The organism is Moellerella wisconsensis ATCC 35017 (assembly GCF_001294465.1).
GTDB classification, from domain to species: Bacteria; Pseudomonadota; Gammaproteobacteria; order Enterobacterales; family Enterobacteriaceae; genus Moellerella; species Moellerella wisconsensis.
On sequence record NZ_LGAA01000016.1, the window covers coordinates 115,343 to 173,013 of the forward strand.

Here is a 57,671-nt window from a genome sequence, read left to right on the forward strand (position 1 = left end):
CTAAGCTGATTATGTTTCTCTATATCATCATTATTGAATAGATTGTTTGCAGAGATCATTAATGCGCTATTGTTAATTTCAATTTCTGAATGATAAAACCTAGCTTGTCTTAAATTTAAGATAGATGATTGTTTAGTATTTTCAGAACTTATTCTTAGTTTTGATTTTGGTGCGCCATAATAATGACCTTTTGATGTGATGTTCAATTCATTTACATCAATTAATCCATAGTTTTTTATATTATATCTATGATCGCTACGGATAAATAATCCACCAGAAGTAATAGAAGCTAATTTCTTAATTTTAACATGAGTAGGTCTTCTTTGTATGGTTAATTCTGGATCTTGAATGTTCTTATTATCTTTATTATTTTCATTAAAATTATCACTACCCAAACTATAAATATTAATATTTTTATTATTAATGTTTCTTCCTGAAAATTTAATATTATTTGAGACGATATTAAGGTCACCTTTTGTGCGTTCATTGCGTAAGTTATTTATGATAATTGCCTTTCTATTATAACTGACTACCTTTGTATCTTCTTGATTTATTTTGATTAATTTGCCTGTTACTAGTGTGGTTTTATTAGTGAAACCACAACCATTACAGTTTATTCCGTTAGGATTAACGATAAGGTGATGTGCATTTTCACCAGCGATTTCAATTATTCCATTAATATAGCTAGGATATTTTGAGGTTACCTCACTAATAATCATTTTAGCAGCAGGTATATTATCTTGTTTTTTATTATTAAGAATTAAACCTTTTCCATCAATATTAAATTTAATATAATAATTATGCGATAAACCTCCTTTATCTGCAGGGTTAATATTTACAGTATCTATATTTTTATTATCTATAGTTAAAGTTTGAGGTTTATTTTGATCAGGAATAATGTGATTAGTTTGATTATTATTATCAGCTATAGAAACACTACTATTAATAAATATACTCAGACTAATATATTTAAATAATGATTTTTTATTCATATAACATTCCTTGTATTTGAATAATGAGGAGAGTGCTATATTGCGATTATTTTTTTATTGAGGTCAAGTTATTTATTGGATTACTTTATTTCATTGTACAAAAATAGCCCCATAAAAATAAACCTTATGAGGCTATAAATAGAAATAATAAAATTATTGAGCAGAAGCCTCACGTTCAGCAATAAATGCTAAGGCTTTATCAATACGAGCCAGCGAACGAGACTGACCGATAGCATGAACAGTAACATCTAAACCCGGTGATTGACCGGCGCCTGTCACTGCTACTCGTAAAGGCATGCCGACTTTACCCATACCGACATTCAATTCAGCAGCTGTTGCTTCAATAGCTTGATGTACATTTTCAGCTGTCCATTCAGTAATTGCTGCCAGTTTAGCTTTAACAACTTCTAACGGTTGACGAGCAACAGGACGCAAATGTTTTTTCGCTGCATCAGCATCAAAGGCATCAAAATCTTCATAGAAATAACGGCAAGATTCTGCAATTTCTTTCAATGTTTTACAACGCTCTCCTAATAGCTTAATTAATTCAACTAATTGTGGCCCTGTTTGGGTATCAATACCTTGTTGTTCAATATGCCATGCTAAATGTACGGCAACTTCTTCTGGCGGGAGAGTATTAATATAATGATGATTCAGCCATAGTAATTTGTCAGTATTAAATGCACTGGCAGATTTACTAATTGCATCCAGACTAAAATGCTGGATCATCTCTTCGAGACTGAAAATTTCCTGGTCGCCATGAGCCCAGCCTAAACGAACCAGATAATTAAGTAGCGCTTCTGGCAGATAACCGTCATCACGATATTGCATTACGCTAACCGCACCGTGACGTTTAGACAGTTTTTTACCATCATCACCTAAGATCATAGATACATGCGCATATTCAGGGACTGGGGCATTTAACGCTTTTAATATATTAATTTGACGAGGAGTATTATTGATATGGTCTTCACCACGGATAACATGGGTAATTTCCATATCCCAGTCATCAATAACGACACAGAAGTTATATGTTGGAGCACCATCAGTACGACGGATGATTAAATCATCGAGTTCTTGATTGCTGATTTCGATAGGGCCACGGATTTTATCATCAAAAATTACTGAACCTTCTTGTGGATTACGGAAACGTACCACATGCGGCTCATCTGGAGTATGACTATGTGCATGATCACGACAGCAACCATCATAGCGAGGTTTCTCACCATCGGCCATTTGCTGCTCTCTGAGTGCATCAAGACGTTCTTTAGAACAATAACAACGATATGCAGTACCAGCATCCAGCATTTGATCAATAACTTCATTATAACGATCGAAACGTTTAGTCTGGAAATAAGGGCCTTCATCCCAACCTAAATTCAGCCAGTTCATCCCGTCCATGATGGCATCAATGGCTTCCTGAGTAGAGCGTTCAAGATCGGTATCTTCAATACGCAGCACAAACTCGCCTTGATTATGACGGCTAAAAAGCCAGGAATAAAGTGCGGTACGTGCACCACCAACATGCAAATAGCCTGTAGGACTTGGCGCAAAACGGGTTTTAATTTTACTCATCAGGATTGCCTTATTACGTTACGTTAGTTCGTACGTGTTTATTCCCACCTAATTTTTAACATTGATAGATAAGATGGGAGTAGTGAAATAAATAATATTTTAGCCATTTTAACACTGCCATGCAGATCCTCAATGAGGTAATTACGGTTAGACGATGAAAAATCGAAGAAAGTGAGAAAAAAAAGATAAAATTAATGTTTATAAAAGATTGGGTTTCATTGCGAACAAAACACAATGAGTAAAATGATAATGTTATTGCACAAAATTGATTAAATGATATTCTCTGTTGGCGATATTTGGCGCATCTTGATTAATTTTGCAACGAACGAAAAAAAACTATAGAAAAATCGTTGACTCAGTCAGAAGTATCCCTATAATGCACCTCCATCGACGACAGGGCGATTAGCTCAGTTGGTAGAGCACCTCCCTTACAAGGAGGGGGTCACTGGTTCGAGCCCGGTATCGCCCACCATATTCTGTCGACGATGATGAAGTAAAAATAAATAAGTAATTGGGCGATTAGCTCAGTTGGTAGAGCACCTCCCTTACAAGGAGGGGGTCACTGGTTCGAACCCGGTATCGCCCACCAATTACTTATAATATGATAGCTACCATGAAGTGGGCGATTAGCTCAGTTGGTAGAGCACCTCCCTTACAAGGAGGGGGTCACTGGTTCGAGCCCGGTATCGCCCACCACTTCATAAAAAATAAGTTAATATTTTTAGATGGGTCGTTAGCTCAGTTGGTAGAGCAGTTGACTTTTAATCAATTGGTCGCAGGTTCGAATCCTGCACGACCCACCACTTAAATCTATTATAATATTTAAATTAGCCATATCTAGATGGGTCGTTAGCTCAGTTGGTAGAGCAGTTGACTTTTAATCAATTGGTCGCAGGTTCGAATCCTGCACGACCCACCATCTAAATAAAATCTTCAACACCTTCAACACCTTCAACACCTTCAACACCTTCAACACCTTCAACACCTTCAACACCTTCAACACCTTCAACACCTTCAACACCTTCAACACCTTCAACACCTTCAACACCTTCAACACCTTCAACACCTTCAACACCTTCAACACCTTCAACACCTTCAACACCTTCAACACCTTCAACACCTTCAACACCTTCAACACCTTCAACATCATCAATACCTTCAAAAATTTTTGTTACATAGCATTAATCATGTATCTATTACCTTGTTAAAATGCTTATTTTTGTGTGTCTATTAATTGTTTTAATATAAAGCGTTGAATTATATGGTTATTACCAGGTCGTATGATTAAATTTTATTTTAGAGGGATAAATTATTTTTATTTAGTGAATAAAGTGAAATATCATGTTTTTCTCATCATTATATTTTTTATGGGAGCAGTATCACTATGAGATTGAAATGAATATATATATATTCTATAGCTAATTTCTTTCATAAAATTAATCTATCAATAATAGAGATTTAGATGTGGTTAATTTGATTTATCAGTATATATATGATTGTTTTTTATCAATAAATCAATAGCTATTTTTATAGTACCCCATAGATAGATAATAATTAATTTCGTTTAATATGAGGTTATTTGTTTATATATATTAATATTTTGAATTTCCATCTCATATTTATAGCATCAAATAGCTTTATGTTCTCTATTTTAATGTTTTTTAATTGCTTAATTTCATATTATGCTCTAATTAAGATTGAAATTTGGTTTTTTGTTTCATATTTAAGTCGATAATTAAAATAATAATTGTAGTTTGTTTTGTTTAGAATTATTAATTACCTATAATATGCGTAATTACTATGTCGTAGTAGCTGTTGTCAGTATAAGGATAATAAAGGCCGATCTTAATTAGATGGTCTTATTTAAATAACCTAATACTAATTTTTTGAAGATTATTAACATAGTAAATATCATTTTATAATAATAGCTGTGTGTTTTATAAATTTTAGATATGTAACTACATACTTTCACTATAGCCTTATTATTAGTTATTTATTTCAACTAAGATGAGTTAAATTGTTATTTCATAGACGGAGGATCTTTTGCTGGGTGTTTTAGTCAATTGGAGTTGTAAAAGTCGGATTTTGTGGCTATATAATTAAAGTTGTAAGCTGTTATTAATTAATATTAATTATCGATACGAGGTAGGAATTATTTTTATAATAGAATCAGTTATACAGCATAAATATATCAATATAACTTATTGATATTAAGAAAAATAAATGTATATATTGAAAATTACTATATATATTTACTTAGGTTTACATTACTGCGTGGTCTGATATGGGTAAAGCACTCTTTTAATGATTAAACTTATGTGTAATCATTAATATTGTTACAGTGTTAAATTATACTATTTATTTTGATTTTTTTTAGGTTTTTTATCGGTGTAAAATAATTAATTCAGTTGATTATATGGTTAATATACCCCTGGATAGCATACGGTTAATTTCACTCATACAGTGAGTTTTTTTGCTAAATATTTGATTTTATTGCTTATATTGTTTTAAATTGTGGGGTGTTAAATGATGCTCATATTTAGTTACAAATGTTAATTGTCATATTGTGATTAGTTGAAACTAATTACGCGGCTAGTATATCATCCTCAACGAAATATAAGGTTTAAATATAGTTATTAACTTCTAAATGCCTTATTATTAAATAAACATAACAATAAAAAGACACAGAATTCACCTGCTGATTTTTTATTACCATTAATTTTATAAATTGAAGCGAGAATGTTTATGAATACGAAATATCCTGTCGCTTGTGCCGTTGGACAAAAAATTAAGTCACTGAGAAAATCTCAAGGTTATACAGTATTTCAATTAGCTAAAGAGATTGATATCAGTGAGCAACAATTGTTTCGTTATGAGCGAGGCGTTAACCGAATAGATATTGATTGCCTAGTTAAGGTATTGAAAATATTAGATGTTAATATGGGTGACTTTTTTGAGGATATCTTAAAAGAAAGCGCTAACGAAGAAGACGGTGGCGACGCTAAAGTGTTTAGTGACTCAATCTATCCTTTGCTCTAATAATTTATGTTCCATAGCAGAAATAAAAACAAGCTATAAATAGCTTATCTGGATGAGTATTTGCTTATAAATTGTATTTAATTTCTATAATGTATAGTTATTTTTTAATGAAAATTAGCATAAAAAACATTCAGTAAAGTCAAAATAATTACTTATATCTAATATAGACTCCCATTAAGGAGTCTATATTTTTTGTGATAGTGATATATTTATCTATAAATATAGAATATGGTTATTTTTTATATTGATATTTTTGTTTTTATATTATGGTGAAAATTAAATATCTAATTTTTTATAGATAATCATAACAAGGTCTGTAGTAAAATGATTGAATACGTTAATTATTATTGGTAAATAATGATCAAAAACTAAAATATTAGACAGCAATCTTTTTAATTGAAAAATTATGGCAGAGTTAATTTTATACTGTGGCAGATTGTACCATTTACTCGGGTATTTATTTTGTGCTATTTCATGCGTGATTAGAGGATGGCTATGTTGTCATTGGTTTCGTAAAAAATGAAGCTGGCGTGTGATGGAATCTAATTTAAACTCAATTGATCTAGCATTTGCGTGATTAATCTTCGTGAAGCATTGTTAGAAATTAGACCGTTTTTCATAAATGTTAGATCATTTAATGTTGTGATGGCGGTAACCGGACCTACAGTGATTGTGTTATCAATGGATACGAAATTATCAGTTTTTTATAATCTTTGTGGCTGCGATACCGTAGCCTATACATAAATCAACTCGCGTATATATTTTGAAAAAGCACGTATTATCATCATATACATTATCCTTTTTTGGGCTGACTCTATTCTATAGTGCTACTGAAAACTGGAACGGTAACACACTCAGCATAGGCTTTATCGATAATAAAAACTTGATTATCAGTCGTATCTATAATTATTGACTTTAAGGCTAAGATTAAAATTATACTGATATAATCATTTCTGTTGGATTGTTGGATTGTTGGATTGTTGGATTGTTGGATTGTTGGATTATAAAAATATAAATAACCGATAATCTTTCGAACTTAGTAATATTCCGCTGCATGGTGGGAAGATCGAATCTAGTGTTGCTAGTGGAAATTTCATCATAGAGACACTTAGTGGTGTAATATACAGTTTTGCTTAGTTAAAGATTGTATCTGATAAAATAAGCTATATTTTTTGATCGTCAATTCAATCTATAATATTGAAAAAGATTAATTGATATTAGATTTGATCGCCAATATTTGGTGTATTCATAGTAGTGATAAATTTCAGTTGCTCGTTGCATATTTGAAAATTAAATTACTGTGAATAAATTAGTAGATGCTTTGTTACTAACTGAACAAAGCATTTTTAAAGAGATTCTAGGCATTAATAAGATTAATATGTTGTAGTGCTATTATTTATTATAGCTATAAACTCATGATTTTTAACAGATAATGTAATTATTGAAATATCATCACCATGGGCAGTATATTGCAGTAATAGCAATGATAAAGGCGGTAGTAACGCTCCATCAATGATTGATTCTAAGATTCTGGCCCCATTCTCTGATCGATTAGCACGAATTAAAATCTCGTTATAGACCTCATCCTCAATTATAACTTCAGCATTAAATCGATGTTTTAAACGATTCTCTAAATAGCTTAATTTATCTTGCACAATTAAGGTTAATGTCGCTTGATTTAGCGGTAGATAGGGAATGATTTCCATACGAGCGAGTAAAGCAGGACGAAAAAAACGTGTAAGTTCAGGATAGAGCGCATCACGTAATAGGTCTGGTTGATCTGCATTATCAACAATAATCTGGTCGCCTAAATTAGAGGTTAAGAAAAAAGCAATATTTTTACAATCAATAATGCGGCCTTCGCCATCCGCTAATTCACCTTTATCAAAAGCTTGATAGAATAAATTTAAGATATCAGGATGAGCTTTTTCAACTTCATCTAATAGAACGACTGAATATGGCTTGCGTCGAATAGCTTCAGTTAATATTCCACCCTCACCGAAACCGACATAGCCAGGAGGCGCTCCTATCAGGCGTGATATCGTATGTTTTTCTTGAAACTCTGACATATTTATAACCGTTAGATATTGGTTACCGCCAAACATTAATTGGGCAATTTGTATAACAGTTTCTGTTTTTCCAACACCACTGGGACCAGCCAATAAAAATGCACCTAATGGGCGACCAGAACGGCGTAAATCTGCTCTGGCAGTGAGTAAATGTTTATGTAAATCAGCAATAGCTAATGCTTGGCCTTTGATTGATTGCTCAAGATAGCGAGGTAATTCAGTCACAACCGATAAAGCATCCTGAGATAACCGATTGAGTGGAACACCCGTCCATTCTGCAATAACTGCGGCGACTTGGTGCTTATCAACATGTGGAGAAATAAGCATCGAGCATTGTTGGAGTTTATCTAACTCATTAGTTAATTGATTAAGTTGCAGCTTAATGGCGGCTATATTATTTACATCATGACAATTATCGCTGATTAACTCACTAAGTTGAGAGCGTAATCTAATGATTTGATTGACTAGATTTTGTTGAGTTTCCCAATCATTTTGTAAACTAGTCAGTTGTTGTTTTAATTCTTCAGATTTATTGGTTAATTTAGATAAACGCTCGGTATGGTTATGCAAACCTAATTGTTGTTCATGAACTAATAAATCTTGCTCCATAGAATATTGATATAGCTTAGTTTTTAATGTTGAAAGCTTTTTTGGTGGCGAGGTCAAATTAATTGCGGTACGTGCACAGGCGGTATCTAAAACATCAATTGCTTTATCCGGTAATTGACGGCCAGACAGATAACGTGCGCTTAATTCTGCACAGGCACATACGGCCTCATCGTCAATAAATACTCCATGTGCAGATTCATAAACTGCTCGTAATCCTCGCATTATAATAGTTGCTTCAGCGGCTGTAGGCTCTTTTACTGGCACTTGTTCAAAGCGTCGAGTAAGCGCTGCATCTTTTTCAAAGTATTTCTTATATTCATTCCAGGTTGTAGCTGCTATTGTTTTTAGCTCACCACGTGCAAGGGCTGGTTTTAATAAATTAGATACATCCAATCCTCCTTGAGCATTGCCAGTACCAATTAATGTATGTGCCTCATCAATGAACAAAATAATAGGCTGAGCAGATTGGTTTATTTCCTGAATAATTCCTTTAAATCGTTTTTCAAATTCCCCCTTAACCGCAGCACCCGCTTGCATTGCAGCAAGATCAAGCATCAATAATTGACTATTTTTGAGTTTTTCTGGTACATCATTAGCGATAATACGTAGAGCAAGCCCTTCAATTAATGCACTTTTTCCAACTCCAGGCTCACCAACGACGATTGGATTATTTTTTCTTCGTCGGCACAGAATATCAATTAATAAATCAATTTCATGATCTCGACAGAGCACCGGATCGAAGCGTCCGTCAGCAGCTTGCTGAGTCATATCTTGACTAAATCGTGATAAAAGACTCTCTGAAGAAACCGTTGCCATTATGCTATCGCGGCTTTCTGCAGTATTTTCAATAGAATTTGATAGCCAGTTATTAAAGCTGAGTTTAAATTGTTCCCGGTTAATAGGCGTTAATAATTCAGCTGCTGGACGAGATAGATACCGGTAAGGTGTTTGCAACAGGGTCAGTAACATTACTCCAGAGCGCAGTTGAGAATGCTGCATTTCCGCAGAAGCTAGTAGCCAACTATCTTTTAACCATTCAACAAGTAATGGTGAAAAGCTTGGAGACTCTTGGGATATTAATTGATGTGGGGGGGTAAAATAACTTAGTTGAGTGATGAACTTATCAATGTGAATTTTTGATTTCTCACAAATTAGAGGTACATCACTAAGAGATACATCGAGTAATTGCAATAAAAAAAGTGAAACTGTAATTTCAGATTGTTGTTCATGCACACAGCGGGCCGCCGCATTTTCCATTGCTTGGCGTGTGACAGGATTAAGTCGGTTAATCAGAGTGGAAAGATCTATTTGGATCATCAGTGCATCCTAGCTAATTGATGGATAGAAAGTGATTAACTCAGAGAATTACTTATCGAATACTGAGTTGTGGCTAGAATGTATATCGGCAAGAATAGAGGATTTTCTAATATTTATAGTTCATTCAATTAACTATTTATCAGTAACTAGCCTTAGAATAAATAAGAATAGTCTATTGTGATAATGGCCAGAATCTGAAAAATTCCCTATGAATAGATGTAACAACTTGATTTACATAGAGGGTGGCGGTATCATTATCGCCGCTTAGCACACCGGTTATTATAGTTGATGTCCTCTTAGTTAAATGGATATAACAAGCCCCTCCTAAGGGCTAATTGCAGGTTCGATTCCTGCAGGGGACACCATAACCGAGTTCGTTGCAGTTCACCTCAGTCTGCTAAATCCTTTTGTAATCGGCATCTCCAAATAAATCCTGTTCGTTATAGTTCGCATTAGTTCGTTGACAGCCGCATGCCATCTTGGGTAGATTTTGGGGAAATATTTTTCCCAATGTTAACCGTAAAATAGATCGTAGTAGCAAAGAGCAAAGATAAGCCAAATCGATTAAACTGCGTAGCAAATTATATATTCTAAAAATAAGTTAAGAGATATTGCCTAGTAAAAGGCAGTGAAAGAGATTATATATAATAGTAGTAAAGTTGGTTTTATCTCAATTGAGATACTATTGATATATTCTTAATTAGGGTGGGGGGGATATGTTTCGATCATTTTTTATTTTGTTAAGTTCATTTCTGATTAACGGGTGCAGCGTTAAAGTACCAAGTGATATTGATCCAATTAAGAACTTTGATTTATCGCGTTATCTAGGGGAGTGGTATGAGGTTGCTAGAATTGACAACCGTTTTGAGAAGGGATTAACTCAAGTTTCTGCAAATTATTCTCTACGTGAAGATGGTGGCGTTAAAGTTGTTAATAAAGGTTGGAGCGCGACTAAAAAAGATTGGAAGGAAAGCATCGGAAAAGCCTATTTTGTTGAATCTCCGCAAACGGGAGCGCTAAAAGTTTCATTTTTTGGTCCTTTTTATGGTGGATATAATATTATTAAACTTGATGATGATTACCAATATTCATTAGTTGTAGGGCCGGATAAAAATTATCTATGGGTATTATCTCGAACACCGACAATGCCTGCTGAACTTTTAAATCAATATCTTCAGTTTGCAAGTGAATTAGGTTTTGAACGTCAACGTATTTTAGTTTTTAAATAAAAATAAATAGACGGATATTTAACGAGTTTATTTCATGGAATAATCAATTTTAAGACATCTTATAGGTTATTCCATGGTTAATTTTAGAACTAATAACTGTTCTAATGTGTTTTTTATCCCTTATTTTGAAATTTTCCTGTCTAAATTATATTTCGCTGAAATAGCCTCGTATTATCTAATTGTATCTTATCCTTAGCCTCTTTTTGACTTATTCAATCTTTAAAATAGTACCTCTTAATTTTGCGGCCTAGTGCACAAAACAAATTGAAACCGGTTGCAAGCTAGTTTTATTGCGTCAACAATGTATTGAAATCGGTTTCAGTGGCGCATATTCCAAAATATAAGTCAGTAAGGTACGCTCATGACAAAGATTCGAGATTATTCAAAATTAGCGAGTGATATTCTTAAAGAGGTCGGTGGAGAAGATAACCTTATCGGCTTTTCTCGCTGTGCAACTCGCTTACGATTAGTTTTAAAAGAAATCCCCAAAGAAGCGATTGATAACATCAAAGCTATGCCGGGTGTTATTACAGTTATTATTAACAGTGGACAATTTCAAATCGTTATCGGTACTCATGTTGCAGATGTGTATAGCGCCATGAGCAAACTGGTTGATTCAGATTTATTGCAGGCAGCACCAAAACAAAAAAAACGGATTTTAGACGCTATTATTGCAACGATGTCTGCTGTTTTTGCACCTTTTGTGTATATTTTGGCATCTGCAGGTATTTTACAAGGCGCACTAATTATTGTTAAGCTGATTGATCCTAGTTTCAGTAACACAGGAACTTTTAGTGTTCTGAATTTTATGTCATGGACTCCATTCGCTTTTCTACCGGTATTTATCGCTATCACCGCCGCCAAACATTTTAAATGTAATACTTATATCGCGGTATTGTGCTGTTGTGCATTGATTAACCCCGAGTGGGCATTAATTGCTGGCCGTATTGCTGGTGGAGAATCAATTACATTTTTATCCTTTCCATTAGCCCAAACGGTTTATACCTCTTCAGTATTACCGCCATTAATTCTTGTTTGGGGATTATCTTGGGTACAACGGTATGTGGAAAAAATATTACCTGATGTTATTACTGCCTTATTTACCCCATTGATTTGTATGCTAATTGTAGTACCTGTGACATTGATTTTGACAGGACCTGCAATGACCAATGTCGCTGAAAGTCTGGCAAATGGTTACAATTGGTTGTTTGAAACTTCACCATTCCTTGCCGGAGGTGTTATCGGCAGTTTATGGCAAATTGTCGTTATTTTTGGGGTTCATTGGGGAATTACTCCGGTGATTATGGCCAACTTTGACTTATATGGCCGTGACTCTTTCCAAGCTTTCCAGACCATGGCTGTTGTTGGACAAATGGCGGCAGCATTTGCCTGTGGTTTAAAATCACGCAATAAAGAATTCAAAACAACATCATTCTCCGCAAGTGTTACTGGTATTTTTGGTATTACAGAGCCTGCTATTTATGGCGTTACGTTACGCCTGAAAAAGCCATTTATTTGTGGATGTATTGGGGCTGGGGTTGGCGCTATTGTTACGAGTTTCTTTGGCAGCTATTACTACGCCTATGCTGGGTTACCAAGCATACTGACTGTGGTTAATGCTATTAATCCTACTAATCCAAGCTCATTTATTGGTGAAGTAATCGGAGTTACCGTTGCGATTATTGTCACTGTAGTGTTGGTATTGATTATTGGATTTGACGATCCGCAAGACAAAGCGATAACTGAAAGTGCTCATCAGAATGGAGCAACTACGAATTTATCAGAAACAGCACCTACATCATCCCCATCAACAACAACGAATTTTTTTGTAGCTGATAATACATTTATTAGCCCTGCCAATGGTGAAATTATCCCATTAGAAAATGTTAATGATGAAAGCTTCGCCCAGAAGTTACTGGGAGATGGTATTGCCATAATTCCTAGTGACGGACTAATCAGTGCCCCGTGCAATGCCACTGTTGCCTCTGTGATTGGGTCACAACATGCGGTTGGTTTGACTTGCGAAAATGGTGTCGAAATATTAATTCATGTGGGACTCGATACAGTAAAACTTAATGGACAGTATTTCCATACACTAGTTAAAGAAGGCGATAGGGTGAAAGCAGGAGACCCACTGATTCGATTTGATAAATCTAATATTGAGAAAGCCGGCTACGATTTAACGACGCCAGTTCTGGTTCTCAATAGCGATGAGTATCCACTTCAGATATTGACAGCGCCCGGAAAGATTACTACCGGACAACCAATTTTTAAGTTATCACCAGAAAATTAGGAGCAATCATGCGTAATACTTTACCTGACAATTTTTTATGGGGCGGAGCTGTTGCTGCTCATCAACTTGAAGGTGGTTGGGATCAAGCAGGAAAAGGCCTCAGTGTTGTTGATGTTTTAACTTCAGGCGCTCATGGTAGATTAAGAAAAATCACCGAAGGGATTGATCCTAATGAGCAATACCCAAATCATGAAGCTATTGATTTTTATCATCATTATAAAGATGATATTAAATTAATGGCAGAGATGGGGTTCAAATGTTTTCGTACTAGTATTGCGTGGACTCGTATTTTCCCAAATGGAGATGAAACAGAACCTTGTGAAGCGGGATTACAATTCTATGATGATTTATTTGATGAATTATTGAAATATAACATTGAGCCGGTTATTACGCTTAGCCACTTTGAAATGCCTTATTATTTAGCCAAAAAATATAACGGTTGGATGGATAGAAAAGTTATTGATTATTTCGTACATTTTTCAATGGTGGTGATTGAACGTTATCAGCATAAAGTAAAATACTGGATGACATTTAATGAAATTAATAATCAGAAAAATGTTGCTGCTGATATTTTTGGTTGGATGTGCTCTGGCGTAAAATATTCCGAGTTTGAAAAACCTGAAGAAGCAATGTATCAAGCGGTTCATCACCAGTTTGTGGCTAGTGCATTAGTCGTAAAACAAGGCCATGAAATTAATCCAGATTTAAAAATTGGCTGTATGTGTGCATTTGTCCCTTACTATCCTTATTCATCGAACCCTGATGATGTGATGCTAGCCGAAATTGCTATGCGTGATCGTTATTATTTCTCAGATGTAATGGTGCGTGGATATTATCCTGCCTATGCTAAAAAAGAATGGCAAATTAAAGGCTATAACATCCTTATGGATGAAAATGATGAGGCTATTTTACGCGCAGGAAAAGTAGATTACATTGGTATTAGTTATTATATGTCTAATACGGTGAAATCAGATGTAGTAAAATCGAATGCTGAATCAATGGATGGGAGTAGTGAATTTTCGGTTAAAAATCCGTACTTAAAAGCCAGTGACTGGGGATGGCAGATAGATCCTGTTGGCTTACGCTATACACTTACTTCATTATATGAACGTTATGAAAAACCAATATTTATCGTAGAAAATGGTTTTGGTGCTGTCGATATGCCTGATGAAAAAGGATATTGTATTGATGACTATCGAATTGATTATTTACGCGCTCATATTGATGAAATGATTAAAGCAGTAACAATTGATGGTGTTGACCTTATGGGATATACCCCATGGGGTTGTATTGATTTAGTCTCTTTTACTACGGGCGAAATGAAAAAACGTTATGGCTTCATTTATGTTGATAAACATGATGATGGCACAGGAACCTTAGCTCGTTCACGTAAAAAATCATTCTATTGGTTTAAAGAGGTTATTGAATCAAACGGAGAAAAACGCTAATCAATATGATAGACTGTGCTGTGCAGGGAGCTTGGCACAGTCTATTTAATTAGCTAGCTAATATAGCCCGCCGTTCATCCCGCCTAACTTTCTTCTTCATTCCATTTTATTTCAAAGACGGTTTACTTATGGTTACCATGCTTGATGTAGCGCTAAAAGCGGGCGTTTCAAAATCAACAGTATCGCGTGTGCTTAATGGTAAAAATATTGTTCGTGAAGATGTAAAACAGCGTGTTTTGGCCGCAATTGACGAAATTGGTTATCGGCCTAATTTACTGGCGCGTCAGTTAGCAACAAGTAAAACCTATTTAATGGGATTTGTAATGACCAATGCGTTATACAATGGTTCTTATTTTTCGACCATTGTATATAATATCGCCTCATCCAGTGAAAAACATAACCATCAGTTAATTTTAGCGGATGGTAAACATAGTGCAGAAGACGAACGTAAAGCGATTAATTTTTTATTAGATATGAAATGTTCAGGTATTATTGTTTATCCGCAATATTTATCTGTCCAAGAACTTGAAGAAATTATAAGCAATAATACTACGCCTATTATCGTAATTAATCGTTATTTACCTAATTATATAGAACAGTTTGTGACTGCTGATCACGTTCAAAGTAGTGAAATATTAATAAACTTTGTGCTAGAGCAAGGGCATAGAGAAATTGCTTATATTCATGGAATGAAAGATTCATTTAGTGATCATTATCGCTATGCTGCATATAAAAAAGGATTAGCGAGACTAAATATCCCTTTAAATGAACAGCTTGTAGTATTTGGTGATTGGTCATTAATTAGTGGTTATACCGCGACAAAAGAGCTTCTAGCTAGAAATATAAAATTTACTGCGTTAGTCGCGGGTAATGATGATATGGCTTTTGGGGCTATTAAAGCATTAAAAGAAGCGGGCTATCGATTGCCTGAGGATATCTCTATCGCTGGATTTGATAATACGATGATGTGTGAATATACTTTACCGCAACTTACTAGCGTTAATTTTCCTTTTGATGAAATTATTGAACAAGCTATTATGAGAATAATAAATCCTGAATTAGCGCATAAAGAGAATGAGATTAAAGGTAAATTAGTTGTTAGAGACTCAGTGATTAAATTAAATGTATAAAATTAAAATAATAAACTAATTTAAAATACAACAACTCATGCTTATTCAGTATAAATAGATGAGAGGTATAATTAGTTATCTGATAATAATCCAATATAATTATATTATTTATATAAAATGAATTAAATCATGTTCGATTAGCTATTTTCTAAGCTGATCTGACGCTAATATAATGGTAATTGTGGGTTACTAAATAATTTTACATTAATTTTTCGATTTAGCGTTAATTCAGGCTGAAAAAGGAAAAGTGTGTCAGCATCACTAAAAAATTCGGTTCTTTTCTACCTTATCCATTGGTATCAGGTAGAAAATGGTGCCTTGGCTAAACGCCGAGGCATTTTTTTACAATAACATTTATCATCGCCTTTAACTGAATGTTTTATGTTACCGACTGATACGAAAATAAAAATAGGATGATAATGAGGTAGAGGGATCTAGAAACTGTGTTACAGTGTTGCTTCAATATGTCATATTTAGATTATTTTGTTTTATTATTATAGGTTTAGCTAAAGTTGATTTAATTAACATAGGCTTATTTAATACAAGTATATTCACTATAGACTTATTTAATATAGATATGATATTTATCAGAAGTAATTTATAAGGCAGAATACAAATGAACTGGCCTATTTTTTTTCGAAAATTAATTAAATTCATTCAAAATACTATGATTATTGTATTAGTTCTATTATTTATCTTTGGGATGATTAATTGGTTTAGATAATTAACTAAATTTATTTTTTATTAAATTATTTTTATATTTCAATATAGTAGCTACTCTAGCACAGTGGTTCTATTTTTTTAGCTCAATATTAATCAATATTTAATATTGAGCTAATTAATATGAAATTAATTACGTTAATCTATTTTATTCATATTATTTGTTCCCATTCGACGCAGAAATGATATTTGTGATTTAACCAATTGACGATAACTAATACAACGATATGGCATTTTATATTCGTTAGCTAGGCGCGCAATTATTTGGGCAAGGGCTGGATAATGGCGATGGTGCCAACCAGGAAATAAATGATGCGTTAAATGATAATTTACTCCGCCGGTCAATCGCCACAGCCAATGAGGGCTGGGTAACCAATCGCAGGCGGTCATAAAATTATGCTGATACCAACCATGGGGCATCTGATGATTGGCGGGAGGTGTGAAAAACTTGGTTTCAGCCCAATGGGTTCCAAGCAGTAGATATACAACAAGCATTGAAGCCATCATTTGGCTGACTAAATAAGTGAATAAAATCGTGCTAATACTGATCCCGTGAGTGTGAGCTATAGCGAGAGGTAAACCAATCATTACGGTGAGATGCAATAATTTACTGAGTAAAAACAGTAACCAGCCCTGCCAACCAGATAATACATTATTCTCGCGTAAACGTGTTCTTCCGGTACGGTCAGCCCAATCAAAGACTAGTGCAACCCATGATAATGATAAAGCAGCAATTAACGGCCAGTAAATATGTTGGTAGCGCATAAAACCGCGCCATTGCTGAAATGGTGTTTGACGGAAAATGCCATTTTCTTCGATATCAAGATCATAGTGTTCAATATTGGCGTAATGATGATGGTAATCAACATGTCTTACACGCCAAAAATCGGGATCTATACCTAAAGGGAGCGTGACTAAGCGTCCTACAATACGATTTATTCGTGTGTTTTTAAATAAGGTATTATGGCAGGCATCGTGTTGGCAAATAACATTAAGAAACATGATAAGGATGACAAAAAAGCTGTAAGCCATAATATAAACAGCGCTAGATTGTGTGGATAACGCGTAAAGATAACTGGCTATGGATAATAAAAATAAACCTCCAGCGACAACTATATTTCGCTTATTAGCTAAACGGTGATCGTTATTTTTTTGCAAATAATCCTGACTAGCTTGGAGTAATGCTTGATGAAAAGCAGTTTCATCCGCGGTTGAAAAGTGAATATATTTGGACGATGGATTCATTGATTCTCCGTATAATCAAGATTTAATTTTTTGCTGTTGATTGTCTTCGAGCAATTAAGTGGAGGATTTTGCATATTGATTTGCTCCCATCGATTTCAAAAAACGTTGTTGATAGCGGAATAATTCAGTTGCTGTTATACAGTGATAATCCATACCAAATTTTTCTGCGGTGAGTTTAATAATCTTTGCTAGCGCCGAATAATGTCGATGATTCCAATGTGGAAATAGATGATGAGTTAAATGTAAATTAAGCCCACCAAGCCAATAATTAATCCATTGAGGGCGGGTATACCAGTCATAAGTGGTTGAAAAGGTATGGGTATAAAAACCATGCGGCATATTACCTTGTTCTGGGGCGAGATAAAAAGTGGCTTTCGCCCAATGTGTGCCGAGAATTAATACCACAAAAATTAGTGAGGCGAACATTTGGCTAGCGAGATAAACCCCCAAAATAGTGCTGACCCCGATACCTGTATCCGCAAGCAATAATGTGGGAATGATAATAGTAAATATTAAATGCAGTAGCTTAGATAATAAAAACAATCCAATACCTTTACTGCCTTGATGGCGCATTTTAGCGGCAACACGAGTAAATTTGAATCGATCGAGCCAATCGTATCCCCAAATTAATGCTGGAAATGTCATGGCTGCGATAAAAGGCCAATAAATATGTTGCCAACGCATAAAGGGATACCAGCGCTGATAAGGGGTTTGGCGCAATAGAAAGTTTTCTTCAATATCTAAATCATAATAACGAATATTGGTATGCGCATGATGAAAAATAATATGCCGTACTCGCCAGCAATCAGGATCTAAACCTAAAGGGATAGTTATCCAAAAATTAATCCAACGATTAGCTATAACTTGTTTAAAGATAGCGTTATGTGAGGCATCGTGAACGATATTAATCGCTAATAACAGCGCAAAACAAATAAATATAGGATAAAAAATATAAAAATTGAGACTGATATTATTTAGGCTGAATAGATTACCGCATAAACTAATGGCATAACTTCCTAGGCACAATAAAATTAATATCCCGCTTTTGACGTAAAAACGTAGATCAGCGAAACGATGATCATTATGCTGCTGCAAATAGCGTTGCGCGGCAGCTTGCAGTTCGCGATGAAAAGCTAAATCGCTACGAGAATGATAACCTAATGCGCGCAGTGGCTTTATATTGGCATTTTTATTCAATACGATGTTTTTAATTAACATAAATATTTTCATGGTTTGGATTTCTACCTAAGCCGCACAATAACGCCAGTGCATGCAGCCATAATAGGCTAGTTGTTAGTAGCCAAAAAATATTTTGCCAGTGCCAATAGAAGATAATCACGCTGCCAAGAACAGAGGCTAAAATAAACCAGCTGTAGAGCCCCCAAGAATAACCGGAGGATAAGCCTGATAATGCAATCGTACCGAGCCCCAAGAGGATAAATAAGCTGACTTGCTGCATGCTAGTTCCGTTATAGCCATACCCGTATAAATAAACATAGCCAATCACGAGGGTGAACAGCAGTAAAGTACCGCTGACTAATGCAAAGGCATGTATATGATATTTAGGCTGAAAGTTAGTTATTACTTGGCGTTTGATACCCAGTAAGCGTAAAAAAGGCCGATTACTGTCGATGAATGGATTTTCACTGGCAGGTTCGCCGCGGATACCGTATTGATAATCAGCGTCGGGTAATGCTGAATATGTCCCAAATAATTTATCCCAAATAATAAAACTACCTCCAAAATTACGCTGTGAATAATGGCCTTGTTTGACATGATGCACTTTATGGTGGTGCGGTGTGACCATTATTTTTTCCCACCATCCTAATGGAGGGATCAGCGCACTGTGATTAAAAAATTGGATGGTATAATGAGCAATAGATACGGTAATAAAAATTTCTAATGGGATGCCGATTAAGGCTAATAACATAAAAAACGGTATTGAAGTTAACGATGAATACCAAGAATTCCTAACGCCTAGCGATAAATTAAACTGTTCCCCTTGATGATGAACAACATGTACCGCCCATAAGGCACGGAAGGTATGGTGTAAGCGGTGTAGCCAATAGAAACCAAAATCCCAGGCTAAAATAGCCAAGATCCAGACCCAAAGCGGCGACCAGTTATCTGTTATACCCAAAGAATAGTGGCTGACGACAAATCCGTAGCAGAATAACTCTAATCCACGGAATAGCCACAGCATAATATGGCCAGAATTTAGATTGAAGGTTAGCTCTCGCCAGTTGATCGATTGGTGATGGGAGCGCGTAATAATTAATCCTTCGATAATCACCACGGCCAACATAAAAATAATCGGGAAAGTTAATTCATTCATGGTAGTTCTCTTGTCGTCTAAGCTGAATTTTATCAACAACATACCAAGCCATCGTAGCGGTGATTATGCCGCTAATGACATCGATAACTAAATGTCGACGCAATTGGATCACGGAGAAGCAGATCAATAGAGCCCAAACAAAATAGCCTGCGGTTCGAATTTTGTGGGTTTTAGACCATAATGTATACAATACCAATAGTGTTAATGACACGTGCAATGAAGGTAATAAATTTTGTTGAGTGTCAATAGCAACGAGTTGTAGTACTAATTGCTGAGCCAAACCATGCTCAAGCGTGTTGGGATAGTCCATGGTGGTCGGAAATAAAAGATAAATTATGCCTGAAAGTAGAGCGCATAACTGCATAGAGAGCATGAGAGGCACTATCTTATTTCGCTCAGCTAGCAGATAACCACAGGGAATAAATAAGAAAAAAGATAAATACAACCAGATCCCTTGTACCGAGTAAGCGATATTTTTATCTAGCCAGCTGGGCATTAATTTGGTGGCATGTTCAGAGAATTGGCCAGTAAATTGATAAATAATTCCTACCGTGCCCCAGCCAATCATGCCGCATAAAATACGATAAACTAACGGGTGTCTCATGCCTCCTCCCTGCGCATAATTCGGCGGCGCTTGTTGGCTAAGTGTGATTCAATCATTGCTGGTTGTAATGTCCATCCTAATATCTCAGTATCTGCGCCCTGTTGCTTAAAATAGTCCATTAATTTGTGTTGGCACTCGCTAAGTTGGGATAAATTACATTCACCTTGCAGTGTGAGATGCGAGCCGTGTTGTATTAATCGAAAATCTGCCGTTAATGGGAGTTGATTGGCGATTAATCGTGCGCAAGGATCAGCAAAAATAGTGATGGGATGACCGGTTTTATCTTTGAGTTGCAATTGATCATCACAACGACCTTCGATTGTTTCAATCGCTATTTGTGGATCACCACAGGGGCAAGGTGTCGTACGAATGACGAGAATATCGTCGAGTTGATAACGGATAATGGGCTGCGTTTCGCGAGTAAAATCGGTAATAATCGGTGAAAATCTGTGACTATCTAGCCATTTAGGTTCGATGTGTAAAAAAGCTTCGTTTAAATGCAAAGTACCGTGAGCACAAGTACAGCCTAAAAATCCTTCGGTTGCTTGATAGACTTCTGCGACGCAGGAAAATGTTTGCGCTAAGAATTGTTTATCGTGCGGCTGTAATACCTCTGCAACCGAAATTACTTTTTTGGTTGATAGTCTGATTTTTTGTCGCTGGCATACTTTAGCTATCGCACATAAGACTTGTGCCGGTGCAACAATAATGGTGGGCTGATAAACGGCTAATTGGGCTAATTGTTGTTGAAAGTCTGCCATCAAATCGTAAAAACGAAAGGATAACCAGCGATTATTTACGCTCTCATACAGATTGTTATTAGCTCGTAAAAAAAGCGCGACCCGTTCGCCATGGAATAAACCGTTAGGCAGCATTTTTGCTAACATGGCCCCAGACCAAATATGTTGTTCTCTGGGGCTAACAACAAATAAGCCCCGTCTACCGGAGGTTCCCGAAGATAAACCTACGCTATATTTGCCTACGGTTGGTGAAAAATTGCGTGATTCTTCACTCCGTTGTGCGCAGTCTATTAATATGTCGGCTGATAATCCTGCGGTGTTCATTTCATCGAAATTTTCCATCATGATCTGCTTATTCATCAATGGATATTCGGCTAAGGGTTTGCCAACATAAGGGGCGAAATAGCGACTTTTAGTCAGTATTCGTTGAGCATGCCGTTGAAAAGCGGCTTGCTGATGGGCCTCTAGTGCTGAACGATCGGCAAATGAGCGCTGAGATGCTCGCCAATAATGCCATAGTGTCGCTAACATTAGACTAACTCTCCTTCATGGCAGAGCTGGATCTCGACGTGGCGTTTGTCTATTTCGTGTAATTTATTTAGAGTTTCATAGTAAGCTTGCTTATCATCCATGATGATATTGGCAATTGCCATAGGCCCGCGTAACTGACGATAATTGGTCGGTGACCATGCTGCATCTGCCGCTAATAGAATCCATCCTTGTTCGGTTAAAACGCATAAACCAATATGTCCCGCGGCATGGCCTGGCAAAGGAACAATGAGTAATGTTTTCTCTGTATTAACCGCAAAGCCTTCGCCGAGAATTTGTAATTCGTCGGGTAATGGACAACGAGGAAAAGCTTCATAAAATTTAACGCGTGTTTCAAAATCCTCAGGAATAAGCCCAGGCACAAAGGCATTTTTTAAGGCCGAAAATCCGCGCAGCTTTCGGGTTTTTTGCCAGCCATCGCCGGAACAAATATAATCAATCTGTGGAAAGTCACGTAATCCGGCAATGTGGTCGCCATGAAAATGCGAAATAATTAAGCCATTTATATCGGCAGGACTAATACCTTCACGTTGTAATTGGTTGACTAGTGAATCTTTAGTGTCGAAATAGACCGGTGTTATAGACCGATATAAGCGAATAATGCCATGACGGGTATGATCATAAAAATGCTGAGCATATCCGGTATCAAATAACCAGCGCTGATGATTATTTTGTAAAAGCCATGCCCTAGCCGGGAATTTGCAGGCTTTAAAACTGGCACCTTGCAACGCAATACAACCCGGGTGGGTACAATAACCGACTTCAAATCGACGAATCTCAATCATAGTGTGGCCTTATTATTCAACCAGTTAGCAGTTAATTCGATACCGGTTTTCATATCATACACAGGGTAATATCCCAATTCTTGTTGGGCTTTTTGATTATTCAGTGTCATGGTGAAATAAGCGGCACCGACGCTATAGCGAGTTAATAAAGGTTCTTTACGGTTAATGTAGGAGCCTGCTTCTAATAACGCGGCTAAACTCCATAAAAGTGGATAGGGTACTGATTTTATATGGCATTTAAGAGCCAATTGTTGAAATAGCTGCTGCAAGGTGAGAATTAAAGGCTGAGGCTGTTGATTGGTAATATTATAGGTAGCACCGCTGGATAAATCGGGTTGTTGCGTTGCTAACTGCATGCTGTGAACCACATTCCCAACATAAGTGAGATCAAAAGTATTTTTTCCACCCGCGGGTAAAATTAATTTTCCTTTACTGAGTCTAATTTGTGTCAGTAAGCGAGGTAATAATACTCTGTCATGCGGGCCAAATAATCCACGAGGTCGTAAAATGATATAACGAGTAGCGGGGTATCGATTAACTGATTGTTGGATAGCTAATTCGGCGAAATATTTGCTGCGTGCATAATCGTTGGCAAATTGTGTATTGCTTTGTGATTCGGGGATCTGTTGCTGGTGGCTGAAATTAAAATAGATCGCTGGAGTTGAGATATGGACGAATTTAGCAACATTCATCTCACCAGCAACATTAGCTAATATTTGGGTTGCCTGCCAATTGATAGCTTCAAAATCAGCCCGTTTACCCCAAGGCGCAGAAAGTGCCGCGCAATGCCAAATCGCATCACAATCGGCGATTAATAGTTGCGCTTTTTCGTGGGTTAAGTTAAGTAACTCAATCGGTTGAAATATCATACCTTGCGCGGTTAGCTCAGCGCCTGCATGCTGATCACGACCACAACCAACCACTTGGTGCCCTTGTTGTAATAGCCATTCGGCCGCATTACGGCCTAATCCGCTGGTTGCTCCAGTGACTAAGATTTTCATCGTTCCCTCTTCTATTATGGGACTAAAATCATGGCGCAGAGCGCTAGCCCAGCCGCCGTTCCTATCAGCATGGAACAAGATTTACCATAAAAACGATCGCTAATAATCGCGTGATGTAATGCTGTGGGAATAGAGGCGGCGACTTGGTTACCGTGATGGCGATAAATATCAATTAAATTTTCGGTGGGAACACCTAAACGCCGACGCATATGTTCAAGTGATAGATGACTGGCTTGATGTGGTATTACGGTATCAATTTGATTGAGTGTTAAGTGTGCTTGTGTCAGTAAGCGCTGCATAAAATCTTCAATCAATGATGATGCTAAACGGAATAACGGTTTTGGCTGCATATGAAATAAAAAATCACTAGGCTGCATGCCTGAACGAGGATTACAGCGTGTCCCCCCGGCTCTAATTTCGCATAAATCAAGGCCTTGAGGGTAGGTTTCAAGTCGATAAGTTAGAATGCCGCTGTTGCCATCCCCTTTTTCGACAATCACACAGGCAGCACCATCACCAAAAATTAATGATGATTCTTCATGTTGCCAGTCGATTCCGCGTGAGGCTAAATCGGCCGAGACAATAGCAATACGCTGATATTGTTCTGTAGCTAATAATCCAGCGGCAACTTGCAATGCATTAATAAAGCTCACACAACTGGTATTAATATCGAAGCAGGCAATGCCAGCTGGCAAATCTGAAACGGCAAGAATATGTGCTGCCGTACAGGGCAATGCCTGAACCGCGATTGCGGAAGCTGAAATCAATAAATCAATACTCGAGGGAGCAATATGTTGAGCTGATAAGGTGTTATGCAGAGCTTCTGCGGCTAAAATTGCTTGGCTATCATTATCCTTTGCATGGTAACGATACTCAATTCCTGAATGTTTTTCTACATAACCAGGTTGTTTATTCAGTCGTTGATCTAATTGAGATGACCAGACCTTATTCCGCGGTAATGCGATGCCAGAGGCAATTATTTTTAATGGTGTCAGCGACATGTTATCACTCATTATTAAGGTTTTTGTTTTTTAATAATTAACAAATAATTAAATTAGAGGATATAGGAATAAACAGAAATATTGCTAAGGAGAGAGAGCAAGTAAATTTTTAGCCATAATATGTGAGGAATAGCGCTTTAGTTATTCAGGAAGGAGATGAATCAAACGGGATAAATAGTGCTTTATTCTTGTAAGAATAATATTTAGCAACTAAATTAATTAACACTTAATTTATTTTATCAGTATTATTAGTAGATTATTTTTACTGTTATAAAGCGGTGATACAGAATAAGTATGGCCCTTATATATGCCGGAGAACGTTATGGGATTTCGCTTAAGCGGAGTTATTTTGGCTGCTGTATTAATGCTAGGCTGCTCAAGTTCAACAGAAACTAACCATCAACAGCGCTCAGATCCGTTAGAAGGATTTAACCGCGCGATGTTTAATTTTAACTACAATGTGTTAGACCCCTATGTATTACGTCCAGTCGCAGTTGCCTGGCGCGATTATGTACCAATGCCAGCTAGAAATGGAATGAGTAATTTTTTTGGAAACTTAGAAGAGCCAGCCAGTATGGTGAATAGTTTCTTGCGGGGCGAGATTAAACAAGGATTTAAACATTTTAACCGTTTCTTTTTAAATACTGTTTTCGGTATGGGGGGACTAATTGATGTTGCCGCGATGGCGAATCCACAACATTTAGCCAAAGAACAACCTAGCCGTTTTGGTAATACATTAGGTTATTACGATGTGGGCTATGGTCCTTATGTGGTTCTGCCGGGGTACGGTAGCTTTACAGTGCGTGAAGAAGGTGGCGATTGGGTTGATAAAACCTATCCATTACTCAGCTATTTGACGTTTTGGATGTCAGCTGGAAAATGGGTACTTGAAGGTGTAGAAACACGGGCTCAATTGCTTGATTCCGATGGGTTATTAAAGAATTCATCCGACCCTTATTTAATGATGCGTGAAGCATATTTCCAGCGTAATGATTTCTTATCGCGTGGGGGCGAACTTTCCCCTGAAACGAATCCTAATGCGGTGGCTATCGAAGGCGATTTAGATTCAATCGATTAATTAATTATCGATTGAATGATTGAAAGATTAGCGGTAAGGAAAATATTTTTGGATTTTTTATCGTAAATAAAGAATATTAATTAGAAGCATCACTCTCTTATTGGCGACTCTTACCAGTAAGAGAGTGAGGTTGTATGGTAGTTCATTTCTCAGTATTGCCTCGGTTAGACAAGGTTTCTATCAGTGCCATGACACTGAGGATCCCAACAAAGCCGATAGAAAATAGTACACCCATAATAATCCTCCTATGTGGTCATATCTAAACCTCTTTTTCACTTGCCTGCATAATATCATTGGGTTAATAAAGTTATTACAAGTGTTGTGATGTTGTGAAAGTAAAATTAAGTTATTGTTAGCTAAAGGGAGAGTTAACGATGAAATTAATCCTGAGATAAAATACAGGCTTAATCGTATTTAGCCATTCAATTAGCTTAGTAGTGATGGGGCTTCAGTGTTAGCGAGCTGTTATTTAATACACATAATCCGCCTTAACTTAATTAATAAATGAAGTGTAAAAAAAGGTCAAGCGTTAAAATAGTGTTAACTAGATTATGGAAATATTGTTTTTCTTAAAAAATAAATAAAAAACAATAAGTAAGCTAACAATTAATCTTATATAAATTATTCAATTTATTAATTACAAATAGCAATCAGTTATAAATGATTTTAATCATAAGTATCAAGTGATGCGGTTATTAACGAGGGAAGCAGTAGAGAATGAGGGGGCCAATAGTGAACAGCCAATAAATAAGGGACAGTTGATAATCCTATCCCTTATTGAGTTTTTATTAACAACGCTATTGAGATTAAAATATTACTGTATTTTTAAAAGCGATATTTCTACACTCAAATATTTTAAAGCAATGTTTTAAAGCAAGGCTTCTAGAAGCTATAGTTAAAGTTAATTCCTGATAACCACGCAGAACCGCTAGATTTAAACGCGTATTCTGGGTTAGGAAGATTTTTTGTTTTTTCAGTGACGTTTAATAGTCTTTCTTTAATTTTAACGGTTTGTCCGCTCATATAAGAAATACCGAAGTCAACAGAGGCGTTTTCATTAAAGGCGTAAGTGGTACCAGCACTGAACCACAGGCGATCCTGATCGGGAATCGAAATTGAACGTTTGTTACCCGGAACTGGGCTATCATCAAAAGCCATTCCTGTACGGAAAGTCCAATGATTATCATGATAATAAGTGGTACCTAACGCTAGACGGTATGCGCCTTTAAAACCTTCATCTTTATAAAATAATTCTTCATTACTGCCTTTTGCGTTAGCGCGCAATTCTTTAAAGCTGCTCCAGTCCGTATAGGCGAAGCTGTAATGCACTGCCCATTGAGGTGCCACTTTGTTATACCCTGAAATTTCCCAGATATCGGGTAATTCGAGATCTAATTTACCTTTTATGGTAGCACCGCCCGTGCCAACAAAGCCCGGAAGCATTCCGACAGGGATATCATTTTTGTATTTACCGTCTTTGAAATTAATTTTAACTTTAGAGCGATAGGTTAAGCTGAATCGGTTGTCTTTATCTAATTCATATAAAATACCGGCATTCCAGCCATAACCCCAAGTATCCCCAGTTAAGTTGGCCATCGTGGTACTAGCGGGTTTTCCGACTAGTTTACCTAAATCGCCTGCATGACGGGTAATTTTAGCATCGGCATATACTGCATTAATGCCTAAACCAAAACTGAAGTGATCATTTAAACGGTAAGCACCACTGAGGTTAATATTGGCTGTTTTAAGATCGGTTTTTCCACCAATCGGTCCAGCTGCATAGTCCTTTTTAAAGTCAGTAGCGAGTCCAAAGTTACTTGTAATGGAAGAACCGACAGCCCATTTGTCATTAATTGGAAAAATAAAATGAGCATTAGGAATTACGGCACTGGGAGCGATATCTTTGGCATTGGTACTATTTCCATAAGGTGATCTACCTTTGATATCCACTTTAGGATCGATATAAATAGCGCCTAGAGAGATGGCGGGTCTATCAAACAACATCATTGCTGCGGGATTACGGCTACCTACGCTTGCGTTATCGCCTATTGCACCTTCCCCGGAAAAAGCACGTCCTAGTGCAGTGGTTGAATATTCATTTAATTGAAAGCCCGCCGCGCCTGCATTTGAAGAAATTAAGGCGACGGCGGTGGCTAATGTTGAACGAATGAACAGGTTTTTTTGGCTCATGACCAAAACCCTCATGTTTTATTGTAATTAAGGCGACTTCTATCGCAAGAAGCGCTGGATTGTAGGGTCGCTTGCCCAGATGACAAATCTGACCAGTTGCTAGAGTATAGGTCTGACCACCTCGATTGTTGCAAGTGTGTTTTTGATTTACGGCTCAATTGTTTCAAAAAATGCGAGATAGTTAACAAAAAAGCAACATTTAAATAAAATAAAAAGTACAGAAAAAGCGGAAAACCATGATTAGATCAAATTTATGAGTAATATTGCTAGAAAAGCAGCGGTATGACTGGTTTTAAGGGGGTTGAGAGCGCTATGATAACTTTTTACCAAACGGTTTTATTGGGAGATTAAAATGACTGATGCGATTAAACGCTGTAGCGCGGAAGAAACGGCAGCATGTTGCTGTGTAGATGTGGGTACAGTGCTTGATAATAAAGACTGTACCGCATCGTATCAGCAGCTGTTCGCTACTCAGCAAGAGGCTGAAGCCATGCTGAAAACGCTAACAGAAAAAGCGAAATCTGTAGAATCTGATCCTTGTGTGATTAGCCATAAAATTGAAACTACCACTGATGGCGTTCAATTAACCGCAGATTTTAGTTTTAGTTGCGAAGCTGAAAGTCTAATTTTTCAATTGGGCCTGCGTTAATCAATTGATTAATTTAATTCTCCGCCCGCTGTTCGGGTGGAGAATAGTTAGTTTTGACTAAAGTTAACGTATAAATTATTTATCTTCCTCCTTTCTATCGCTATTAACTTATCCGCTAATCAATACACCAACCGAATAAAATTCAGTCGTTATTTAGTGCGCTGAGTTATCATCCGCCAGATCTGTTTCTCAAATAATTTCCGATAAATCTCGATAGCTTATAATTAAGTTGTGTGCAGCTTCGCATTTTTGTCTTATCGTCCTTGGCGAATTGTAAATAATTAGTTAACAATAATGACAGGTCAGACCTCTGATTCTATAATTTGACTGTATTTGGATTATGTTAACTGTATTTATATTCGTGCATAGCGCTAGCAGGAGCTACTATGAGTCAATCTTCCCTTGGTACAGAAGGTGTTGCCGCTGCAAAAGAGCGAATAGCTATCATCAGTGGATTGCGTTTACCTTTCGCTAAACAAGCGACTGCTTATCAAGGCATTCCTGCCATCTCACTCGGAAAATTAGTAGTTTCTGAGTTAATTATCCGCAGTGGTATTGAGCCGCAATTAATTGAACAATTAGTGTTTGGTCAAGTTGTTCAAATGCCAGAAGCACCTAATATTGCACGTGAAATTGTATTAGCGACCGGCATGAGCGTGAATACTGATGCTTATAGCGTCTCGCGGGCTTGTGCCACCAGTTTTCAGGCAATAGCAAATGTAATGGAGAGTATGTTAGCGGGACATATTTCGGTGGGAATTGCCGGCGGAGCAGATTCATCGTCGGTGTTGCCTATTGGCGTAAGTAAAAAATTAGCCGCGACGTTATTAGATCTAAGCAAAGCAAAATCGCTGACTCAAAAATTATCTATTATATCGGGCTTACGTTCGCATGATTTATTGCCCGTTGCACCTGCGGTAGCCGAGTATTCTACTGGATTGCGGATGGGGGATACCGCTGAGCAGATGGCGAAAAGCTATCACATTAGCCGTGAGCAGCAAGATCAGTTAGCGCATAGGTCTCATCAATTGGCTGCCAACGCATGGGCTAAAGGGGCGCTAAATGAGGAAGTGATGACCGCCTATTTCCCGCCTTATCAACAAGCATTCCAGCAAGATAATAATATTCGTACTAATTCTGTTTTAGCTGCTTATAGTCAATTAAAACCTGCATTTGATAAGCGACATGGCACAGTTACTGCTGCTAATAGCACGCCATTAACTGATGGGGCGGCTGCGGTATTAATGATGACTGAAACTAAAGCCTTAGCGCTGGGTTATACGCCACTAGGCTATATTCGAAGCTTTGCTTTTTCTGCTATTGATGTTTGGCAGGATATGCTTCTTGGGCCTTCTTATGCGACACCTCTGGCGTTAAAACGGGCAGGTTTAACCTTGCGTGACTTAACATTAATCGATATGCACGAAGCCTTTGCCGCGCAGACACTGGCGAATATTAAAATGTTTGGTAGTAAGCAATTTGCCCAACAAAAATTAGGTTTAGCCCATGAAATTGGTGAGGTTGATATGGATAAATTTAATGTATTGGGTGGGTCTATAGCGTATGGGCATCCTTTTGCCGCGACAGGGGCGCGTATGGTCACTCAGACTTTACATGAGCTACGTCGCAGAGGCGGAGGATTCGGATTAACTACCGCTTGTGCAGCGGGCGGCTTAGGCGCTGCTATGATACTGGAGGTGAAATAATGAACCATGATCCTCTAAATCATGAGTTACAACATAACGATCTGCAAAATAATGCCCAACCAAAGCATGAAGTTAACAATCATGAACCGCTAAATTCAGGTTCTCTAAAAACAGAATATGCCGCAGAGGCATTTCAGTTTGAAGTACATGCAGAGAATGTCGGTATTATTTTTATTGATGTGCCTAATGAGAAAGTGAATACTCTTAAAGCAGAATTTGTCGAGCAATTTGCTGCTATTTTACAGCGGGTACAAGCGACGCCTGGCCTAAAAGGGTTAGTTATCACCTCGGGTAAAGCCGATAGCTTTATTGCTGGTGCGGATATTAGCATGATTGCACAGTGTAAAACTAAACAAGATGCTAGTACATTAGCGAAAGCGGGACAATTACTGTTTGAAAAGCTTGAAAATTATCCTTTGCCTATTATTGCCGCGATCCATGGAGCTTGCCTTGGCGGTGGTCTAGAGCTGGCATTAGCCTGCCATGCGCGAATTTGTTCTCTCGATGATAAAACCCGTTTAGGGCTGCCCGAAGTTCAATTAGGATTATTGCCGGGTTCAGGAGGAACTCAACGTTTGCCGCGCTTAATTGGTCTCACCAATGCTCTCGATTTAATGCTGACTGGGCGCTCAATTAAAGCCAAGCAGGCATTAAAAATGCGCTTAGTAGACGATGTTGTGCCGCAGGCTATTTTACTTGAAACTGCGATAAAGCAAGTCCAATTAGGGCTTAAATGCCGCCCACCGTTGGCTTGGCAGCAACGATTATTATCCTATAAATTGATTGCTAACACTGTGTTAAATTCGGTCAGAAAAAAAGCCTTAGCCAAAAGTAAAGGGCATTATCCTGCGATTGAAAAGATTATTCAAGTGGTGGGTATTGGGCTAGAAAAGGGCATACAAGCGGGCTTACAAGCGGAGGCGAATGCGTTTGGCGAACTAGCGATGACGCCAGTTTCTGCGGCATTAAGAGGCCTATTTTTTGCTTCTACAGCGCTAAAAAATGAATCTGGCTCAACGGCAAAAGCTGAAAAAATAGCTAAAGTTGGTATTCTCGGGGGCGGGCTAATGGGGGGAGGTATCGCTTATGTTACGGCAATGCGTGCTCAGTTACCGGTTAGAATCAAAGATATCAATAATCAAGGAATAACTCAGGCTCTTAATTATAGTTGGCGTTTATTGACGCAGCGAGTAAACAAAAAGCAGCTTTCTCACCAACAAAGAGAACGCATTATGTCTCGTTTATCCGGTAGCCTTGAGTACAGTGGTTTGGAAAACAGTGATATCGTAATTGAAGCTGTTTTTGAAGATCTGGACTTAAAAAGAAAAATGTTGGCAGAAATTGAAATAAAAAGCCCAAAAAAGACTATTTTTGCGTCAAATACTTCTTCATTGCCAATTCATCAAATTGCATCAGAGGCACAACACCCTGAACGAGTGATCGGTCTTCATTATTTTAGCCCGGTCGATAAAATGCCATTAGTCGAAGTTATCCCTCATGCCACCACCGATGAACTGACGATCGCGACAGTGGTTGCATTGGCTAAAAAGCAGGGGAAAACCGCAATTGTGGTGGAGGATAGCGCTGGATTTTATGTTAATCGTATTTTAGCGCCTTATCTGAGTGAAGCAGCAAATTGTTTATTAGCCGGAGAATCTATTCATCATATTGATCAGGCATTGGTCGATTTTGGTTTTCCCGTAGGCCCATTGAATTTATTAGATGAAGTCGGCATTGATGTTTGTACTAAAATTTTGCCAATATTAGTCCAGCAACTCGGTGAACGTTTTAATGCCCCGGAAGTGTTGAGTATTATCCTTAACGATCAGCGACAGGGACGTAAAAATAATCGAGGTTTTTATTTATATCCTGAAAGTGCATCTTCCCAGAGACTATCTAAATTAATGTTTTGGAACAAGGATCGTCGATTAGAAGATCCGTCGATATATCCTTTGATTGGTATCAAGCCAGTAAATAAATTGAGTAAAATTGATATCGCAGAGCGTTGTGTCATGTTAATGCTTAATGAATCTGTACGTTGTCTAGCGGAGGGGGTTATTCGTAGCCCGCGAGATGGCGATATTGGTGCAGTATTTGGTATCGGTTTCCCTCCATTCTTTGGCGGCCCATTTCGATATATTGACAGCGTGGGGAGTTGTAAAGTGGTTGAAACTTTACAACGTTTGGCTCAGCAATCGGGCGATAAATTTGAACCTTGTGATAAATTACTTCATATGGCTGAAAATAATCAGAAATTTTATTCTTAGACCGGTTTGACTTTATTGTAGATTGAGTCCTATCAAATATTCCCTGAGTTTTCAAATGGCGGAAAGCTGTACGATAACCGCCATATAAGTTTGAATATTTGATGATTATTTTGATAAATAATCGGCTAAACAAAAAGATAAATATCTTATTTGCTGATCTTTTGCAGGAAAATGCTGATTAAGTCATTTTATTTCTACCTTAATTAATGCAAAATTGTCATTCGCTCTCAACACACCGATTTATATGTGGTTGAAATATTAAAAAGTTGGTGGTTTAACACTGATCATATTAGTTATTTAGCGGTTATTGGTGTGATTGAGGGAAGACAATAATGAACTTAATTGAAGAAGCTCGCTGCTGCATAGTGGGTGCATAGCTGCATCATTTAACGCTTGTAGTTTTAAGGTTAATATTGTAGCTCTATGGCTAATATTCAGCTGGTATGTCGCTTAATATGCTATCTGATATAGCGCGGATACTCAGTCAAGCATGCAGTAAGCGACTCTAATGGTGAAATATGCAGGTTTATATTATGCGTCATGGCGATGCAGTTATGCATGCAGCGAGTGATGCTGAGCGTCCATTAAGTCAAAAAGGGAGGGATGAATCGACAATCATGGCGCAATGGCTAGAAGCACGCCAACCGCACGTCGATAAGATTCTGGTTAGTCCCTATTTACGCGCGCAGCAGACGCTCGAGGTATTAACTCGCTCATTAACATTACCCGCCGAGGCTGAAGTAATGCCTCAATTAACGCCTAGCGGTAATGAGGAGTATATCGCCAGTTACATCGGTGCGCTGGCCTCAGAAGGTATTAACGCGATACTGATTGTTTCACATTTACCGTTGGTGGGATATTTAGTCGCACAATTGTGCCCAGCAGAGCAGCCACCGATGTTTAGTACATCCTCTATCGCCAGCATTCAATTTGATACAGAACGCCAAAAAGGGCAGTTAGAGTGGCAAATTGGCCCAAATCAGGTTCACTTAATGAGCCAGTAAGGATTAACGTCGCGCTGTTTCTTCAGTTTCAATTAACAGTAGCAGTGCGGCATTTCCTCCCCATTCTTTAGGGGCCTGATGGAAAGCAATAATATCAGGATGTTGAGCCAGCCATAGCGGGGTTTGCTGTTTTAAGATATGTTTACCGTGCCCATGCATAATGCAAGCACAATAGACATGCTCGCGTTTACAGGCTGAAATTAGCGCCCCAATTTCTTGTTTGGCTTGTAATTGTGTTAATCCATGCAAATCTAAAAATAATTCAGGGACATAATCGCCCCGACGTAATTTTTTTAATTCGTAAGGGCTGGCGTTCGGGCGTAAATAACGCGCGGGTCCTTCATTATCTAATAGTGGTTGAAATTCGTCAGAAAAATAATACGAGGCATCGACTTGTTCTTGTATCACTCGTTGTGCGGAAGGTTTAGTTATTTGCTTACGCTTCGGTGGATGAACAATAGTGTCTTGTTTAATTTTTCGGGCGCCACTAATCGATGCTTTAAATAAAAGAATATCTTCTTGATTAAGTCCAAATTTATTTTTCATTTTATTTTTTCACAATGTTTTTTTATTTAGTTTACCTGATTTTAGTTATTTTTGGTTCGTAAACTGGTGAGATTTTAGGGGGAAAGGATAAATAAACCCGATAAATATAAGGTCGACACTGAAGTTTAGCCCATATTTGGGCTAGCATTGAAAAAAATAGTTCACTAAAAAGCGGAGCCAAAGCCCCGCTAATATTCATAGATAATGCTTTAATGGTCCGTTAATGAGAATTAATGGCCCGAGGTTTTCGCTTCGCGGCATGCCTCGAATAAGAACCAAACACGGCGTTCGGTTTCATCAACCCAGTTTTCAATTAAACTTGCAGTAGAAATATCACCGTATTTATCACACACTTGGTGGGCAGCGCGGAATTCTGCAGCCAATTGTTTATTATCTTCACATAACTCAGCCAGCATATCTAATGGTTCTACATATTCTGCATCATTATCTTTGATACGTTGCATTTTTGATATTTGACCAATAGAGCGCAGGGTTATACCACCCACTTTACGAATTCGTTCCGCAATAGGATCGGTCATTGCATACAGTTGATCAGCATGCTCATCAAGCAGCAGATGGTAATCACGGAAATGAGGACCACTCATATGCCAATGGAAATTTTTTGTTTTTAAATAGATGGCAAAAATATCTGCTAACACGGCATTCATTGCACCGCTAATATCCTGACTTGCCTTTTCGCCTAAATCAGTAGGTGTGGTTAATGGACGCAACAGTGCAGCTTCTGCTTCTTTAGCTTCGGCTTTAGTCAGTTTTGTTTTACTCATTGTGATCTCCTATTGATTCCCTAAATTTCGATACATCAGCGTGATTATGTAAACTCATGATTAAGTATAGACGCTAATTTATAAATTAGACGGTGCTAACTTATTAATTTTTTTGTTAAATCAAAAGATGATTATGATTAATCCTGTTGTATATCTGTGTTTTCATTATGGATCAATCAAATAAAAATACTAAAAAAAGTGCTATTTATTTGATTTAAATCTAATAAAAAGAGAGATAATTAGCTGAGATATTTAATTTTTCTTATTAATTCATTATGTTACTAATAATTGTCTATTTTTGATATTTTTGCAGTTTATGGGGTGCGATGCGGATAGGTGCATGATGAACAAGATTAAATCTAGATGAAAACATGCTAGCCAATAAATTCTGTCAATCAAATGCTGATTTGTCTGTCACTTCATGGCAAACTTACGCTCAATCATTTTTAATAAACCGTGGCTTTAGAAAGGCCGAAGAGAGATTTTTTGGATAAGATTTTTGTAGATGAAGCGGTTGCGGAGTTACGCACCATTCAGGATATGCTGCGTTGGACCATGAGCCGTTTTAATGCGGCCGATATTTATTATGGTCATGGTTCAGATAATGCATGGGATGAAGCGTTGCAGTTAGTACTTCCAACGTTATATTTACCGTTGGATCTGCCGGATGCAATGTTAGCGTCTAAACTAACCTCTTCGGAGCGCCATCGCATTATTGATCGTGTATTGCGCCGGATAAACGATCGCATTCCGGTGGCTTATTTAACGAACCGCTCTTGGTTTTGTGGACATGAATTTTATGTTGATGAGCGTGTATTAATTCCACGCTCCCCGATTGGTGAACTGATTAATAATCATTTTTCTGGCATTTTAACTGACGAACCGTCAACGATATTAGATTTATGTACAGGCAGTGGTTGTATTGCGATAGCCTGTGCTCATGAATTCCCATTATCGGAAGTCGATGCTGCCGATATTTCTGTCGATGTATTGGCGGTTACTGAGCAAAATATTGAAAACCATGGCTTAAGTCATCGTGTTATTCCTATTCGCTCAGATTTATTCCGTGATATGCCTGCCGTTAAATACGATTTAATTGTCACTAATCCACCGTATGTTGATGCTGAAGATATGGGCGATTTACCGCAAGAGTATCAGGTTGAGCCTGAACTAGCATTGGCAGCAGGCAGTGATGGGCTGAAGTTAGTTCGTCGTATTTTAGCCAATGCGCCGCGATTCTTATCGGATAATGGTGTGCTAGTATGCGAAGTTGGCAACAGCATGGTGCATTTAATGGAGCAGTATCCAGATATTCCATTTACTTGGCTGGAATTTGAATACGGCGGTGACGGCGTATTCATGCTTACGCGTAAGCAACTGATTGAGTGCCATCATCATTTTGAGTTGTATATCGATTAAATTAATCGCTGAAAGATTGGCTATTGATCCCGCGCTAATCTGACCATCAATAATGTCTTATGAGCCAGATCCCTGAAAATAACAGGGGTCTGGTTTTTTATGGCACGTACATAATAGGCGACTCCTATCCTATTACAGATTATTCGGTTATCGCTAAAAATGGGTTATTTTGCATATAATTAGTTGAACTATTGCAGTGAGTTGAACTATTGTGATTAATAGGATAAATAATGACATAACATCACAATAGCTATTCAATATAGCCACTTAATTAATAGGAATATCAGCAATGGCAGGAAACTCTATCGGGCAATTGTTCCGTGTCACGACATTCGGGGAATCACATGGGATTGCATTGGGCTGTATCGTCGATGGCGTACCGCCCGGGCTGGCATTAACCGAAGCTGATTTACAAGGCGATCTCGATCGCCGTCGTCCCGGCACCTCACGTTATACCACTCAGCGCAGAGAGCCCGATCAAGTTAAAATTTTGTCTGGAGTGTTTGAAGGTGTAACCACCGGCACCAGTATTGGTTTGCTGATTGAGAATACTGATCAGCGTTCTCAAGATTACAGCGAAATTAAAGATGTTTTTCGCCCTGGGCATGCCGATTACACCTATGAGCAAAAATATGGATTACGAGACTACCGAGGTGGCGGGCGTTCTTCTGCACGTGAAACGGCGATGCGTGTGGCGGCAGGGGCGATTGCTAAAAAATATCTGCGAGAAAAATACGGAGTAGAAATCCGCGCCTGTTTAACTCAAATGGGTGAGGTTAACTGCGAGATAAAAGATTGGTCAATTGTCGGCGAAAATCCGTTTTTCTGCCCTGATCCGAGCAAGCTGGAGGATTTAGATCAACTGTTGCGTGGATTAAAAAAACAAGGCGACTCAATTGGCGCTAAAATTACCGTGGTGGCAGAGAATGTCCCCGCAGGACTAGGCGAGCCAGTGTTTGATCGCTTAGATGCAGATATTGCACATGCGATGATGAGCATTAATGCGGTTAAAGGCGTTGAAATTGGCGATGGCTTTGGTGTTATCTCGTTGAAAGGTAGTGAAAATCGAGACGAAATAACCGCGCATGGTTTTACTAGTAACCATGCGGGAGGCGTATTAGGTGGGATCAGTAGCGGTCAGCCGATTATTGCCCATATCGCGTTAAAACCAACATCCAGCATTACGGTCCCAGGACGTACGCTTAATCGTGAAGGTAAAGAAGTCGATATGATAACCAAAGGCCGTCATGATCCTTGTGTCGGTATTCGTGCCGTCCCGATTGCCGAAGCGATGTTAGCGATTGTGCTGCTAGATCATTTATTACGCCATCGTGGACAGTGTGCGGGTGTCACGCCGTCCGCGCCGTCATTCAGTTAGTTATTGTTCCCCAAGTGCAAGCTGTTTGGGTCACCTAATTTTCGCATTAAGAATTATATGGCTGAAACTTGTGCTTGGAGATAACCTATTATTTTGATAATTAATTATTGATTTTGTTAGAACATTATTTTGATCTAAGCCAGCCACAAGCTCGAGGCTAACCATTAACGATTGGCCGAGAAAATAACAGGAGATTGTTGATATTTAATCACTTGAATACTGTCGGTCTGACGAGAGATAAATAGCGTAATACTGTCAATACAGTAAGTTAAGCAGCGTATTTTTAGGGAAAATATTATGGATTGGCTTATCGGCGCATCAGAAAATTATGCGTTGGCTATTTATGCGTTATTATTTTTTGTTGCGTTATTGGCTGGATTTATTGATTCCATCGCTGGTGGTGGTGGATTATTAACTATTCCTGTTTTATTGTCGGTAGGTATTACACCTGTTGAGGCATTAGCGACCAATAAATTACAGGCAGTAGGAGGATCTTTCTCAGCCAGTCTCTATTTTGTCCGGCGTAAGGCCGTTAATCTGCGCGATATGCTGCTGCCATTTATTATGACGGTGGTCGGTGCGATGGCGGGCGCTATCATTATTCAAATGATCACAACCGATTTTTTACGTCAATTACTGCCCGTAATGGTGATATTTGTTGGGCTTTACTTTTTGCTTAGCCCCGCAATTGGCCTTGAAGATCGACAGCAACGTGTATCTACCTCGACGTTTGGCTTAATTTTCGGTACGGGGATTGGATTTTACGACGGCGCCTTTGGCCCCGGAACCGGTTCATTTTTTGCATTAGCCTGCGTTTCTTTGTTGGGATTTAATTTAGCCAAGGCAACGGCTCATGCCAAAGTACTGAATTTTGCTTCGAATATGGGCTCATTAGTATTTTTTATTATCGGCGGTCATGTGCTTTGGGTGCTGGGATTTGTTATGCTAGTCGGCCAAATGATTGGCGCACGCCTAGGTGCACGTTTGGTTCTAACCAAAGGACAGAAACTCATTCGACCGATGATTGTTATTATTTCTTTGTTGATGAGCTTAAAATTATTAATCGATAGCCATGGCGATAAAATTTATGCATGGCTTTCATCACTCTTTTAATTTGATCGTAACGACTCATGACTGAACACCATTATCAGCATCTTATCGATATTTTTAATCAATGTTTTAGCGAAAGTTATAATACTCAATTAGTCAAAGGCGATGGTGAACCCATTTATTTACCTGCCGATGATGAGGTGCCATATCACCGAATTGTGTTTGCTCATGGTTTTTATGCCAGCGGGTTACATGAAATTTCACACTGGTGTATCGCGGGAGAAGAACGGCGGAAATTAGTCGATTTTGGCTATTGGTATTGCCCTGATGGGCGAGATCAACAAACTCAAGCTGAATTTGAACGCGTAGAAATCAAACCACAAGCTTTTGATTGGTTATTCTGTGTTGCCGCGGGTTTCCCATTTAATGTCAGTTGCGACAATTTAGAGGGAGATTTTGAACCCGATAGAATTTTATTCCAGCGTAAAGTGCATGCACAAGTGATGCAGTATTTGGAAAATGGTATCCCAGAGCGACCATTAAGGTTTATTAAACAACTACAATCGTTTTACAATACTCCCCCTTTAACGGCTGAGAGCTTCCCTTATCCGGAAGATCCTTTTGCCGCTTGATGATTTATTTGACTAATTACAGTAAGGATTTTTAGCATGCTTGCGGATTTTGAAACACGCATCCTGGCACAAATTGATGATAGGGTTGAACACGGCAGTGACGACGAACTCTTTGCAGGAGGCTATCTGCGAGGTCACTTGACCCTTGCTGTGGCGGAGTTAGAAGAAGAAAATGACACCAGCGTTGAGGCATTATATCAACGTGTTGAAGAGAGCATCCAAAAAGCCATTAAAGCTGGTGAATTATCTCCACCTGATCAAGTATTGGTGCTCGATACATGGAAACAATTGCTCGATAATGTACGCGATTAATCGTTAGTACTAACGTCGTGAGTCAGGGAACTCGTCAGCCTTGTGGGCTCCCTGAATTTAAATCCAAACTTGCTATTTATCATGGCTCTCTCTCTTAACTCTCAACTCTCAACCAACTGATAAATTCATTATGTCTTCTATTTTTTCTGTTCGCCCAACTCATCCCGCTGAAGCCCCATTATTAACCGAGATAGAGCGCAGCGCCGCACAAATTTTTTTGAAGGATACTGAATACGCTTGGATAGCCACCAGCGAGGTGCAATCGGTTGAAGTACATCAACAGTTTATTGCTAACCATGCCAGTTGGGTCGCTGTGGAACCCGATACCGCACAGCCGATAGGATTTATTAATGTGCAGTATTTTGATAATAAGTGTGCTGATAATAAATGTTCGGCCAATAATTTACATATTTGTGAATTATCAGTCGCACAAAAATGGCAAGGCAAAGGGGCAGGAGGGGCATTGATGGCGTTTATTATCGCGTATGCTAAACAGCACGGCATGGCAACAATTAGCTTGACCACTTTTCGCTATGTGGTTTGGAATGCCCCTTATTATCAGCGCTTAGGCTTTGTGATCCTCGATGAACATCAATTGCCCCCCACATTAACGGCAATATTACAGCGCGAAGCGGCGGCAGGTTTTACACCACACAGCCGCTGCGCGATGCAGCGATTGTGTGAATGAAAAACAAAGAATAAATTATTCATGCAGCTAATTGTGATAAATTTTGCGCGAGTGGCCCAGCATCATTATCGCCATTGTTATCCGCTTTAATTTGGTTCTTGCCATAAAAGTTTGGTGGTAACCGTACGGCCGCGCAATAATTTTTTAATCCAAAAACGATTGGGATTTAAATCGGCCAACGTTTCATCATCCAGCGGCAGTGGCTCGGCAAAAATTTGCGCAGCAATAATTTCTGCACATAATGGCGCACTGCATAAGCCACGCGAGCCCAATGCGCCGTTAACAAACAAATTTGGCCATATCGCGGCTTCAGCAATCGGTTGTTGCTGCTTAATTTGTTGTGCCAGTGTGGCATATTGGCTTATTAACTGCTCAAAATGAGGGACATTACCGACCAGCGGCAGATGGTCACGGATCACACCTCTTATTCCTTGGCGAGATTTTTTCTCTGAAATATCAATATCTTTAGTCCAGTCTACTTCAGGAAGACAATCAAGTAAGCGCTGTTTGTTTTGTTGCTGTTCTTCCTCATGATAGTCGGTATCTATTCCTTCACGCTGATAGCTGGCTCCTAAACAATGTTGCTGATAGTGTGGGTCCACCGGGGTAAGATAGCCGTCATAGCACAGTACGCTATCGAGTTGCTGTAAGCGCGGGGTGCTAGGAATATGGCTAACTTGGCCGCGTGTTGCGGTTACCGGTAAACGTTCAGTTTGAGCAAATTGAATTAATGCATGCCCATTAGCAATCACCACCACAGAATGGTTACGCTGCTGATGCCCGGCGGGGGTATCTATGCCCAGTTGCCAATTCTCATCGTCGAGAGACAGTTTTACCACGCGATGATTAAAGTGGACAACTAAACCTTGCTGTTGCAAATGTGCCAATAAATTCTGGCAAAGTTCCGCCGGTGATAGCCAACCGCCTAAGGCATAATGTATCCCATCATGACCGACATCCAAACCGCAAATAGACTGTAATTGCTGGCGAGTTAGGGGTTGAGCGAAGTCGGTTGGCCATTCTATTTGTTGTATAGCGGTAATTTTTTTTAGCGTTTTTTCATCATAAGCCAATTGAGTAACACCACACCATTGATGGCTAAAGCTAACCCCTTGCTGATTTAAGCGTTGATAAAATCGACGAGCGTAGGGAAAGGCTGCAATGAAAAACCGCTCCAGCGGATCATCGGCACCATTTAATAACGGATATAGTGCACCTTGCCGGTTACCTGAACCATTAAGCGCCACATTATTATCTTGGCAATACAGGGTGACTTGCGCGCCTCGTCGCATTAAGGCTTCTGCGGTAGTTAAGCTAGCGATGCCGCCACCAATAATGGCGATATCGGGTTTATTATTCATCGAGCTGTAGCTTGCGGGTTTGCGGCAATACCAAGGTCGCGGGGCTTTTTTTTCTACTGCGGATAAATAGCCGGTCAGCATTTCACGTTTGCGACCATAACCTTTTATTTTTTTCAGCGTAAAGCCCGCACTTTGCAAACCACGGCGTACCATACCTGCCGAAGTAAAGGTAGCAAAAGTGCCATTTTCGCGCATTGATCTCGCCATGCTAGTGAACAGTTGTTCGCTCCACATGGCGGCATCTTTCGACGGAGCAAAGCCATCTAAAAACCATGCGTCAATATGATTGAATAAAGTAAAATCGAGCGCGGGCAATAGCGTGTTAATGTCGCCGAACCATAAATCTAAAATCACCGCGCCATTATCCAGTTCAATTCGATGATTGCCGGGTAACGGCAGGGGCCACTGCTGGCACAGCTGCTCAGTGAACGGCTTCAACTCCGGCCATCGTTGATGTGCTGCCCGTAAATCTTCAACTTGTAAAGGGTATTTTTCAAGACTGATAAAGTGCAGTTGGCGCAGTGCGGCGGTGGGGTTTTGTTGGCGGAATTGCTTAAATGATTGCCACAGTGTGATAAAGTTCAGGCCAGTGCCAAAGCCAGTTTCTGCAATAACGCAGTCGTGCCTTGGATGAGTTTTAAAGCGTTCAGGAAATTGGTTACCGGCTAAAAACACATAGCGGCTCTCTTCGAGGCCATCTTGATTAGAAAAATAGATATCATCAAATTGTTCGGAAATCGGTGTTCCATCCTCATTCCAGCTTAGTTTGGCGCTATGAACGGTCGTTTTTTTCACGCAAGTACCTGTGATGTTAAAAACAATACTGAATTTTAACTGGCTTAGTCGGGTGGTGCTACCTTAAGGGAAAAAATTTTTAATTTTAGATAAAAAATACATTTATTTACCCTGATCGGACTTGTTCAGCTTACAAGTGTACGCTAAAGTGCTGGTATATAATCCCGTAAACATATTATAAAGACATGAGGTAATGAATGAAGCGTGCAGTAATCACTGGCCTGGGTATTGTTTCCAGTATTGGTAATAACCAGGAAGAAGTACTGGCTTCTCTGAAGGAAGGTCGTTCCGGGATCACTTTCTCAGAAGAATTTAAACAGGCGGGGATGCGTAGTCACGTCTGGGGCAATGTCAAAATGGATACGGATAAAACCAGTATCGATCGTAAAGTTCGCCGTTTTATGAGCGACTGCTCGGTTTATGCGTATTTAGCGATGGAACAAGCTATTGCCGATGCTAAATTAACTGAAGAACAAGTGTCTGATTTCCGTACCGGTTTGGTGGTTGGTTCTGGTGGCGGTTCACCACGTAATCAGGTTGCGGGTTCTGACGGTATGCGCGCCAAAGGATTACGCGGCGTAGGTCCTTATATGGTGACTCGTGCGATGGCTTCTGGCGTATCTGCATGTCTAGCAACCCCATTTAAAATTAAAGGTGTTAACTATTCAATCAGTTCCGCTTGTTCAACTTCAGCGCACTGTATTGGCCATGCGGTTGAACTGATCCAATTAGGCAAGCAAGATGTAGTTTTTGCCGGTGGCGGTGAAGAACTTAGCTGGGAAATGAGCTGTGAATTTGACGCAATGGGTGCATTATCAACCAAATACAATGAAACACCAGATAAAGCCTCACGGACTTATGATAAAGATCGTGACGGTTTTGTTATCGCTGGCGGCGGCGGTATGGTAGTCGTTGAAGAGCTAGAACATGCACTGGCTCGTGGTGCACATATCTATGCTGAAATCGTCGGTTATGGTGCGACTTCTGATGGCGCCGACATGGTTGCTCCTTCCGGCGAAGGCGCGGTGCGCTGTATGAATATGGCACTGCAAACTATCGATGGTCCTGTGGATTATATCAATACTCACGGAACATCAACTCCAGTCGGTGATACAAAAGAACTGGAAGCTATTTGCGAAGTATTTAGCGATCATTCTCCAGCGATTTCAGCCACTAAAGCAATGACGGGTCATTCTCTGGGCGCAGCTGGCGTACACGAAGCTATCTATAGCTTGCTGATGCTGGAACACGGTTTTATTGCACCAAGTATCAATATTGATAACTTAGATGATAAAGCGGAAAAACTGAATATTATTACTCAGCCAACCGAACGTGAACTGAACACGGTAATGTCTAATAGCTTTGGTTTCGGTGGTACTAACGCGACTTTAGTTATGAGTAAATATAAAAAATAATTATTGCTCAGCGTATAAAAAATGTTATTAGTCACTGAGTGAGAGATAAAATCAAACTAATAGCGTTAACCAGATAATAAAAAGCCTCGTGATTAAAATTATTAATCCGAGGCTTTTTTCATGGTCACAGCATAGTAGATTTTTGCATTTTAATAACTATTGATTTTTATTTATTGCTTACGCCTGTACGCTCACTTGCTATTTTTTTGCGGCTAAATATTTGAGTTAGCGGGGTACGTAATTGTTGTGCCAACATTACTCCCAGTAATACCACGCCACCACCGATAAAATGATAGCTTTTTAATTGTTCATCTAAAGCGAATACAGCAATAATGGCGGTGAATACTGGTGCTAAATTCATAAAAATTGAGGTAGTGTTTGCTCCTAAGCGAATAACGCCTTGGATCCATAAAAACGGCGCAATAATCGAGGCCGCAATCCCTGCAAAGGCGACCAAGCCGATATTGTGCCGATTTAACGAAACATCGTCGGCCAATAAGAAATTAGGCAGCAGTAAAATCACGCCAAATAAAATTTGAATATACAGCGAATCCCAATTAGCGACAGGAATGGCCCAGCGTTTAGTGAGTACGCCGTATAGCGCATAAGCCGCAGAGGCAATCAGCATCATTAATTCACCGGATCCCAGCCCATGCTGTAACAATGATGTAGGATTTCCTTGGCTTACCAGCCAGCTTAAACCGAGTAATGAGAGCACGGTTCCGAGTGCGATACCCACGGTAGGGATCACTCGTAAGACAAAAATACTGATTACTACGGTCAATAGTGGGATTAATGAATTCATAATTCCCATGAACGTCGCGCTAACACTATGGGCGGCATAATAGGCTAAGCTTTGATACAGCATCATGCCGAGCGCCCCTAGAATGGCGAATTTCCACCAATATTGGACTATAACTTGGCGGTTCTTCCATACCGAGCGGATGACAAAAGGTGTCATGACTAACAATGCCATGGCCCAGCGATAAAACGATATAGCGGCAGGATCGATAGCTTCAGAGGCCGCTTTATTTACAATGGCATTCATCGACCATAATAAAACCGCAATCAGCGGAAATAGAATATTTTTCATTTTAACTCAACTCGTTATACGACGCACCTTTTTGTACGAATATCGTACAAAATAGAATTTAACCCAATTAATTCGATCAATACTAGTCAACACTGATCGGCAGTATACACTTGTCTGGTTTATAATATATACCTATAATCAGACAACTGATAATGGTTTCCAGCCAATCTTAAAAGGGCGGAAAATGAAGCATACACAGCAAGTGCAACTGACATGTCATCAAATAGATGAGCCCCAATTAATTGCTTGCCGTCAGGAAAGTATTGATAAAACGACGGAGTTCTCCTCACATACACACCCGTTTGGGCAGTTATTGTATGTGGTATGCGGCATTATGGAGATGGTTGTCGAAGGGCAGCATTATATTGCTCCGCCTGAATTTTGTATTTGGATCCCCGCGCAAACCGAGCATTCCAGTTATAATAAAAGCAGTGTGAATTTTCAAATTATTGATTTCAATCATCAGCTTAGCGGCCAGTTTCCAGCATATACTTGTGTTATTCGTCTAAGCCCAATTTTTCGCGCAATCATGACGGATTTGTATTCGCGTAAAGTTATTGAACCTGAGAGCCCAGAAGATAGACGGTTAGCGCAGGTATTGATTGACCAATTGAAATACTTACCCGCAGAAGATAGTTATTTACCTGGCACTAAAGATAAATTCTTAGCACCAATCCTCAGCGCATTACAGCATGATCCCGCCAATAATGACTCACTAGCTTGTTGGGCAAAGCGTGGCTATACCTCGGAACGGACGTTATCGCGCCGTTGCCAGCAAGCGCTGGGTATGTCATTTAGTGAATGGCGTCAGCGCTTACGTTATCTGCATGCGGTTGCGGGATTAACGCAAGGAAAAACTATCCATCAAGTAGCATTGGATGTTGGATATAGCTCCTCGTCGGCTTTTATCACCATGTTTCAGCAAATTTCTGGGCTGACTCCCGAGCGTTTTCGCAATAAAGACAAGCTAAACAGTAACTGATCGTAGGTTTTACTGGCTTAACGTGGCAAAATGACGAGTTAAAATATGTATCCCAACAGTCATAGGATAGCTGCCGTGAAAATCTTAGTTGATGAAAACATGCCTTACGCCGAAGTTTTATTTAGCCGATTAGGCGAAGTTAAAGCGATACCGGGGCGCCCGATTCCTGTTGCCGAACTGCGACACGCCGATGCATTAATGGTGCGCTCAATTACTAAAGTTGACCCGGCACTATTAGCAGGCACGCCCGTCAAGTTTGTCGGTACCGCGACCGCTGGTTTTGACCATGTAGATATCGACGGATTAACACAAGCGGGCATTGGATTCTCCTCAGCACCGGGCTGCAATGCGATTGCGGTAGTTGAATATGTTTTTTCAGCCTTAATGATGTTGGCGCAGCGTGATAATTTTGATTTGCGCGATAAAACCGTCGGTATTATCGGTGTGGGAAATGTGGGGGGACGCCTAGCGGCACGACTCAAGGCCTGGGGGGTTAAGACATTATTATGCGATCCGCCTCGTCATGATAAAGGCGATAAAGAAGATTTTTTGCCGTTCGAACAGCTTTTAGCTGAGGCCGATGTCTTAACTTTTCATACACCATTGAACAAATCTGGCGAGTACCGGTCCTATCATCTACTTAATGAGCCGGCGCTGGAAAAGTTACCCGATGAGACAATTATCATTAATGCTAGCCGAGGGGAAGTAGTTGATAACCAAGCGTTATTAAAACAACTCAAGGCGGGGCGAAAATTCAGTGTTATTCTGGACGTGTGGGAACCTGAACCTAATTTATCGATTGAATTAATGGCGTTAGTGGATATCGCGACGCCTCACATCGCGGGTTATTCGTTAGAAGGTAAAGCGCGAGGTACGACACAGGTTTTTGAGGCTTATAGTCAATTTCTAGGGTTATCCCATCAAGTTGAATTATCTGATTTATTGCCTGTCCCCGAATTTGACACAGTGACATTACGTGGTGAGCTTACCCAAGACAGATTAAAACGACTGATCCATTTAGTTTATGATGTGCGCCGCGATGATGCGCCTTTGCGAAAAGTAGCGGCGATGGCTGGGGAATTTGATAAATTACGTAAAAATTATCCCGAACGCCGTGAATGGTCGTCTCTATGCGTGGCGTGCGATAACCGTGAAACATTGGCGCAACTTACTGCGTTAGGGTTCACAACCCAGTTAATTTGAGGGTGCATTTGCACCATCTTAGTTTTCAATATTGGAGAAAACAGCAATGACAGAAGGTTGGAATATTGCTCTGTTAGGCGCAACAGGTGCGGTCGGCGAAGCCATTTTAACATTATTACAGCAGCGTGAATTTCCTGTGGGCGAACTGTATCTACTCGCCAGTGAACGCAGTGCCGGAGAGAATATTCGCTTCGAGGGTAAAAGTTACTTGGTTAAAGATGTTGCGGATTTTGATTGGTCCCAAGCACAGATAGCTTTTTTTGCAGCAGACGCAGAGGCCTCAGCTCAATATGCTGAAATCGCAGCACAAGATGGCTGCATCGTAATTGATTGCAGTGGGTTATTTGCCATGGAACCCGATGTTCCTTTAGTGGTACCGACTGTTAACCCAGCAGTGCTAGCGGACTATCGCAATCGTAATATTATTGCGGTGGCAGATAGCCAAGTGAGTCAATTATTAACCGCTATCAAACCGTTAATGGATGTTGCTGGCTTAGGACGTATCACGCTAACTAATTTATTATCCGTTTCTGCGTACGGTAAAGCCGCTATCGATGAGTTGGCTGGCCAGAGCGCACGGTTACTAAACGGTGTTCCCGCCGAAGAAGGGAGTCGCTTTAGTAAGCAATTAGCATTTAATATGTTGCCATTGCTTGCTGATAGTGAAGGTGCGGTACCCGAGGAACGTCGTTTAGTTGATCAAGTGCGTAAAGTTCTACAAGACGAAGGCCTACCGGTGGCGGTTAACTTCTTACAATCTCCAGTATTTTACGGCAACGCACAGACTGTTCATCTAGAAACTTTACGTCCTATCGGCGCTGAAGAGGCGCGAGATGAGTTACAAGGTTTTGATGATATTCAAGTCACCGATGAAAATGATTACCCAACCCAAGTCACTGAAGCCTCAGGTAATGAGTTACTTAGCGTGGGGTGTATTCGTAATGATTACGGTATTCCAGAAATTATTCAATTCTGGTCAGTCGCCGATAATGTGCGCTTTGGCGGCGCATTAATGGCCGTAGAAACAGCAGAAAAACTGACCCAGGAGCAGTTCTACTAATGTTGACAAATGATCAAGCGCCAGTATTAAAGATAGCTTTGGGCGTTGAGTACGATGGTAGTGGTTATTATGGCTGGCAGCGGCAGTCAGATGTTGAAAGCGTACAGAGTCGGCTTGAGGCGGCGTTATCTAAAGTCGCCAATGAGCCGATTAATGTATTTTGTGCAGGCAGAACCGATGCAGGTGTACATGCCACAGGGCAAGTGGTGCATTTTGAGACAACGGCTCAGCGGAAAGGATCAGCGTGGACGATGGGGGTCAATACGCATTTGCCCGCTGATATCGCAGTACGTTGGTGCCATGCCGTTTCTGCTGATTTTCATGCTCGTTTCAGTGCCACAGCGAGACGCTACCGCTATGTTATTTTTAATCACCGCTATCGTCCGGCTGTATTATCGCGTGGTATGACACATTTTCATTATCCGCTGGATGAAAAACGCATGCATATCGCAGCGCAGGCCTTACTGGGCGAGCACGATTTTACCTCGTTCCGTGCGATGCAATGCCAATCTAAATCTCCTTGGCGTAATATGAAACATATTAAGGTAACGCGTCACGGCGATTATGTGGTTGTGGATATTAAAGCCAATGCATTTGTTCACCATATGGTGAGAAATATCGTAGGCAGTTTGTTGGAAATTGGTTGTGGTAATCAGGATATTGATTGGATGGCCAAATTATTAGCGATGAAAGATAGAAGTAAAGCGGCAGCCACAGCTAAAGCTGAAGGTCTCTATTTAGTCGCGGTCGATTATCCGGCAGAATTCAATTTACCGACCCCGGTGATGGGGCCTCTATTTTTGGCAGATGATTTAGTATAATCGGCGATAATTGCATTTTCTGCTGAGTGTTCAATTGATAAGTATTTAATTGATAATATCATTTCGATACTATAATGAGCATTCAGCGGATCTAGCAAAAGAAACTATGTTTAAACTTAACAAGTTTAAATTTAACAAGTTTAAATCTAACAATAGGCAATCACGCGCGATTAAATAAAGTGCAGGTAGTAAGTTCTGATTATTTATGTCTATTGTCGATTTAGAATCGGACTGAAATTTTAAATTGACTATTCTACAGGGCAGCAAGGATGCTGTTTGTAACGAGGAAATGTATGGAATTTATTACCTTTATTATCGATTTTATTCTGCATATTGATGTTCATCTGGCTGAATTAGTTGCAGAATATGGTACTTGGGTCTACGGCATATTATTTTTGATTTTGTTTTGTGAAACTGGACTAGTGGTGACCCCATTTTTACCGGGAGATTCTCTGCTGTTTGTTGCCGGTGCAATCTCGGCATTGGCATCCAATGATCTCAATATTCACCTTATGGTGGTATTAATGATTATGGCGGCGATTATTGGCGATGCGCTGAATTATACTATCGGCCGTATTTTCGGTGAGAAATTATTCAGTAATCCAGAATCTAAAATTTTTCGTCGGAGCTATTTAGATAAAACCCATACGTTTTATGAAAAACATGGCGGTAAGGCCATTATATTGGCGCGTTTTGTACCCATCGTCAGAACTTTCGCGCCATTCGTTGCAGGAATGGGCAAAATGTCATATCGTCACTTTGCTTTTTACAATGTCACAGGTGCACTGCTTTGGGTAATTTCGTTTACTTATGCGGGCTACCTGTTCGGTGATTTACCGGTGGTACAACAAAACCTCAAGTTATTGATTGTGGGCATTATTTTTGTTTCTATCTTACCGGGAGTGATTGAAATTATTCGTCACCGCCGTGCGGCAACTAAAGCTAAACGCGTAAATGCACAAAAATAAATCAACCCTTAAACAGGTTTGATCAGTTTTTTATCCACAGTGAGATATCATTGTGGTTTAATGGCATAAAATACTCACTGGTGAATGCCAAAAATCAGACAGAAAGGTCCATTAATGAGCTGGATTGAGAAAATTTTAAAAAAGAGCAACCTAACCCACTCGCATAAAGCCAATATCCCAGAAGGTGTCTGGACGAAATGCGATAGCTGCGGACAGGTATTATATGGCGCTGAATTAGAGCGCAATTATCAAGTTTGTCCGAAATGCGACCACCATATGCGCATTCACGGCCGTCAGCGTCTGGAATCATTTTTAGATGAAGGCAGCATGACAGAGCTGGGAAGTGAGCTTGAGCCTAAAGATTTATTAAAATTCCGTGACTCTAAAAAATACAAAGATCGTATCTCTGCTGCTCAGAAAGAAACCGGCGAAAAAGACGCGATTATTGTAATGAAAGGAACTCTGAAAGGCATGCCGGTTGTTGCAGCAGCCTTTGAATTTGCTTTTATGGGCGGTTCAATGGCTTCTGTTGTCGGGGCACGTTTTGTCCGTGCGGTTGAACAAGCGTTAGAAGATCATTGCCCACTGGTTTGTTTCTCTGCCAGTGGTGGTGCTCGAATGCAAGAAGCCTTGATGTCCTTGATGCAAATGGCAAAAACCAGTGCAGCCTTAGCAAAAATGCAAGAGCGTGGTTTACCTTACATCTCAGTAATGACTGACCCAACAATGGGCGGAGTCTCTGCCAGTTTGGCGATGCTGGGCGATATTAATGTCGCTGAGCCTAAAGCGTTGATTGGTTTTGCCGGCCCGCGAGTTATTGAACAAACCGTACGCGAAAAATTACCACAAGGTTTCCAGCGCAGTGAATTCTTAATTGAAAAAGGGGCGATTGATATTATTATTCGCCGCCCTGAAATGCGGGATAAATTAGCCAATATTTTAGCAATGTTAACTAATCAGCCCAATCCACAAGGTTCAGAGCCAGAAGTGATTGAAGACGAGCTTATTGTGACTATCGACGGTGAAAATAGCGTCGATATGGCAGAGCATGAGGCTTTGGGAACCGCAGAAACTAAATCAAAGAAAGATAATGCATAACCCAAGTAATATTCCACAGGCTACGTCTTCTTTGGAGATGTGGCTAAGTTATTTGACTGATCTGCATAGCCAAGCGATTGATATGGGGCTTGAGCGTGTCGGAGAGGTGGCACGTAAAATGGGATTGGTGAATTTTAATCAATCCACGCCAACTGGGCAGGGTAAAACAAAAGTTATTACTGTGACTGGGACGAACGGCAAAGGCACCACGTGTCATACACTTGAGTCTATTCTGCTGGCGGCCGGGCTAAAAGTCGGTGTTTATAGCTCCCCGCATTTGGTTCGTTATACCGAGCGTGTGCGTATTCAAGGACAAGAGCCGACAGAATCAGCATTTTGTCAGGCCTTTGCTGAAATAGAAACCCAACGTGCAGATATTTCGCTGACCTATTTTGAATACGGCACGTTAGCGGCTTTAAAGCTGTTTAAAGATGCTCAGCTAGATGTATTGATTTTAGAAGTTGGGCTTGGTGGTCGGCTGGATGCTACCAATGTAGTGGATTCTGATATCACGGCTATTACCAGCATCGCCCTTGATCACACCGATTGGTTAGGGTCTGATCGTGAACATATCGGCTATGAAAAAGCTGGTATTTTCCGCGCGGGTTGTTATGCGGTGATTGGCGAACCGGACATGCCGAAATCTATTCAGCAAGTTGCGGATCAGCTCGGTACTCAGTTGTTCCGTCGCGATAAAGAGTGGTGCTTCACTCAGAATGCCGATAGCTGGTCATGGCAAACTGCTGAGCGTCAATACGCGCATTTACCCCTGCCTAACGTTCCGTTAGCTAATGCCGCCACTGCGCTCGGTGTATTGCATTGTATAATGAAAATCGATCCCGAATGGCAACAGTTACTGACCGAAGATATTATTCATAACGGATTGAGATCGGCTCAATTACCAGGTCGTTTTCAGATAATCAATCGTCAACCGCTAACAATCCTCGATGTGGCGCATAACCCCCATGCGGCAGGTTATTTGGTCGCTAAACTGGCTGAATTACCTAAGATTTCTGGATGTCGGATCCGCGCTGTCATTGGCATGTTAGGTGATAAAGATATTGCTGGTACCTTACAATGTTTAGCCACGCAAGTTACAGATTTTTATGTGGCACCATTAACCGAGTTTCGAGGTGCTGAAGCCGCTGTTTTAGCGCAATATTTGCCTGAAGCACAGGTCTTTGACAGCGTTGAATCTGCATGGAAACAGGCTCAAATTGACGCCAAGCAACACGATATTATCGTGGTGTGTGGTTCTTTTCATACTGTGGCACATGTCATGACATTATTGGAAAAATAGGGGATTACCGGTGGCCAGTAAATTTCAAAATCGCTTAGTCGGAGCCATTGTTTTAGTGGCTGCAGGGGTGATTATTCTGCCTGCATTACTTGACGGTGATAAGAAATATAATGAAGACCAGTTTGCATCAATTCCTATTGTGCCAAAGCCGGGTGATGAAGAAGATATCGAGGCCATTGCTCCGATTAGCCAAACAGGTCCTGCTGCCATTTCTGAAAATACTTCAGAAGCGATGCTCTCCGAGGCGCTGACGGAGCAAGTTAAAGAAGGCAGTGCGATTGCTGGGCAAGTTTCGGGACAAAATATTCAGGTGGCGGTAAATCCTAAATCTGAATCGAAACCCGAACCTAAACCGCAGCCAAAGCCTGAGCCAAAACCACAGTCTAAACCCGAGCCTAAACCTGAACCTAAGCCAAAATCTGAGCCTAAGCCTCAGCCAGTGCAGGATACAGCCGCTAAAGCAGAGGTAAGTGCGCCTCAAGGGCACGGATATGTGGTTCAGCTTGGGGCATTAACCAATGCGGGAAAAGTTGAGGAAATTATTGCTAAATTGCGTTTTTCTGGTTACTCGGCGTATACCGTGCCTTCATCCCCAGTTAATGGTAAATTAACGCGAATTTTTGTCGGCCCTGATGCTTCAAAACAAAAATTACAAAACTCATTAGCTGAGTTGAAACGTATTTCGAGTTTAGATGGTGAAGTTAGACCCTATAAACCGTAACTGATAGCGTCAATTTAAACGATAAATGATGGGCGGCTTCTTATTTATCCGGTGATAACCAGTGTGATAATAACTGGCTTATCAATTTATCCGGAATAAATTTGTTGGTCGCCTTTTGCGATCTAGGCATAAATAGTTTGGAGATAAGTGAGGTTAGCAATTCAGAAAGTAACTAACTAATTGCAGTTATTATAAATTTTAAATTTCACTGCTTATTTTTTAAATTAGGGCAAAATTTGGTTACGCAAACGTTTTCGTTTTCTGTTAAAATGCACTCACACCTTGCTGGGTGTTTTAATTTTGGGATAAAAGATGGTTTGGATTGATTACGTCATTATTGCCATAATTGGCTTCTCAGCAGTGGTAAGCCTGATCCGTGGCTTTGTTCGTGAAGCACTTTCGTTGATTACCTGGGGCTGTGCCTTTTTTGTCGCCAGCCAATTTTACTCTTACTTAGCGGTTTATTTTACGCGCTTCGAAGATATTATGGTACGTAACGGAGTGGCTATCGCAGCACTGTTTATCGCGACATTGATTGTCGGAGCCGTTGTTAACTATGTGATTAGCTCGCTAGTTCAACGTACTGGATTATCAGGTACAGATCGTGTTCTGGGGATTTGTTTTGGAGCGTTACGCGGTGTATTGATTGTATCGGCGCTGTTATTTTTTCTCGATACTTTTACTCCGTTACCTCAAAGTGAGGAGTGGCAGCGTTCAGAGCTGATCCCGCAGTTCAGTCATATAATCAGGTGGTTTTTTGACTATCTGCAAAATGCGTCAAGTTTCCTGCCGGAGAATATCTCTCCGCGTGGCTGATGAGGAAAGACTAAATGTGCGGTATTGTCGGTATCGCCGGTGTTTCACCGGTAAACCAATCAATTTATGATGCGTTGACGGTGCTTCAACATCGTGGACAAGATGCAGCGGGCATAGCAACTATTGATGACAACAATAATATACGCCTGCGTAAAGCGAACGGTTTAGTAAAAGATGTATTTGAAACCCGGCATATGCTGCGGCTACAAGGTTCGGTGGGGTTAGGCCATGTGCGTTATCCAACCGCCGGTAGCTCAAGTGCTTCAGAAGCACAGCCTTTTTATGTCAATTCACCTTTTGGTATAACGCTGGCGCATAATGGTAATTTAACCAATGCACATGAGTTAGCGAAGCAGTTATTTGAAACCGCTCGCCGCCACGTTAATACCTCTTCAGACTCAGAAATTTTATTAAATGTACTGGCATTCGAACTGGATAAATTCGATCATTTCCCATTAGAGCCAGATAATGTGTTCTCTGCCGTTGCTGCAATGCATAAAAAGCTCCGTGGCGCTTATGCCTGTGTTGCTTTGATAATCGGTCACGGTATGCTGGCATTTCGTGATCCTCACGGTATTCGTCCGTTGGTGTTAGGGCGTCGTACACTGGAAAATGGCCGAGAAGAGTATATGGTAGCCTCGGAAAGCGTGGCTTTAGATACCCTCGGTTTTGAATTCTTACGTGATGTTGCTCCGGGTGAAGCGGTTTATGTCACCGAAAAAGGTCAGTTATTTACCCGTCAATGTGCTGAAAATCCACAATTGACCCCATGCCTATTTGAATATGTCTATTTTGCTCGCCCAGATTCTTTTATGGATAAAATTTCTGTCTATAACGCGAGGTTGCGGATGGGACAAAAACTAGGGGCCAAAATTGCTCGCGAATGGGACGATATTCATATTGATGTGGTGATCCCTATCCCTGAAACGTCGTGTGATATTGCATTAGAGATCGCGCATATTTTAGATAAGCCTTACCGACAGGGATTTGTTAAAAATCGTTATGTTGGCCGGACATTTATTATGCCGGGTCAGCAAGAACGTCGTAAATCAGTACGTCGTAAGCTGAATGCGAATCGAGCAGAATTTCGCGATAAAAATGTATTGTTAGTTGATGACTCAATCGTTCGCGGCACTACCTCTGAACAGATTGTTGAGCTAGCGCGTGAAGCGGGGGCTAAAAAAGTCTATTTTGCTTCTGCTGCGCCAGAAGTTCGCTTCCCGAATGTGTATGGTATTGACATGCCAAATGCTAATGAATTAATCGCTCATGGACGAGAAATCAATGAAATTCGCCAATTAATTGGTGCCGATGGGCTGATTTTTCAGGAGTTAACCGATTTAGTGGCTGCAGTGCATGAAGAAAATCCAGACATCGACACTTTTGAGTGCTCTGTCTTTGATGGCATCTATGTGACCAAAGATATAGATCAGACCTATCTTGATTATGTTGAAAATCTACGCCGAGATGACGATTCAAAGGTAAAAGACCAGCATGAAATTGAAGATTTAGAAATTTATAATGAAGGCTAAATGTTGATGCTAGTCGATATTAGCCGGTATCGTGGCAAATATTGATTAATAACACTTTGGTAAAAGGAGCACTTTGGTGCTCCTTTTTGTTATCGGTCTATTGGTTTTTATAGTCGCGCTTATGGTGAGGTAGTTGGGTTTCGCGTCGATCATTTATCCTCAAAACCTTTAGCAGTAATTGGCTAAATAAGCTGATAAAATCAGTTACTCGGCCGTGGCCAAATTTCACTTTGATTAATGAGAGACGAAATGAAAAAACTGATCATTGGTATTACCGGGGCGAGTGGTGCGATTTACGGCGTGCGGTTATTGCAAGTATTAAAGCCGATTGCTGAGGTCGAAACGCATTTAGTCATGAGCGCTGCCGGTCGCCAAACGTTGGCTCTTGAAACCGAGTATAGCTTACGGCAGGTGCAAGAATTAGCCGATCATGTTTATGATAGCCGTGATATCGCTGCTGCTATTTCGTCAGGTTCATTTCGGGTTGCCGGTATGGTGATTATGCCTTGTACGATGAAAACGCTGTCAGGGATTGTACACAGCTATACCGATACTCTAGTGACACGTGCTGCTGATGTGGTATTAAAGGAAGGCCGAAAATTAGTTCTCGGTGTGCGAGAAACTCCTTTGCATATTGGGCATTTGCGCTTGATGGTGCAAGCGGCTGAGATGGGGGCAATGATTATGCCGCCGATGCCTGCGTTTTATCATTTACCGCAAACCATACAAGATATTGTTGATCAAACGGTCAATCGGATCCTTGATCAATTTGATATAGAACCCGAACAACCGTTATTCCAACGTTGGCAAGGCGCGAAGTAACTGAGACTTATTATGCTTTATTCTCCACCACCTACCTTTGCTGAAGTGGTGGCTTTGGTATAAGGTCAACGCTACGCATCATCATTTTTACCACATGCATCATGGCCTTTCAAAGCGTGGCCTATTTTGCCGTCGAATTAAAGATATCGTTTAGCGCATCTGAGATGTAAGAAAACTCAAAGTTAAATCCAGCTTGCTGCAGATGCGCTGGGAGCGCGCGTTGACCCTCTAAAACTAATACTGCCGATTCGCCCATGATAGCTTGAATCACTAATGCGGGTACCCGCATGAAGGCTGGCCGATGAAGTACTTTTCCTAGCGCGCTGGCAAATTGTGCATTGTGAACAGGATTAGGGCTAGTTAAGTTAAAAGGCCCAGAAAGCGTTGAATGATCTAATAAAAAGATAATGGCATTTACCATATCATTCAGGTGTATCCACGGCATATATTGGGTACCGCGGCCTATTGGCCCTCCGACTCCCCATTTAAACGGCGGCAACATTTTTCCCAAGGCTCCGCCATTTTTGGCTAGGACAATTCCAGTTCTTAATAAACAGACTCGAGTTTTTGGGCTTTCTGCCTGTTGTGCGAGTTCCTCCCAGCGTTTGCATAACTGGTGAGTAAATTCGTCATGCGCTGGGCTTTGTTCTGTCAGTATTTTTTGGTCGTGTCCGCTGCCATAATAACCAACGGCAGAGCCAGAAATTAATACCTGAGGAGGTTGGCTGCTGGTATTAATCAGCGTAGCTAATCTTTGAGTGATCTCCCAGCGGCTAGTGCATAATCGTTGCTTTTGTGCCGCCGTCCAACGTTTATCAGCTATCGGTTCACCCGCCAGATTTATCACTGCATCAAATTGATTTAAATCGGTTATATTTTGTAACGATCCTAAATGGTTTACTGCGCGACAAAATTGGCTGTACACTTTTTGTGGTGAGCGACTAAGAACAGTGATTTGGTGCGATTGATGGATCAGTTGCTGAATTAATCGCGTTCCAATTAATCCTGTGCCTCCAGTGACAAGAATGTGCATAATATCCTCCTGCGGTTATCCCTGTGGTTTGATTCTTGTGCGTGCTAACGATATTAGGTATAGCATTAGACGCCGCTGCCGGATACCTTTGTCTTTCAGGTCGATAAATTTTTCAGATAAGTTAGGTGTGTCATCATCGAGCCAATATATCGCTTAGGCAAAAGTACGCTGTGTCGCCGGGCGTTGTTCAATCACCTCAAACCAACGTTTTACCGCCGGATAGTCGTTTAAATCAATGTGATGATGTTCATGAAATTTAGCCCAAG

The 57,671-nt window shown here is 39.8% G+C and carries 46 protein-coding genes and 6 tRNA genes (2 of these 52 running past the window's edge); 34 read left to right on the plus strand and 18 right to left on the minus strand.

Annotated features, from left to right (window positions below; all coding sequences use genetic code 11):
* On the minus strand, window positions 1–992 hold the 5' portion of the coding sequence (locus tag M992_RS07710; protein WP_053908027.1) for a two-partner secretion domain-containing protein. 46 nt of this gene lie to the left of the window's left edge; the window shows 992 of its 1,038 coding nt (coding positions 1–992); it begins with the start codon at window positions 990–992; its stop codon lies beyond the left edge, outside the window.
* A gap of 153 nt (window positions 993–1,145) precedes the next feature.
* Window positions 1,146–2,567: a glutamate--tRNA ligase gene (gene gltX / locus M992_RS07715; RefSeq protein ID WP_053908028.1), complete on the minus strand. Its 1,422-nt coding sequence runs from the start codon at window positions 2,565–2,567 to the stop codon at window positions 1,146–1,148.
* Window positions 2,568–2,963: 396 nt separating this feature from the next.
* Between gltX and M992_RS07720 the strand changes: the two genes are divergently transcribed.
* The 6 genes from M992_RS07720 to M992_RS07745 all read left to right on the plus strand — a co-directional run bounded on the left by M992_RS07720 (window position 2,964) and on the right by M992_RS07745 (window position 5,606).
* Window positions 2,964–3,039, plus strand: a tRNA-Val gene (locus M992_RS07720).
* A 41-nt stretch (window positions 3,040–3,080) separates the two neighbouring features.
* Window positions 3,081–3,156, plus strand: a tRNA-Val gene (locus tag M992_RS07725).
* 31 nt (window positions 3,157–3,187) lie between these two features.
* A tRNA-Val gene (locus tag M992_RS07730) sits at window positions 3,188–3,263 on the plus strand.
* 31 nt (window positions 3,264–3,294) lie between these two features.
* A tRNA-Lys gene (locus M992_RS07735) sits at window positions 3,295–3,370 on the plus strand.
* Between the two features lie 40 nt (window positions 3,371–3,410).
* Window positions 3,411–3,486, plus strand: a tRNA-Lys gene (locus M992_RS07740).
* Window positions 3,487–5,312: 1,826 nt separating this feature from the next.
* Window positions 5,313–5,606, plus strand: coding sequence for a helix-turn-helix domain-containing protein (locus tag M992_RS07745; RefSeq protein ID WP_053908066.1), 294 nt, complete (start codon window positions 5,313–5,315; stop codon window positions 5,604–5,606).
* 1,373 nt (window positions 5,607–6,979) lie between these two features.
* On the opposite strand, the gene tssH is transcribed toward M992_RS07745, so the two are convergent.
* Window positions 6,980–9,601 carry a type VI secretion system ATPase TssH gene (gene tssH / locus M992_RS07750; protein WP_053908029.1) on the minus strand — a complete coding sequence of 874 codons (2,622 nt, stop codon included), beginning with the start codon at window positions 9,599–9,601 and terminating at the stop codon, window positions 6,980–6,982.
* Window positions 9,602–9,891: 290 nt separating this feature from the next.
* Here tssH and M992_RS07755 point away from each other — a divergent pair.
* From M992_RS07755 to M992_RS07775, 5 genes are all read left to right on the plus strand, one after another.
* Window positions 9,892–9,966, plus strand: a tRNA-Arg gene (locus tag M992_RS07755).
* 351 nt (window positions 9,967–10,317) lie between these two features.
* Complete coding sequence (locus M992_RS07760) at window positions 10,318–10,830, plus strand: lipocalin family protein (protein ID WP_053908030.1); 513 nt, start codon at window positions 10,318–10,320, stop codon at window positions 10,828–10,830.
* Between the two features lie 361 nt (window positions 10,831–11,191).
* Window positions 11,192–13,123, plus strand: coding sequence for a glucose PTS transporter subunit IIA (locus tag M992_RS07765; RefSeq protein ID WP_053908031.1), 1,932 nt, complete (start codon window positions 11,192–11,194; stop codon window positions 13,121–13,123).
* A 5-nt stretch (window positions 13,124–13,128) separates the two neighbouring features.
* Window positions 13,129–14,571, plus strand: a complete 1,443-nt coding sequence (locus M992_RS07770) for a 6-phospho-beta-glucosidase (protein WP_231637026.1) — start codon at window positions 13,129–13,131, stop codon at window positions 14,569–14,571.
* A 128-nt stretch (window positions 14,572–14,699) separates the two neighbouring features.
* Window positions 14,700–15,701: a LacI family DNA-binding transcriptional regulator gene (locus tag M992_RS07775; protein WP_053908032.1), complete on the plus strand. Its 1,002-nt coding sequence runs from the start codon at window positions 14,700–14,702 to the stop codon at window positions 15,699–15,701.
* An 858-nt stretch (window positions 15,702–16,559) separates the two neighbouring features.
* Here the strand turns inward: M992_RS07775 and M992_RS07780 are convergent.
* Genes M992_RS07780 through M992_RS07815 form a run of 8 tightly spaced genes read right to left on the minus strand, consistent with a single transcriptional unit; the run spans window position 16,560 to window position 24,681 of the window.
* The gene (locus tag M992_RS07780) at window positions 16,560–17,666 is read right to left on the minus strand and encodes a fatty acid desaturase family protein (RefSeq protein ID WP_053908033.1); all 1,107 of its coding nucleotides are present in this window, start codon (window positions 17,664–17,666) and stop codon (window positions 16,560–16,562) included.
* A gap of 54 nt (window positions 17,667–17,720) precedes the next feature.
* Window positions 17,721–18,884 (minus strand): acyl-CoA desaturase, encoded by a 1,164-nt coding sequence (locus M992_RS07785; RefSeq protein WP_082335405.1) that lies wholly within the window; start codon window positions 18,882–18,884, stop codon window positions 17,721–17,723.
* Entirely contained in the window at window positions 18,874–20,001 is a 1,128-nt protein-coding gene (locus M992_RS07790; protein ID WP_053908034.1) for a sterol desaturase family protein, read from the minus strand. The genes M992_RS07785 and M992_RS07790 overlap by 11 nt, the downstream gene beginning before the upstream one ends.
* Window positions 19,994–20,605: a phosphatase PAP2 family protein gene (locus M992_RS07795; protein ID WP_053908035.1), complete on the minus strand. Its 612-nt coding sequence runs from the start codon at window positions 20,603–20,605 to the stop codon at window positions 19,994–19,996. The genes M992_RS07790 and M992_RS07795 overlap by 8 nt, the downstream gene beginning before the upstream one ends.
* A complete protein-coding gene (locus M992_RS07800; RefSeq protein WP_053908036.1) occupies window positions 20,602–21,876 on the minus strand; it encodes a F390 synthetase-related protein in 1,275 nt (424 codons plus the stop codon). The genes M992_RS07795 and M992_RS07800 overlap by 4 nt, the downstream gene beginning before the upstream one ends.
* Window positions 21,876–22,679, minus strand: a complete 804-nt coding sequence (locus M992_RS07805) for an MBL fold metallo-hydrolase (protein ID WP_053908037.1) — start codon at window positions 22,677–22,679, stop codon at window positions 21,876–21,878. The genes M992_RS07800 and M992_RS07805 overlap by 1 nt, the downstream gene beginning before the upstream one ends.
* Window positions 22,676–23,680, minus strand: coding sequence for an NAD-dependent epimerase/dehydratase family protein (locus M992_RS07810; RefSeq protein WP_053908038.1), 1,005 nt, complete (start codon window positions 23,678–23,680; stop codon window positions 22,676–22,678). Before M992_RS07810 ends, M992_RS07805 begins: the two co-directional genes overlap by 4 nt.
* A 14-nt stretch (window positions 23,681–23,694) precedes the next feature.
* On the minus strand, window positions 23,695–24,681 hold the full coding sequence (locus M992_RS07815) for a 3-oxoacyl-[acyl-carrier-protein] synthase III C-terminal domain-containing protein (protein ID WP_390892487.1): 987 nt from the start codon (window positions 24,679–24,681) through the stop codon (window positions 23,695–23,697).
* A gap of 322 nt (window positions 24,682–25,003) precedes the next feature.
* Here M992_RS07815 and mlaA point away from each other — a divergent pair, with 322 nt between their 5' ends.
* Complete coding sequence (mlaA, locus tag M992_RS07820) at window positions 25,004–25,759, plus strand: phospholipid-binding lipoprotein MlaA (RefSeq protein WP_047256084.1); 756 nt, start codon at window positions 25,004–25,006, stop codon at window positions 25,757–25,759.
* 882 nt (window positions 25,760–26,641) lie between these two features.
* Here the strand turns inward: mlaA and fadL are convergent.
* Window positions 26,642–27,949 carry a long-chain fatty acid transporter FadL gene (gene fadL, locus M992_RS07825; protein ID WP_053908040.1) on the minus strand — a complete coding sequence of 436 codons (1,308 nt, stop codon included), beginning with the start codon at window positions 27,947–27,949 and terminating at the stop codon, window positions 26,642–26,644.
* A 352-nt stretch (window positions 27,950–28,301) separates the two neighbouring features.
* On the opposite strand from fadL, the gene M992_RS07830 reads away from it, so the two are divergent.
* The 4 genes from M992_RS07830 to sixA all read left to right on the plus strand — a co-directional run bounded on the left by M992_RS07830 (window position 28,302) and on the right by sixA (window position 33,575).
* On the plus strand, window positions 28,302–28,598 hold the full coding sequence (locus tag M992_RS07830; RefSeq protein WP_072165929.1) for a YfcZ/YiiS family protein: 297 nt from the start codon (window positions 28,302–28,304) through the stop codon (window positions 28,596–28,598).
* A 386-nt stretch (window positions 28,599–28,984) separates the two neighbouring features.
* Window positions 28,985–30,304, plus strand: a complete 1,320-nt coding sequence (gene fadI, locus M992_RS07835; protein ID WP_053908041.1) for an acetyl-CoA C-acyltransferase FadI — start codon at window positions 28,985–28,987, stop codon at window positions 30,302–30,304.
* Entirely contained in the window at window positions 30,304–32,571 is a 2,268-nt protein-coding gene (fadJ, locus tag M992_RS07840; protein ID WP_082335401.1) for a fatty acid oxidation complex subunit alpha FadJ, read from the plus strand. The genes fadI and fadJ overlap by 1 nt, the downstream gene beginning before the upstream one ends.
* A gap of 518 nt (window positions 32,572–33,089) precedes the next feature.
* Window positions 33,090–33,575, plus strand: a complete 486-nt coding sequence (gene sixA, locus M992_RS07845; RefSeq protein WP_053908042.1) for a phosphohistidine phosphatase SixA — start codon at window positions 33,090–33,092, stop codon at window positions 33,573–33,575.
* 3 nt (window positions 33,576–33,578) lie between these two features.
* On the opposite strand, the gene smrB is transcribed toward sixA, so the two are convergent.
* On the minus strand, window positions 33,579–34,121 hold the full coding sequence (smrB, locus tag M992_RS07850) for an endonuclease SmrB (RefSeq protein ID WP_053908043.1): 543 nt from the start codon (window positions 34,119–34,121) through the stop codon (window positions 33,579–33,581).
* A gap of 230 nt (window positions 34,122–34,351) precedes the next feature.
* Window positions 34,352–34,906, minus strand: coding sequence for a Dps family protein (locus tag M992_RS07855; RefSeq protein ID WP_053908044.1), 555 nt, complete (start codon window positions 34,904–34,906; stop codon window positions 34,352–34,354).
* A 486-nt stretch (window positions 34,907–35,392) separates the two neighbouring features.
* Here M992_RS07855 and prmB point away from each other — a divergent pair, with 486 nt between their 5' ends.
* The 6 genes from prmB to M992_RS07885 all read left to right on the plus strand — a co-directional run bounded on the left by prmB (window position 35,393) and on the right by M992_RS07885 (window position 40,385).
* The gene (gene prmB, locus M992_RS07860; RefSeq protein ID WP_047256090.1) at window positions 35,393–36,325 is read left to right on the plus strand and encodes a 50S ribosomal protein L3 N(5)-glutamine methyltransferase; all 933 of its coding nucleotides are present in this window, start codon (window positions 35,393–35,395) and stop codon (window positions 36,323–36,325) included.
* A 289-nt stretch (window positions 36,326–36,614) separates the two neighbouring features.
* A complete protein-coding gene (aroC, locus tag M992_RS07865) occupies window positions 36,615–37,703 on the plus strand; it encodes a chorismate synthase (RefSeq protein ID WP_047256091.1) in 1,089 nt (362 codons plus the stop codon).
* Between the two features lie 297 nt (window positions 37,704–38,000).
* Entirely contained in the window at window positions 38,001–38,816 is an 816-nt protein-coding gene (locus M992_RS07870) for a TSUP family transporter (protein WP_053908045.1), read from the plus strand.
* A gap of 17 nt (window positions 38,817–38,833) precedes the next feature.
* Window positions 38,834–39,385, plus strand: a complete 552-nt coding sequence (locus M992_RS07875; protein WP_047256093.1) for an elongation factor P hydroxylase — start codon at window positions 38,834–38,836, stop codon at window positions 39,383–39,385.
* 36 nt (window positions 39,386–39,421) lie between these two features.
* The gene (locus tag M992_RS07880; protein WP_047256094.1) at window positions 39,422–39,697 is read left to right on the plus strand and encodes a YfcL family protein; all 276 of its coding nucleotides are present in this window, start codon (window positions 39,422–39,424) and stop codon (window positions 39,695–39,697) included.
* A gap of 130 nt (window positions 39,698–39,827) precedes the next feature.
* Complete coding sequence (locus M992_RS07885; RefSeq protein ID WP_072165930.1) at window positions 39,828–40,385, plus strand: GNAT family N-acetyltransferase; 558 nt, start codon at window positions 39,828–39,830, stop codon at window positions 40,383–40,385.
* Window positions 40,386–40,471: 86 nt separating this feature from the next.
* On the opposite strand, the gene mnmC is transcribed toward M992_RS07885, so the two are convergent.
* The gene (mnmC, locus tag M992_RS07890) at window positions 40,472–42,541 is read right to left on the minus strand and encodes a bifunctional tRNA (5-methylaminomethyl-2-thiouridine)(34)-methyltransferase MnmC2/FAD-dependent 5-carboxymethylaminomethyl-2-thiouridine(34) oxidoreductase MnmC1 (RefSeq protein ID WP_053908046.1); all 2,070 of its coding nucleotides are present in this window, start codon (window positions 42,539–42,541) and stop codon (window positions 40,472–40,474) included.
* 197 nt (window positions 42,542–42,738) lie between these two features.
* On the opposite strand from mnmC, the gene fabB reads away from it, so the two are divergent.
* Complete coding sequence (gene fabB, locus M992_RS07895) at window positions 42,739–43,956, plus strand: beta-ketoacyl-ACP synthase I (RefSeq protein ID WP_047256096.1); 1,218 nt, start codon at window positions 42,739–42,741, stop codon at window positions 43,954–43,956.
* Between the two features lie 166 nt (window positions 43,957–44,122).
* Here the strand turns inward: fabB and M992_RS07900 are convergent, their stop codons facing one another.
* Window positions 44,123–45,049, minus strand: coding sequence for a DMT family transporter (locus M992_RS07900; RefSeq protein ID WP_053908047.1), 927 nt, complete (start codon window positions 45,047–45,049; stop codon window positions 44,123–44,125).
* Between the two features lie 184 nt (window positions 45,050–45,233).
* Between M992_RS07900 and M992_RS07905 the strand changes: the two genes are divergently transcribed.
* From M992_RS07905 to M992_RS07955, 11 genes are all read left to right on the plus strand, one after another.
* A complete protein-coding gene (locus M992_RS07905) occupies window positions 45,234–46,031 on the plus strand; it encodes an AraC family transcriptional regulator (RefSeq protein WP_053908048.1) in 798 nt (265 codons plus the stop codon).
* 75 nt (window positions 46,032–46,106) lie between these two features.
* On the plus strand, window positions 46,107–47,234 hold the full coding sequence (pdxB, locus tag M992_RS07910; RefSeq protein ID WP_053908049.1) for a 4-phosphoerythronate dehydrogenase PdxB: 1,128 nt from the start codon (window positions 46,107–46,109) through the stop codon (window positions 47,232–47,234).
* Window positions 47,235–47,280: 46 nt separating this feature from the next.
* On the plus strand, window positions 47,281–48,294 hold the full coding sequence (locus M992_RS07915) for an aspartate-semialdehyde dehydrogenase (protein ID WP_053908050.1): 1,014 nt from the start codon (window positions 47,281–47,283) through the stop codon (window positions 48,292–48,294).
* Window positions 48,294–49,115, plus strand: coding sequence for a tRNA pseudouridine(38-40) synthase TruA (truA, locus tag M992_RS07920; protein WP_053908051.1), 822 nt, complete (start codon window positions 48,294–48,296; stop codon window positions 49,113–49,115). Before M992_RS07915 ends, truA begins: the two co-directional genes overlap by 1 nt.
* 293 nt (window positions 49,116–49,408) lie before the next feature.
* Window positions 49,409–50,083 (plus strand): DedA family protein, encoded by a 675-nt coding sequence (locus M992_RS07925; protein WP_053908052.1) that lies wholly within the window; start codon window positions 49,409–49,411, stop codon window positions 50,081–50,083.
* A 114-nt stretch (window positions 50,084–50,197) separates the two neighbouring features.
* Window positions 50,198–51,181: an acetyl-CoA carboxylase, carboxyltransferase subunit beta gene (gene accD, locus M992_RS07930; RefSeq protein ID WP_053908053.1), complete on the plus strand. Its 984-nt coding sequence runs from the start codon at window positions 50,198–50,200 to the stop codon at window positions 51,179–51,181.
* Window positions 51,174–52,481 carry a bifunctional tetrahydrofolate synthase/dihydrofolate synthase gene (folC, locus tag M992_RS07935; protein ID WP_053908054.1) on the plus strand — a complete coding sequence of 436 codons (1,308 nt, stop codon included), beginning with the start codon at window positions 51,174–51,176 and terminating at the stop codon, window positions 52,479–52,481. The genes accD and folC overlap by 8 nt, the downstream gene beginning before the upstream one ends.
* A gap of 10 nt (window positions 52,482–52,491) precedes the next feature.
* Window positions 52,492–53,202, plus strand: a complete 711-nt coding sequence (dedD, locus tag M992_RS07940; RefSeq protein WP_053908055.1) for a cell division protein DedD — start codon at window positions 52,492–52,494, stop codon at window positions 53,200–53,202.
* Between the two features lie 312 nt (window positions 53,203–53,514).
* Window positions 53,515–54,018, plus strand: a complete 504-nt coding sequence (cvpA, locus tag M992_RS07945; RefSeq protein WP_047256106.1) for a colicin V production protein — start codon at window positions 53,515–53,517, stop codon at window positions 54,016–54,018.
* A gap of 14 nt (window positions 54,019–54,032) precedes the next feature.
* Entirely contained in the window at window positions 54,033–55,550 is a 1,518-nt protein-coding gene (gene purF, locus M992_RS07950; protein WP_047256107.1) for an amidophosphoribosyltransferase, read from the plus strand.
* A gap of 249 nt (window positions 55,551–55,799) precedes the next feature.
* The gene (locus M992_RS07955; RefSeq protein WP_047256108.1) at window positions 55,800–56,372 is read left to right on the plus strand and encodes a UbiX family flavin prenyltransferase; all 573 of its coding nucleotides are present in this window, start codon (window positions 55,800–55,802) and stop codon (window positions 56,370–56,372) included.
* A 121-nt stretch (window positions 56,373–56,493) separates the two neighbouring features.
* Here M992_RS07955 and M992_RS07960 read toward each other — a convergent pair whose 3' ends face one another.
* Window positions 56,494–57,405, minus strand: a complete 912-nt coding sequence (locus M992_RS07960) for a TIGR01777 family oxidoreductase (protein WP_053908056.1) — start codon at window positions 57,403–57,405, stop codon at window positions 56,494–56,496.
* Window positions 57,406–57,558: 153 nt separating this feature from the next.
* On the minus strand, window positions 57,559–57,671 hold the end of the coding sequence (locus M992_RS07965; RefSeq protein ID WP_047256110.1) for a glutathione binding-like protein. The gene runs 502 nt beyond the window's last position; only the last 113 of its 615 coding nucleotides appear in the window; its start codon lies beyond the right edge, outside the window — the gene reads right to left on this strand; its stop codon occupies window positions 57,559–57,561.

What these genes read in the sequence shown, in the direction of transcription:
- gltX (WP_053908028.1), bottom strand. Translation starts at nt 2,567, where the DNA reads ATGAGTAAAATTAAAACCCGTTTTGCGCCAAGTCCTACAGGCTATTTG.
- M992_RS07745 (WP_053908066.1), top strand. Translation starts at nt 5,313, where the DNA reads ATGAATACGAAATATCCTGTCGCTTGTGCCGTTGGACAAAAAATTAAG.
- tssH (WP_053908029.1), bottom strand. Translation starts at nt 9,601, where the DNA reads ATGATCCAAATAGATCTTTCCACTCTGATTAACCGACTTAATCCTGTC.
- M992_RS07760 (WP_053908030.1), top strand. Translation starts at nt 10,318, where the DNA reads ATGTTTCGATCATTTTTTATTTTGTTAAGTTCATTTCTGATTAACGGG.
- M992_RS07765 (WP_053908031.1), top strand. Translation starts at nt 11,192, where the DNA reads ATGACAAAGATTCGAGATTATTCAAAATTAGCGAGTGATATTCTTAAA.
- M992_RS07775 (WP_053908032.1), top strand. Translation starts at nt 14,700, where the DNA reads ATGGTTACCATGCTTGATGTAGCGCTAAAAGCGGGCGTTTCAAAATCA.
- M992_RS07780 (WP_053908033.1), bottom strand. Translation starts at nt 17,666, where the DNA reads ATGAATCCATCGTCCAAATATATTCACTTTTCAACCGCGGATGAAACT.
- M992_RS07785 (WP_082335405.1), bottom strand. Translation starts at nt 18,884, where the DNA reads ATGTTAATTAAAAACATCGTATTGAATAAAAATGCCAATATAAAGCCA.
- M992_RS07790 (WP_053908034.1), bottom strand. Translation starts at nt 20,001, where the DNA reads ATGAATGAATTAACTTTCCCGATTATTTTTATGTTGGCCGTGGTGATT.
- M992_RS07795 (WP_053908035.1), bottom strand. Translation starts at nt 20,605, where the DNA reads ATGAGACACCCGTTAGTTTATCGTATTTTATGCGGCATGATTGGCTGG.
- M992_RS07800 (WP_053908036.1), bottom strand. Translation starts at nt 21,876, where the DNA reads ATGTTAGCGACACTATGGCATTATTGGCGAGCATCTCAGCGCTCATTT.
- M992_RS07805 (WP_053908037.1), bottom strand. Translation starts at nt 22,679, where the DNA reads ATGATTGAGATTCGTCGATTTGAAGTCGGTTATTGTACCCACCCGGGT.
- M992_RS07810 (WP_053908038.1), bottom strand. Translation starts at nt 23,680, where the DNA reads ATGAAAATCTTAGTCACTGGAGCAACCAGCGGATTAGGCCGTAATGCG.
- M992_RS07815 (WP_390892487.1), bottom strand. Translation starts at nt 24,681, where the DNA reads ATGTCGCTGACACCATTAAAAATAATTGCCTCTGGCATCGCATTACCG.
- mlaA (WP_047256084.1), top strand. Translation starts at nt 25,004, where the DNA reads ATGGGATTTCGCTTAAGCGGAGTTATTTTGGCTGCTGTATTAATGCTA.
- fadL (WP_053908040.1), bottom strand. Translation starts at nt 27,949, where the DNA reads ATGAGCCAAAAAAACCTGTTCATTCGTTCAACATTAGCCACCGCCGTC.
- M992_RS07830 (WP_072165929.1), top strand. Translation starts at nt 28,302, where the DNA reads ATGACTGATGCGATTAAACGCTGTAGCGCGGAAGAAACGGCAGCATGT.
- fadI (WP_053908041.1), top strand. Translation starts at nt 28,985, where the DNA reads ATGAGTCAATCTTCCCTTGGTACAGAAGGTGTTGCCGCTGCAAAAGAG.
- fadJ (WP_082335401.1), top strand. Translation starts at nt 30,304, where the DNA reads ATGAACCATGATCCTCTAAATCATGAGTTACAACATAACGATCTGCAA.
- sixA (WP_053908042.1), top strand. Translation starts at nt 33,090, where the DNA reads ATGCAGGTTTATATTATGCGTCATGGCGATGCAGTTATGCATGCAGCG.
- smrB (WP_053908043.1), bottom strand. Translation starts at nt 34,121, where the DNA reads ATGAAAAATAAATTTGGACTTAATCAAGAAGATATTCTTTTATTTAAA.
- M992_RS07855 (WP_053908044.1), bottom strand. Translation starts at nt 34,906, where the DNA reads ATGAGTAAAACAAAACTGACTAAAGCCGAAGCTAAAGAAGCAGAAGCT.
- aroC (WP_047256091.1), top strand. Translation starts at nt 36,615, where the DNA reads ATGGCAGGAAACTCTATCGGGCAATTGTTCCGTGTCACGACATTCGGG.
- M992_RS07870 (WP_053908045.1), top strand. Translation starts at nt 38,001, where the DNA reads ATGGATTGGCTTATCGGCGCATCAGAAAATTATGCGTTGGCTATTTAT.
- M992_RS07875 (WP_047256093.1), top strand. Translation starts at nt 38,834, where the DNA reads ATGACTGAACACCATTATCAGCATCTTATCGATATTTTTAATCAATGT.
- M992_RS07880 (WP_047256094.1), top strand. Translation starts at nt 39,422, where the DNA reads ATGCTTGCGGATTTTGAAACACGCATCCTGGCACAAATTGATGATAGG.
- M992_RS07885 (WP_072165930.1), top strand. Translation starts at nt 39,828, where the DNA reads ATGTCTTCTATTTTTTCTGTTCGCCCAACTCATCCCGCTGAAGCCCCA.
- fabB (WP_047256096.1), top strand. Translation starts at nt 42,739, where the DNA reads ATGAAGCGTGCAGTAATCACTGGCCTGGGTATTGTTTCCAGTATTGGT.
- M992_RS07900 (WP_053908047.1), bottom strand. Translation starts at nt 45,049, where the DNA reads ATGAAAAATATTCTATTTCCGCTGATTGCGGTTTTATTATGGTCGATG.
- M992_RS07905 (WP_053908048.1), top strand. Translation starts at nt 45,234, where the DNA reads ATGAAGCATACACAGCAAGTGCAACTGACATGTCATCAAATAGATGAG.
- M992_RS07915 (WP_053908050.1), top strand. Translation starts at nt 47,281, where the DNA reads ATGACAGAAGGTTGGAATATTGCTCTGTTAGGCGCAACAGGTGCGGTC.
- truA (WP_053908051.1), top strand. Translation starts at nt 48,294, where the DNA reads ATGTTGACAAATGATCAAGCGCCAGTATTAAAGATAGCTTTGGGCGTT.
- M992_RS07925 (WP_053908052.1), top strand. Translation starts at nt 49,409, where the DNA reads ATGGAATTTATTACCTTTATTATCGATTTTATTCTGCATATTGATGTT.
- accD (WP_053908053.1), top strand. Translation starts at nt 50,198, where the DNA reads ATGAGCTGGATTGAGAAAATTTTAAAAAAGAGCAACCTAACCCACTCG.
- folC (WP_053908054.1), top strand. Translation starts at nt 51,174, where the DNA reads ATGCATAACCCAAGTAATATTCCACAGGCTACGTCTTCTTTGGAGATG.
- cvpA (WP_047256106.1), top strand. Translation starts at nt 53,515, where the DNA reads ATGGTTTGGATTGATTACGTCATTATTGCCATAATTGGCTTCTCAGCA.
- purF (WP_047256107.1), top strand. Translation starts at nt 54,033, where the DNA reads ATGTGCGGTATTGTCGGTATCGCCGGTGTTTCACCGGTAAACCAATCA.
- M992_RS07955 (WP_047256108.1), top strand. Translation starts at nt 55,800, where the DNA reads ATGAAAAAACTGATCATTGGTATTACCGGGGCGAGTGGTGCGATTTAC.
- M992_RS07960 (WP_053908056.1), bottom strand. Translation starts at nt 57,405, where the DNA reads ATGCACATTCTTGTCACTGGAGGCACAGGATTAATTGGAACGCGATTA.